We start from the raw sequence: 57,671 nt of genomic DNA on the forward strand, positions 1-57,671 counted from the left end.
GACCGCGTGCTGGGCTACGAAGCCAACTATGCCGGTACCAGCTTCGCTACGCTGGAGTGGAAAGCCAAAGGCGCACCGTATGGGTCGAAGCTCGTGAACATTGTGGCCGACAAGCTGCAGCCCGGCTCGCTGGGTGCGGTGGGCTACGACGATGAAGGCGTGAAAACCAAAGAGTGGGACCTGATAAAGGAAGGCAAACTGGTGAACTATGAGAAGATTCGGGACCAGGCGCACATCGTGGGCCAGACCGAGTCGGATGGCTGCTGCTACGCCGACTCCTGGAGCAGCGTGCAGTTTCAGCGCATGCCCAACGTGAGCCTGCAGCCCGGCAAGGAGAAACTGAGCGTGGATGAGATGATCAGCAAGGTGGACAAGGGCATCTACATTGCCGGCGAAGGCTCCTACTCCATCGACCAGCAGCGCTACAACTTCCAGTTCGGTGGCAAAGTCTTCTATGCCATTGAGAAAGGCAAAATCACGGGGATGATAGAGGACGTGGCCTACCAGGCCAACACGCAGGAATTCTGGAACAGCTGCGCCGCCATATGCGACGCCTCCGATTATCGGTTCTTGGGCACCTTCTTCGATGGCAAAGGCCAGCCCAGCCAGATATCCGCCGTGAGCCACGGCTCCAGCACCACGCGCTTCAACGGCGTCAACGTCATCAATACGGCCCGCAAAATTTAAGTATTCAGCTCATTCACAATGGCAATTCTTTCCAAAGACGAAGCCCAGGCTATCCTCAAAAAAGTCCTCAGCTTCTCGACTGCCGACGAGTGCGCCGCCCAGCTCAATGGCAGCACTACCGGCAATATCCGCTACGCCCGCAATGCGGTAAGCACAGCCGGCTCTTCCAGCGACGTGAGTATGGTGGTAGAGGCACGATTCGGCAAGCGAGCCGGCGTGGCTACCTGCAACCAGTTCGATGACGCTACACTGCGCCGCTGCGTACAGCGGGCTGAGGAAATTGCGCGCCTCGCCCCCGAAGACCCGGAATACGTGCCCATGCTAGGCCCACAGCAGTTTCTGACGCCCATCACCTACGCCGCCAGCACCGCCGCCATCAGCCCCGATTTCCGGGCCCAGGTAGCGGCCGACAGCATTGCGCTGTGCGAGAGCCGCAAGCTCACAGCCGCTGGCTACCTCGAAGACGGGCCCCGGTTTGTGGCCATCCGCAACAACAAGGGACTCGAAGGCTACCAGCAGTCGACCAACCTCGACTTTTCCGTGACCGTGCGCACCGCCGATGGCACCGGCTCGGGCTACGCCGTGGGCGACTTCACGGACGCCGCGAAGTTCGATACCAAAGCCATGACCAAGCGTGCAGCCGACAAAGCGGCCGGTTCGGTGGGAGCCAAAGCCATTGAGCCCGGCAAGTACACCGTAATTCTGGAGCCCGCCGCACTGGTATCCGACGAGGGCATTCTGAACCGACTTATCTATGCGCTGGACGCGCGGGAAGCCGACGAAGGCCGTTCATTTCTGAGCAAGAAAGGAGGTGGCAATAAGCTCGGCGAGAAAATGTTCGACTCGCGCGTGACTATCTACTCCGACCCGCTGAACGCTAGCGCCCCCGGCCGCGTGTTCGACGGCGACGGCCTGCCCGTGAAGCGCATGACGTGGATAGAAAAAGGGGTGATGAAGAACCTCTACTACTCCCGTTTCTGGGCCGAAAAGAACAAAAAGCCAGCCACGGCTTTTCCCAGCGGATTCGTAATGGAAGGCGGCACGCAAAGCGTCGAGGATCTGATAAAGGGCACGGCCAAGGGCATCCTGATTACGCGCCTGTGGTACATCCGCGACGTTGATCCGCAGACGCTGCTCGTGACGGGTCTCACGCGCGACGGCACGTTCTACATCGAGAACGGCAAGATCAAGCACCCCATCAAAAACATGCGCTTCAACGAAAGCCCGGTGATTATGCTCAACAACATAGAGGCCATCGGCAAACCACAACGCTTGGGCGGTAATATGGTGCCCCCGCTCAAAGTGCGCGACTTTACGTTCACGAGCCTCTCCGACGCGGTGTAGCAAACGTTGGGCAGATACAGTAAATAGAAGCCCCGCTTTCCGGCTGGAAAGCGGGGCTTCTATTTACTGTATCTGCCTAGGGTTATTCGTCGCCGAACCGAATGCCGATATAGCCTTGGATGACGCGGTTTTTCAGGCGTGGGTCGTTGGCACCGTTCAGGTCTCGCACATCATTGATATCGTTGAGGCCGGCCGTATAGCGCGCCCCTAGAATCAGGTGGCCGACTTCGATGCCGGCTCCGGCTGCAAGGGCGAAGTCGGTTTTCTTGTAGTTGCTGTCGGCCGAGCGGTCTACGGGGCCATAGCCATCGGCGGCGCTGATGCGCAGGGTGCCATCTTCACGCGCCCCAAGCAGCACGCCAAACTGCGGGCCGGCTTCGGCAAACACAGGGCCTACTTTCACGCGGGCCAGCACCGGCACGTTGAGGTAGTGCAGCTTGGTTTCGTAGTTGGCTAGTGTAGAGCGGAACTCCGAACCTTGCAGCGAATACAATACTTCCGGCTGAATGGACAACGGACCCAGCACCGGAATCCGGGCAAAGACACCGGCGTGGAATGTGGTTTTGTAGCGCGTTTCCATCTCAATGTTTTGTCCATCGAGTATCGCCCCATTGATACCGGCTTTGATTCCGAACTGTGCCTGGGCGCTGGTAGCGGCCAGCAGCGGCAGCAGAAATAAGAGAGAGTGTGCTTTCATAGCGTTGAGCAGTTTGCTGTTGCAGAAGCTCTTAACGTAAAACAGCCGCCCTACGCATACAGAATAGCCCTATAACTTTTGGTCAATAACTTCCCAAGCACCATTCGGAGAGTATTTTGCCACCGAAGCCACCTTGCCGCCACTGCTGTGTCTGTAGCTCCGGTGTTCTTCGCCTGCCTGTATCGTCTTCTCTCTGTCCGCTCCTAATGCCTGCTCCTTTCACCTTCGTGCGCCTGCAATACCGCTCCGGCGACTGGGACGGCGTGGACGAGCGGATGCCCACCAACCTGCTCCATTCTCTGATTCAGTACACCAAAATTCCGGTGAACCAGAAGGAGAAAGTAGTAGCATTGGACTCGGCCGAGCTGTTTCGCTACCCGTTCTGCTACCTGTCGGGGCACAAGCTGGTGCAGTTTTCAGCGCAGGAGAAAAAGAACTTCACCCAGTACGTGCGCAACGGCGGCTTCGTGTTCGTGGATGACTGCAACCACGACATTGACGGGCTGTTTGCGCGCTCCTTCGAGGAGCAGATGCGCCAGTGTTTCGGGGCCGGCGCGCTCAAGAAGCTGCCCAAAACGCACGCCATCTACTCGCAGTTTTTCAAGTTTCCGGATGGACCGCCGCCCACCTCGTTCGAGCTAAACGGCTGGGGCGACGACCTGGTGCACGACTACCTGAAAGGCATCGAAATCAACGGCCGGCTGGGCGTGCTCTACTCCAACAAAGACTACGGCTGCGAGTGGGACTACGACTTCCGCAACAAGCGCTTTCTGGCTGAAGACAACACCAAATTCGGCGTGAACATCCTGCTCTATGCTCTCACGGCGTAACGGAAAATTTCGGCTTGTTTAAAACCGGAAGCCCAGCCCCAGGCGTCCGTCAAAATCGGTCTGGTGCGTGTCGTAGTAGGCCTTTTGCTCGGTCTGGTAGCCACCATAGGGCGATGCTTTAAACTTGTCCTGCCCCACGTGCTGCCAGTTCATCAGGCCGGCCGACACATCCAGGAAGAACCGGCTGCCGGATTTAAACGAACCCTGCCACCCTAGCAACGCCCCGGCACCCACAAACCGCCGCTGCTGCGTTGGCTCGTAACGGCCCGACAGTTTCACGCTGCGAAAAGCCACAGCCGGGGCCAAATAGAAACCGGCCAGGGCCTGCGTGCCCCGCTGCGGGCGGAAATAGTAGCGCCCCTGCACCGATACGCCCGCTTTGCGCTCCGAGTAACTGCCCCCATTCAGGAGGCCCTCGCCCACCACGCTAAATCGAGCGCCTACCTGCCGCTCGTAGGAAGCCAGAAACGGGAATAGCGCTCCACTGTTGCCCATGGCTGCATTGGCGAAATTACTGGCCAGTACCCCGCCTACATCAAACCGCACGGCATTGTGGAAACCCTCGGCCGGAGCCATCGGTTTGGCCTTGAGAGAATCGGGTGTGTTGCTGCTGAGCAGAAGCAGCTGGTCTGTTGGCTGCTCGTATCTTAGTTGCGCCGGGGCCACTGGACTGGCGCTAGCCAGCAGACCAGCGCTGGTTTCAGAGCCGAAACTGGCGGCTGCCAGCTCCTGGCTTGGCAACCGCTGGCCCAGTACACGCGGATTGGCTGGTTCGTGCTCCTGCGCCAAAGCTGCAAAGGCGGGCAGTGATGCAGCCACTAGTATGAAAAGCCGTTTGTAGGAGTGCTGCCGGAAATTGGTAAATGAGTTCATGACACGAGACAGAGAGAGTGGATAAGGATGAGTCAAATGTGCGCGAGTGGCAGCCAGTCGGCAAACCATTCTCGCCCTGAATCAGACTTTTCATTTTTCTCGCCTTCTGCCCCAAAACGCCTTTCAGAACGGCAAACAGCCCCTATAATCAGACTTTACACGCCTTCTTTTACCTTCCTCTTTTCGTGATTTCAACCGAACAAGACGTTACCCGCCTGCTTGCCAAGCTGCCGCCGCTACGCCAGGAAATTGCCAAAGTAATTGTGGGGCAGGAAGCCGTGCTGGATGAGGTGCTGGTGGCGCTGCTCGCTGGCGGCCACGCGCTGCTGGAAGGCGTGCCAGGCCTGGCCAAAACACTGCTCGTACGCACGCTAGCCCAGGCCACCGACCTGCCCTTCCGCCGCATTCAGTTTACGCCCGACCTGATGCCGACTGATATTCTCGGCACCGAGATTCTGGAGGAAGACCATGGCACCGGCCACCGTTCGTTCAAGTTCAACGAAGGCCCCATTTTCGCCAGCCTCGTGCTGGCCGATGAAATCAACCGGACGCCACCCAAAACGCAGGCGGCACTGCTGGAAGCTATGCAAGAGGGCCATGTGACCTATGCCGGCCAGGAGCACGCGTTGCCCAAGCCGTTCTTCCTGCTGGCCACCCAAAACCCCATCGAGCAAAGCGGCACCTACCCGCTGCCCGAGGCCCAGCTCGACCGGTTTCTGCTCTACATCCGCATTGGCTACCCTACGGAGCAGGAGGAGCTGGCGGTGCTGAGCGGCACGACCGGCACGGCGCGGCCCGAAGTGCGCCCGGTGCTGGCCGGCGAGGACGTACGGCAACTGCAGCAACTGGTGCGGCAAGTGAGCTTGAGTCCCGAGTTGCTGGGCTTTGTGAACCGGCTGGTGCGAGCTACGCGCCCGGCCACGTCGGAAGTAAAGTTCATTAAGGACTATGGCCGCTGGGGTGCGGGCCCGCGGGCCGGCCAGGCGCTGATTCTGTGCGCCAAAGCCCGCGCCCTGCTGCAGGGCCGGTTCGCGGCTACCCTCGACGATATTCGGGCGCTGGCTCCGGCCGTGCTGCGCCACCGCGTATTGCTCAACTTCAATGCTGAAGCCGAAAACCTGACCGCCGATGATGCCGTGCGGGAGCTGCTGAAGGCAGTAGCGGTATAGACTAGAAGGCACAATAGCCCGTCATGCTGAGGCAAGCCAGCGGTAGAGATGCTTTGGCAAGCTCAGCATGACGTTCACTAATTCTAACTTAACCAATGCTTAGCCCCGAACTCCTGTACGCCTTACAGAATCTGCCGCTAGCGGCCCGGCAGGCGGCTGAAGGGTTTCTGCACGGCCAGCACTTGAGCCGGCGCAAAGGCGCGGGCATGGAGTTCAGCCAATACCGCCCCTACCAGCCCGGCGACGAACTGCGCCGCCTCGACTGGCGCCTAGCGGCCCGCTCGGATAGGTATTATCTGCGCGAATCGGAAGTGGACACAAGCCTGACCGTACATCTTGTGCTGGATGCTACCGCCAGCATGAATCACGCCGACGACAATGGCCTCACCAAGCTCGACTACGCCCGGCTGCTGCTGGCGGCCTTGGCCTACCTGGCTACGCAGCAAGGCGATGCCGTGGGCCTCACCATTCTGCACCCGGCGGGCCTGCGCCATCTGCCGCCCCGTGCCGATGCCCGTCAGTTGCCGCGCCTCTACCATGCCCTCGAAACGGCGGAGGCTACCGGCTCTTTTCCTTCCCTCGAAACCCTTGCCCCCCTCACGGCCCGCCGCCAGCGTGCCCTGACCATTTGCGTAAGCGACCTGTACGAGACGGATGCGGAAATAAATAGCTTGCTCACGCGGCTGCGGGCGGCTTCTGGCGAAGTCTTACTCCTGCACCTGATGGCCCGCAACGAACTGGAGTTCAGCTTCCGTGGCGCCGTGACGTTTGAGGATCTGGAAACCGGCCAGCGCCTGCAGCTCAACGCCGACCAGCAGCGTGCCGGCTGGCAGCAGCAGCTGCAGGAGTGGCTGCGCGAAACGGCCCGGCAGGCGCGCCGCCACGGCTTCGATTACCATCAGCTCAGCACTGCCGAACCCCTCACCCAGGCTCTGCGCGAGTTCCTGCGCCGACGCGACAAGGCCCTTATGTAGCGCCAGCCGCTGGGTTATTGCACTAGAACATCCTCTCCTAATGGCGCTTCCTTTTGTGAGTTACCTGCAGTTCGCGCAGCCTTAGTCCCTTACTTCCGACCTTTCTACCAGCAACTTATTCATCTTTCCTTGCCCGCGTTTCTCTTTCACCATGCCACCGCCGGATTGCTGGCCCTGTTGGGGCTGGCGGTACCAGTGGCCATTCACCTCTGGAACCGGCGGCCGGGGCGCACGGTACGAGTGGGCAGTGTGCGCTGGCTGGAGGCTGCCGCCAACCGCCGCCTGCGCAATCTGCGGCTCGAACAGGTGTGGCTGTTGCTGCTTCGGGCTGCCTTGGTGGCGTTGCTGGCGTTGGTGGTAGCGGATCCAGTCTGGATGCGGCCCCGGCCAGCGCAGGTGGCACGCGGAGTGGTATTGCTGGCCCCCCAACTGCTGCGGCCCGATGTGCTGCCGGCCCTGCGCCCTTCTCTCGATTCGTTGCGGCGGCAAGGCTACTCGTTGCGGCTGTTTGCACCAGGCTTCCGGCCGGTTTCTGCTCATGCCTGGAATCAGCCAGACTCCTTACGGCAACTGCTCACTTTAGCTCGTGTTGCCGATTCTGCTACAACTGTGGCTGACGATTACTGGGCCCGTGCCCGGCAGGCAGCTGACTCGTTTCCGGGCCGACCACTGCACCTTATTACCGGGGCCGCGTTGCCGTATTTCATCGGGGCTCGCCCAGCGCTACCGGCTCGCCTGACGTGGCAAACTGTGCCTTTACCCGATTCGGCCGTCTGGCTGGCGCAGGCTTGGCAGCCTCACCCCGACACCTTGCGGCTGCTCGTTGGCCGCAGCCAGGAAGAAGGCACTGTCTTTCGTACTGTAGCCCTGCGCCATCCTCGCACTGCCGGTCGCCTGTCGGTAGCTGCCCTGCCCGGTTTGGAATACGTGCCAGGCCCGAAACCTGTGCTACAACTCGCCGGCCAGCCAGCTGTTGCCATCCACACAGCACCGCTACGGGTAGTCTTGTATGCTGATGCCGCACATGCTGCAGCCGGGCGCTATCTGCGGGCGGCGCTACGGGCCGCCGCGCTGGGCCTACACCGGCCTCTGGATCTGCGCACCGCCACGCCCACCGCCCCGCTGCCGAACCAAACCGACTGGTTTTTCTGGCTGAGCGACCAGCCAGTCCCGGCCAGTTGGCTATTGCAGGCCCGGCAGGGCGGAAATCTTTGGCATGAAGCCCTAAAAGGCAGCCCCGTAGAAGCCCGGTTGGCTCTAAACGGACTGGCTGATGAAACCGCTGTTGCTGTTCGGCGGCTCGATACCGGTGTGGTAGCACGCCAGACCATCATCTGGCAGACCGGAACCGGACAACCCGTTTTGCTGCGCCAGCCGCTGGGCCAGGGCAGCCGCTACCAGTTGCGCACCCGTTTGCAATCTGACTGGACCAGCCTGCCGGAAAGCTCCGTGCTGCCCGTACTGCTCCTGCAGTTGCTCCGCTCCGAATCGGAACCCGCCGTAGGTATTACCGCTCACGACTTGCGGCAACTTGATCCGCGTCAGCTCGGTGCTCTGGCTTCTGTAGTGGCTCCTGTTTCAAGCAATCCGGTCACTATCCAACCCGCTCCTCAGGCAGTAGAGCTACGGCCCGGGCTGCTACTGGCGGCGTTGTTGTTGTTTGCGCTGGAACGCTGGCTGGCGCGTCGCAGATCAGTTTCCTTATCTTCCTCGTCGCTATGAGCACGGTTGCTACTTCTATTCCAGCTGGCTCTCAGGTGCTGCAGAGCATAGCCCGCCTGGAGGCGAACCGGCGCTCAGGGACGTTGCTGGTGCCAGTAGGCGCAGGACTGCTGGCCGTTCTGGCTTGGGCACGGCACTGGCCGCAGATGTGGCCGGCTGTCGGCACAGGAATTCTGCTGGTGCTTTTGGGCACCGCGTATGGCATTTACCGTTTGCGTCAGCCGCGGCTGGCGGCCGTAGCCCGCCGCCTCGACCGGCTGCATCCGGCGCTGGAAGACAGCACCGGTTTGCTTCTGCACAGCTCAACGGAGCCGCCCCTGAACCTGCTGGAACAGTTGCAGCAGCAGCGTGTGCACACCCGACTGTTGGAACTGCAGCAGAGTGAACTGCAACTGCTACCGTTTTCGTGGCGGTTGACGGGCTGGCTCACGGGTATCTTGTTACTGGTAGCAGCAAGCAGCTGGCTATACAGGCCGAACAAAGCAGAAGCAACAGTACCGAAGCTGGTGGTGCATTTCCCGGATACCCCAACACCCGTTCAGCCCGGCAAACCCACTCCTCCACAGCTCCTTGAAACCCGCATTCGGGTGCAGCCGCCAGCTTACACCCGCCGCCCGGCTTTCACGCCCGCCAGCCTGTCGTTCAGTTGCCCGGCTGGTTCACGGGTCCGCTGGACGGTGCGTGTTTCGCGGGCCGGTGCAGCGGCGCCAGTGCTGGAGCTGGGCCGGCAGCGCCTGACATTTCAGCCAGTAGCAGGCCAGCCGCTGGAGTATGCCGTAGAACTGCCAGTGGCAGCCTCAGGCCTGTATCGGCTGCGGTTCGCGGGCAAGACGTCTGATGATTACGCGCTGGAAGTGCTACCCGACCAGCCGCCCGTCATCCAGATTCAAACCCCAAAACCTTATACTCTCATCGAATTCGGCCAACGCCCTCAGGTAGCCATCCGGGTGGCGCTGCGCGACGAATACGGTCTGCAGGACGCGCAGTTGGTCGCTACCGTAGCGCAGGGCCAGGGCGAGGCCGTGAAATTCAGGGAAGTAGTGACGGACCTGAGCAGTGGCCTGCGCGGCCAGCCACGCCAAGCCACGCTGTCTTCCCTACTGCGGTTGCCAGCGCTGGGCCTCACCTACGGCGACGAGGTGTATTTTTATGTGCGCGCCCACGACAATGCCCGTCACCTCACCCGCTCCGATACCTACCTCGTGCAGTGGGAGGATACGACCGTGCAAGACGGCCTCACAGATCTGTCGCTGAGCGTGAACGTGGTGCCGGCCTATTTCCGCAGCCAGCGCCAGATCATCATCGACACGGAAAAGCTGATGGCCGAGCGCGCTACTTTGCCGGCCGCCACCTTCACCGACCGTGCCAATAACCTGGGCCACGACCAGAAAATTCTGCGCCTGCGCTACGGCAAGTTTCTGGGTGAGGAGTTTGAAGGCAGCATTGGAGAAACAGCCGCTCCGCCAGCGGCTGAAAAAGACACGACGGAGGAACACGACGAGCACGCCAACGAAAACCCCGCCGAACATGCCGCCCACAACCATGGCACCGATGACCACAGCTCACCTAGCGGCTCCAGCAACACGCAGGAGCTGATGGACCCGTACATCCACAAGCACGACGACTCGGAAACGGCCGATTTTCTGGAGCCGGCCGTGAAAGCCAAGCTGCGAGGCGTGCTGAACCAGATGTGGGAGGCAGAGCTACGGTTGCGACTGGCCAAGCCTGCCGAAGCCCGCCCATTTGAATACCGCGCGCTGCGACTTCTGAAGCAGGTGCAGCAGCAAACTCGGGCCTTCGTTCGGAAGTCGGGCTACGAGCCACCCGTGCTGCCCGAAGCTACCCTGCGCCTTTCCGGCGACCTGGCCGGCACAGCAGTACCGCGCATTTCCCGGCAGCTTCCTGCGCCGGCAGGCCAGCCGGAAATAAGAGCAGCGGTACGGTTGCTGGCTGCTCTGCAGGCAGGCCAGGCAGCCACTCCTGCCGATGCACTGGTGCTGGAACGGGCCGGGCAGGCCGTGGCGCAGGCGGCCCTGCAGCGCCCGGGAGCCTATCTACCCGCCTTGCGTGCCTTACGCCAACTCACCACCGACATTCGTGCCGGAAGAGCGGTCTGCCAACACTGCTTTGCTCCTTCTGAGAAGGCACTGGCGACTTTGCTGCCGGCTCCACCCGCTGCACCGGCTCGCCCTCCCCGCCCCGACCGGCTGGGCCAACGCTACCTGCAAGCACTATGATAGTGTATACCCTCCTGATAGCCTGCTTGCTGCTGGCACTAGGCCTAGCCGTGGCCGCCTGGAAACGCCCCGACCCACGCCGTCGGGCGGCCCGCGTAGTGGCCAGTATACTAGCTGTGGCGGCGCTCTGGCTAACGGCATACCCGCCTCACAGGACCAGCACTGTTCCGCAGGCCGAAGCCATCCTACTCACTTCCGGTTATCAGCCTGATACGCTCAGTGCCCTGCTACGCCGACTTGGCCCTGCCACCCGCATCTGGCGCTATCAGCCTAATACGTCTGCTGCCGTTCGCTCAGACACGCCTTCAGTTGCCCGTCTCGGCATTTTGCGCGAGCAGCAGCCTGTGTTACGCCAGCTGCACGTGCTGGGCACCGGGCTTCCGCCGGCCGTAATGCCGGAACTGGGTTCGATACGCGTGATACCGCATACACCACCCGCTTTTACGGGCTTCCAGACAGCCTACTGGAACCGGAGCGTAGAGTTGGGGCAGCCGCTACTGCTGGAAGGTTTTTTTACCAGCTCGGCCCGGACTGCTGTCTGGGTGCGCTTGCAATCGGCCGGCGCCACTCAGGATTCGGTGCGGCTGCCGGGCGGGCGGGGTGCTTTTCGGCTGCGCTACACTCCCAAAACGGCCGGACGCTTAGTCGCCACACTGTCGGCTGGCCCTACTGCGCGTCTACTGGCCCAAGAGCCGGTACCAGCCGAAGTGCTGCCTACTAGGCCGCTTCGGGTGCTGTTGCTGGCGGCTACACCTTCCTTCGAGCTGAAATTCCTGAAAAACCACTTGGCGGTGCAGCAACACGCGGTAGCATGGCGGGCTGGTATTAGTCGGGGGCTTACTCAAACTGAATTCAGCAACCACCCCACCACCGACCTCAACCGCCTTACTTCTGCCCTGCTTGCCCGCTTTGATGTGCTGATAGCCGATGCAGCCGTATTAGCTAGTTGTGCACCTTCAGAGACGCAGGCGCTACGTTCAGCGCAGCGCACCGGCGGCTTAGGGCTCATCCTACTGGCTGAATCGGCTACTTTACCCAAAGCAGCACTTGCTCCGGGCATTAGGGTGCAGATGCAACCGGGCGCCGGTATTGACCGGCCGCGCCGCTTAGCAGAAGTGGCCGCTACCGCAGTGGTGCCTGCTACGCTACAACTCAATGACACGGCGCAGCCCCTGTTTTCGGTGGCTGGTTTAGTACGGCCGGTAGCAGCCGCTCAGCGCCTGGGCCAAGGAACTGTAGTGGTGACTACTTTGCCTGAAACGTATCCGTGGCTGCTGCAAAACACGCCTGCACCCTACAACACCTACTGGAGCCGGCTGCTGACTGCCGCTGCCCGCCCGGCCGAGTACTCCTCCCGTTGGACCGTGGTTACGCCGTGGCCGCGCTTGGGTTTGCCAGTCACGGTGCAGCTTAGCGCTACTGTCCGGCCAACCCGAGCGCCAGTGGTTTCCGATGCTACCGGAAAACCTTTGGCACAGTTGGCACTGCTGCAGGATACCGGCCTTCCGGAGTGGAATACAGCCACCTACTGGCCCGCACAAACGGGCTGGCAGCAGCTGCAGCGCCCAGGACAGGTAAATCAGTGGGTCTATGTTTTTGGTAAGAATCACTGGCTGGGGCCGCAGCAACAAAGCTGGGCGCAGATGGCTTTGTCGGCGCAGAGCGTTTCCAGCAAGCCGGTACTGTTGGCAGTGACTGTTGCTTGGCCAGTGGGGTGGTTTTTTGCGCTGTTTGTACTGGCAGCCGGTTTTTTGTGGCTGGAGGAAAAGCTCTAGTTTCCATCAGTAGCGCCTTCCACAAACGCAAAACGGCCTTCAAAGGCCGTTTTTGCTTGGAATGCATTGCAAGTTGGCTAGTAACGGATGTCAGGGTGGCCGCCTAGTTTCGCATCTTCAGTGTCTCCGATCAGGTAATCCCCGACTTTATAGACCGTATTGGTTACAGGCACTAGCATTTGCTCACTTTCAACCGCTGCTGTGGGCGTGGGCGTAGTGGTAGCATCTGCTCCCTCAACGGGATTGGATGAGCTGGGATGAGGTAGAGCGCCTGACACGATATGACGATATAAAGAAACTGCCACTAGCAGTTTATTGAAGGAACGTCGCACAAAGATTGCATTTTAAATATCAAATACTTTAATATTCAATGACTATTTGCACTCCGATTTTGAACATATCCAAAAAAAGGCCGGTTTCCAGCAGGAAACCGGCCCTTCTATGAGAAACTGACTACGGTCAGTTTCTGGCAATTACTTCTGCTCAGTGGTGGTAGTCGTCGTGGTCGACGAAGCCTCGGTGGTAGCAGCGGGAGCCGTGGTAGCAGCAGCCGTGGTGTCAGCCGACATAGCCGTCGAGTCCGTAGTAGCAGGAGTCGTGGTTTCTACGGTACCGGTTTCAGTGGTAGTGGTTTCTTCGGTCGTAGCGGGCTTCGACTCGCAAGACGACAGAGCTACAGCGAAAAACAGAGCAGATACCTTGAGAAGGTTCTTCATGGTTGTGGTAAGTTTGAAAAATTTGTCTGAAAACCCCCTTCATACTCCTGAAGGAAGAAGGTAACCCAGAACATAAATATTTTTTTGAGCGGGTTACTTCACCCTGCTCAATGTATTAAAGACCAAAGTGAATGGCGAAGGCCACTGCTTCCTACACCGATGACGAATTCGTGGCGGCCATCCGCCGCGGCGACGACCGGGCCCTGGCTCAGCTCTACCGGCTGCACCTGCCCATGGTTTCGCACTACGTGCTGCAGAACAGCGGCACCGAAGACGAAGCCAAGGACGTCTATCAGGAGGGCATCATGGTGTTTTATGAGAAAGTACGCGACGGCTCGCTGGAGCTCAGCTGCCAGATCAAAACCTACCTGTATGCTGTCTGCCGCCGGCTCTGGCTCAAGCGTCTCACCGAGAAAACCCGTTTCGGCGGCCGCCTCGATGACCACGAGCCGTATCTGGAAACCGGCGCTGAAGCCGACCTGCTGGAAGCGGAGGAACGCGACCGGCGCTTTGCCACCATGGGCGAGGCGCTGGAACGACTCGGGGAGCCCTGCCGTTCGCTTTTGGAAGGCTTTTACCTGCTCGACAAGTCGATGCAGCAACTTACGGCAGACTTCGGCTACACCAACGCCGACAATGCCAAGAATCAGAAATACAAGTGTCTGGTGCGTTTGAAAAAACTGTTTTTCACCCATTACAAGGAAGAAGAATCGTTCTGACATCTCGCCCCTGACCTGCCAATGCGGGCCTCACCCACCCGCCTTACCCCATGATGACTGAAGCTGACTATTACGCTTTATTTGAGGCTTACCAGCACGGCGAGCTAGCTGCTCCGGCGCGCACTGACTTGGAGCGCCGCCTGTCGGCTGACCCGGTGCTGGCGCAACGCTACGCCGATTTTACGGACCTGACCTCTACGCTGAGCAGCTACGGCCAGCGCCTGAGCACGCGCCGCAAGCTGCGCGCCATCCAAGCCGATCTGGATGCTGAGCGGGCGGTGAAGCTGACAGCTGACGACGAGGTAGTGGAAACCGGCAATCCACAGATGCCGCAACTCCACATTTCGCGCACCGAGCAAAAGCTGCGTGAATTCTGGCATGGACACCGGGCTACCATGATGGTAGCTGCTTCGGTAGCAGTGCTGGCTGTATTCACTACGCTCTTGGGTCTGGAATGGTGGAAAGCCCGCCAGCAGCCAACCCAATACGGTTACACAGTGCTGCGCCGCGACGTGGACCGTATCAAGCGCACCCAGCGCGTGATGAACAAGGCCATCAATCAGATTGGCGCGTTGCCGGCAGCCATCAACCCCGGCAAATTCAGCGGCACAGGCTTTGCCCTCACCTCAGATGGTTATATCGTGACGAGCTACCACGTCATTCAGGGGGCTGATTCTCTGCTGATTGAGGGCCGCGACCGGCAACGGTACCGCGCCGAGCCGGTCTTCTCCGATGTCGCCCACGACTTGGCTATACTGCGCATCAAAGACCGAAACTTCAGCGGTTTTGGCCGCCTGCCTTACTCGTTTAAGCGTGGCACAGCTGAGCTGGGCGAGAAAATCTACACGCTGGGCTATCCACGTGAAGACCAAGTATACAACGACGGCTCCTTGAGTGCCCGCACGGGTTTCGAAGGCGACTCAGCTTTCTATCAGATCAGCATTCCGGTGAACCCCGGCAACTCGGGCGGCCCGCTGCTTGATGACCGGGGCAACCTGATTGGCATCATCAGCGGCCGGCAAATGGACGTGCAGAGCGCGGCATTCGCCACTAAGTCGTCGTACCTGATGAAGCTGGTGGACTCGCTGAGTTCCATGAACTCGGTGCAGCCCTACAACCTGCCACGCACCAACCAGCTGGCCGGCAGCTCCCGCCCCCAGCAGATCCGGAAGCTACAGGATTACGTGTTCGTGGTGAAAGTGTACGAATGATATTTCTCGCTGATGCAGCCTGAAATACAATAGAAAGCCCTGCCTCTTCGGCAGGGCTTTTTTTGTGACACAGCCGACCGGCAGCGTGCATTCTAGCAGTCAGCTGTGTGAGCTTACGCAGAAAAAAAGCCTGCTTCATTAAACTTTCACTATATGCGCAAGTCCTTAGGATAGAGCCTTGAAAACAACGAACTTACCTGCCTAGTACCAAGCCGTTCCCGTTCTGACTTTACCACTACACTTTTCCACTTCCCGCCTATGGACCGCAGAGCTTTCCTCCGCAAGCCGGCCACCACGCTTACTACTTCGGCTGCCGCCGTACTGGAGCGGCCTCAACCTTCCGGCACCCCAACAGGCGACGACGAAACGGTAAGCCGATATGCCAATACCAAGCTGCCCACGGCTGCTCGTTCTACGGCGGGCCTCAGCCCATATGTTGGCCCCTGGGGCTACGCGCAGGCGGCACATCTGCTTCGGCGTTGCCTATTTGGCCCCACTCGTACCGAAATTACGACGGCTGCCAGCCAGAATCTGGTACAGGTGATAAACACATTACTGACTGCACCGCCCGCACCTGCTCCGCCACTCAACGTATCTGCTACCGATACTAGCGTGGCTATCGGGCAGACCTGGGTGGCCCAGCCGTTTGATCAGAATTTTGAGGGCGTGCGCCGTACGTCGCTCCGCTCCTGGTGGATGGGCCAGCTGCTGGGGCAAGGGCCTTCGCTGGTGGAGAAGATGACGCTGTTCTGGCACAACCATTTCGTAATTGAACTGGGCGACATCAACGACGCGCGCTACGGCTATCAGTACTGTGCCTTGCTGCGGCAGCATGCGTTGGGCAACATTCAGCGTCTGACCGAGGACATTACTGTGGCTCCGGCCATGCTGCGCTACCTCAACGGCAACCAAAGCACGGCTACGGCCCCCAACGAAAACTACGGCCGTGAGCTACTGGAGCTGTTTACGGTGGGCAAAGGCCCGTTGATTGGTCCCGGCAACTATACTACCTATACCGAGGACGACGTGCAGGCCGCCGCCCGCGTGCTCACGGGCTGGCGCGACAATGCCACCACGCAGGCAGGCTACTTCACGGCCTCGCGGCACAGCACCACGACCAAGCTCTTCAGCAGCGCTTTCCAGAATACCACCATCACTAACCAAGGCGACCAGGAGTATAAGGCGTTGATTGCGCTGATTTTCGCGCAGGTAGAAACGGCGCGTTTCCTGTGCCGCAAGCTCTACCGTTGGTTTGTGTACTATGTTATTGATGCCACGGCCGAGGCCCAGGTGATTCAGCCGCTGGCGCAGCTGCTCATGCAAAACAACTACAACGTGGCCCCAGTGCTACGGACGTTGCTGTCGAGTGAGCATTTCTTTGATGCCGTGAACATGGGCTGCGTTATCAAAAGCCCGCTCGACTTTACGGTGGGTACTGCCCGGCAGCTGCAAATAGCCTTTCCGGCCAGCACCAGTCTCACGGGGCAATACGCTATGTGGAACTACCTGAACAGCGTCACGAATCTGCAGCAGCAGTACCTCGGCGACCCGCCGAACGTAGCGGGCTGGCCTGCTTACTGGCAGACGCCGCAGTACTACGAAATGTGGATAAATGCCGTGACGCTGCCCCGCCGCAACCAGTTCACGGACCTGATGATCAGCACCAACGGCTACACTACCAGCGGCGCCACCATCAAGATAGACCCAATTGAGCTGGTTCTTACGCTGCCGCCTGCCACGGCTGCTGACCCTAACTTGCTGATTGCGGAACTGGCCCGGCTACTCACGCCCATTGAACTGACTACCAATCAGCTCACCTTTCTCAACGACACGCTCCTGCCGGGTTTGCCCGATTTTGAATGGACCGTGGAGTGGCAGGAATACCTGGCTGCCCCTACCAATGCCACCAAAAAAGCTGCCGTCAGGACCAAGCTACAGGCCCTGCTACGCCAGTTGATGGGCCTGGCAGAATACCATCTTAGCTGAGGAGTAACCGAGGAATTGCTCCTGCGCAGGTCCGTGCCAGGCACAGGCCAATTGGGCAGAGCAGCCGCCACCTTTTACTCCGTTACTCTCTTACTCAGTTACCAGACGACGTATGAAACGCAGACATTTCCTCCAGACTACTGCCACGGCTACGGTGCTTCCCACGCTGCTCGGCGGTCTGCCCATTGGGGCCTATGGCTTCTCGCCGGAGCTGTTCGACATAACGGGCGGCGCGACACAAACCGACCGGGTACTAGTGCTGATTCAGCTGAACGGCGGCAACGACGGGCTGAACACGATTATCCCGACTGACCAGTACGCGGCCCTCATGAATGCCCGCGCCGACATTGCCATTCCGCAAAACCAGGTATTGCCATTGAGTGCCGTAACAGGCATTCATCCGGCCATGGCAGGCGTGAAAAACCTATTCGATGATGGCAAAATAGGCGTGGTACAGAGCGTGGGTTACCCCAACCCCAATTACTCGCACTTCCGCGCCACCGACATCTGGACTTCCGCTTCCGACTCCAATGTCACTATCACCTCGGGCTGGGCCGGGCGCTACCTCAACTCGGAGTATGCCAACTACCCCACCGGCTACCCCAGCGCCACCAACCCCGATCCACTGGCTATCAGCATTGGGTCGGTAGTCAGCAACTGTGTGCAGGGCCCCGCCGTGAACATGGGCATGGCCATTGCCAGCACGGCCTCGTTCTACCAGCTGCTGTCGGGTGGAGTGGATGTGGCGCCCAACACACCAGCCGGGCACGAGCTGACCTTCATCCGGCAGGTGATTTCGCAGACGCAGGTGTATACCACTGCCATTCAGGCAGCAGCAGCCCGTGCCCGCAACCTTTCGCCGCTCTACCCCACGGCTGGCCAAAACTCCCTCGCCGATCAGCTCAAAATAGTGGCGCAGCTAGTGGCGGGCGGCCTGCAAACCCGCATCTACGTCTGCAACCTCGGCGGCTTCGATACGCACGCCACCCAGGTTCCTACCACGGGCAGCACCACAACAGGCACCCACGCTACATTGCTCGGCAAAATCTCGCAGGCGCTGGAGGCGTTCCAGGATGATTTGCGCCGCCTGACGGTGCAGGACCGGGTGGTGGGCATGACGTTTTCGGAGTTTGGGCGCCGCATCAAGGCAAATTCCAGCAAAGGCACCGACCACGGCGCAGCGGCTCCGCTCATCGTGTTTGGCACCAGTGTCAACCCCGTCATTCACGGTGCCAATCCAGTACTACCTGCTAATGCCGGCGTGAACGACCAGGTACAGATGCAGTTTGACTTCCGGGCCGTGTATGCCAGCCTGCTCAAAGACTGGTTCCGGGTGCCACAGGCTACGCTCAATGCCCTGCTCCCCTCCAGCATCGGGCAGTTTCCGTACATGCCCATCATCCGGCCCAGTGTGGTGGCAGGCACCAGCGCCGCCAACACTAGTGTGGCGGCGTTCAGTGTGTATCCAAATCCGGTACGGGAACGGGCCACGGTAGAATTTGAAAGTGAAGGTGGCCACGTGCAGGTGGTGCTTTACGATGCGCTGGGCCGCGAAGTAGCGCGCCTGCTCGACCGAAAACTCCCTGCCGGCCTGCGCCAGATTCCACTTGATGCCAGCGCCCTGGCAGCCGGTTCCTATCATTGCCACGTGCAGGAAGGCCAGCGGGTCAGCTCCCGGCTGGTGGTAGTGGAATAGCCGAACTACCCAGTATGCTTTCACTACTGTTGACCTTGTAAGAAGTCAACGAGTTAGGGGGTTTGATTTTTTTATTTTTTCGGTTGAAAAACCCGCTACCGGGGCAGCCCGGCGGCGGGTTTTCGCGTATAGTCCCTCCGAAGCCGCCAGCGGCTTCAGTTTGTTTCATCGTTCTTTCGACCCTCCGCTTTATGGCAAACCAACTCTCAAACGTGGAAAAAGAAATCGAGAAGATTCTGCCCGAAGACATCATCAACGCCCTGCAAAGCGGCTACAAAGTATTCCAGGGAGAGTCCGACCAACTCGACGACTTGATTAAACACAGTGGCATCCTGCTGAAAAAAGCGTCACAGCGCTTCACTACTACCCAGCTTATTCTCGGTATTGCGGGTATTGCTGTGATTGCCATTATTGCTGCCAAAAAGGCTGCTGATGCCATTTCTGACGATGACACCGACACTTCCGAAGACCACAAACACACTAGCGCCAAACCAGCGTAATGCTGGTAGGCTCCACAAAAAAGCCCCTCATATTTTAAATGAGGGGCTTTTTTGTGTCTATACAATGTGCTTATCAGGCGGCGGCCAGTACGTCCGGGTCGTTGTGAGCGGGTGAGTTCACACGGGTTGTCACAGCGTATTCGCGCATCAGATCCGTAGGATAAGGCTGGAGCAGGTGCTGATGGTCAGATAGGCTCACTCTATCATCCAGCCAGGCTAGCTCTGCCTCGCGTCCCTGCAGAATCACGGGCATACGGTTGTGGATGGAAGCCATCAACTCGTTGGGCTCGGTGGTGATGATGGTGAACGTAGGACGCACTTCTCCAGTCTGGCGGTCTATCCACTCGTCCCAGAGGCCGGCAAAGGCAAACGTCTCCTCCTGCTGCAGCAAAATGCGGTGGGGCACTTTGCCAGCGGCCGTCACCTGCCACTCATAAAAACTATCGGCGGGCACAAGGCAGCGGCGGCGCTGCAGCAACTGCCGGAATGAAGGCTTATCGGCCAGTGTTTCGGCGCGGGCATTAATAGGTTTAGGTGCGGCTTTCAGATCTTTCACCCAGCCCGGAATCAGGCCCCACTGCAACAGCTGAATCTGGCCGGGCTCGGTGTTCAGAATCACCGGGAGCTGCTGCGACGGGGCGGCATTGTAGTTCGGCGCGGCCTCCGCTTTGAAGGTAGCCTCGAAGCGCTTTTCGAGTACAGGGCGAGGGGCAGTGGTAGTATAGCGGCCACACATAAGCTGCAGAAGATTAGTGGTTCAGAAGACAGATAACTTGCCTTTCTAGTAACGCCATATTGAAAGCCTGAGTTCGGCTTCTGGGGCATGAGCCGGCTCATTTCCAGCAGCAAAAAGCCCCGGCCTTTGGGGGCCGGGGCGTCATCGAAAATGAGAGCCGCTTTGGGCGCTTTATTGCGCTACTACCAACTTGCGGTACGTGGTAGTGCCATCCTGCGTCAGCCGGACAGTGTAGAGGCCGGCGGCCAGTTGGCTCTGCACTGTGTTGAGTTCGTAGGCGTGTGGGCCGGCAGCCTGCCGCTCACCGCGGGCCAGCGTATATACCGGGCGGCCCAAAGCATCCAGCACTTCCAACGTGACGCTGGAGGTGGCTGGCAACGAGTAGGACAGCGTGGCTGTGCCGCCGCTCACAGGGTTCGGAAATACATCCAGCTGAGCCAGCTCGTGGCCCGCCGCTGCCGACAGCACCGACGTGCGGTTGTACCAGATAGGCGACGTGACGATGCGGTTGCCGTCATTCTGAATGATAACGGCGTAATAGTAATAGGCCGAATTCGGAACGTTGGTATCGGTGAAGGTGAGAGCCGCCGCGCCTGCAGGAGCGTTGACCAAGGCTATAGCATTGACGCCGTTTCCGGGCACGCCGCGCATCAGCGTCAGGGACCGGACAGCTTCGTTGTCGCCATCCGCAACCGACACGTTAATATCGGCATTGGTGCCGCCCTGTAGCACGCTGCCCATCGGCTCGCCATTCAGCGTGAAGCTCACTTGCGCGTTCCAGTCGTCGGAAGCGTAGAAGCGGCGGGCGCGCAGCGCCTGCATCAGACTGGCCTTGGTGAGCGAAGGAGCCAGCACCACCAGGCGGCCCGGCGTGGTACGCCCGAAGGTGGTGTTGTGGTTGTCGTGGTCGAGGCTAATACCGATGTGGTAGCCGCGGGCCAGCAGCCGCTGATAGGTGCTTTCGTAGGAGCTGGTGCTGGGGTTGGAATAGGTGATATTGGTGGACGTGGCCGGGCCAGAGCGCAACACGGTGCTTACGATGGCACTGTCGGCAGTGGGGCTGAACGTACCGCTAGCCAGGTTGCCGTAGTCGCCGGTTTGGGGATGGGCCAGCATGGCAAACGCACCCGGCCGCCGATTGATTTCCTTGAACAGCGCCTGATAGTTGTTCTTGGGCACGAAGACGTTGAAGTTGCCGGCTTCCCAGCCCAGCAGCTGATCTACGCCATATACCAGCACGTGGCCGCCGCCCGAAATAACGCCCCACTCCATGCCATACAGTGCTACAAAGGAGCCATCCACGGTGGCGCTGTCGGCTTGGCGCAGGCCACGGGCATAGTTAGGGAGTTGCATACCGGCCTGGCTATGGTTGTGCTCCGAAATACCCAGGAAGTCCAGATGCAGCGAGGCATCGGCAAAGCCATAGTTCTGGTAAGGCGTGGCATAGCCGGTGCGGGCCTCGTCCTGGTTGCCATCGGAGTAGCTGGAGTGGGCGTGCAGGTTGCCGTAGTAGAAGTTGTAGGCGGTGGGCGTTTGCGCGCGCGCCAGCGTCGCCCAGCCGCACAGGGCCAGGAGAAGCGCAATGGGTTTCAGCATGTTGTAACAGGTGTGTAGTAGCAGAGCGAAGCCCAAAGATACCGCTTCCGGAAGGAAGCTGCCGAAAGACATAATTTCACACCTCGCACCACCCACAAGCCGAGGCGCAACGGTTGTCGTTTTTCTGCATCCCTTAGTCTGTTCCTATCTTTCTGGTCTATGAAACTCTTCCCACGCCTTGCAGTTCTGGCCGCTCTGCTCACGGCCCCATTGGCAGCCGCGCTGGCCCAGGCCCCGCTCACCTATACCATCAGCATGGACCCGGCCACCGACAGTGACGCGTTTCAGGTGAAGCTGGAGCTGCCAGAGCTGAAGAAAGAGCAGGGTGTATATCAGTTTGCCGCTACCGCGCCGGGCACCTACCAGGTAATGGACATTGGCCGCTTCGTGCGCAAGTTCGAGGCCTTCGACAAGAAGGGAAAACCGTTGGAAGTGAAGCAGCTTTCTACCAACCAGTGGCAGCTACTGAAACCCGAAAAAACCCGCGAAATCCGCTACACCATTGCCGAAACCTGGGACACGCCGGTGAAGGAGCATACGGTGTACCGGATGTGCGGCTCGTCTTTAGAAACCGACCATGCGCTGCTCAACGGCCAGACCATATTGGGCTATCCGCAGGGCTGGCAGGCCCGGCCGCTGCGCATCAAGCTGAACTACCCGCAGGGCTGGAAAATCGGGACGGCCCTGACGGCCGACGCGCAGGGCTACTATACGGCCAAAACATACGACCAAGCCGTGGATTCGCCGTTTCTGCTGGGCCGCCTCACGGAGGCCAAAACCATGATTGGCACTACCGAAGTTGACCTGCTCTGCTACTCAAAGACCGACCAGGTGCAGGCCGAGCCGCTGCTGAAAGAAATGCAGCAGATGCTGAACGCCGCCCAGCAGTTTCTAGTGCAGCTGCCGGTACAGCGCTACACCTTCCTATACCACTTCGATGACGTGAGCAACGGCGCCTGGGAGCATTCTTACAGCTCCGAATATGTGCTGCGTGAAGCGCCCTTCACACCCGACTTGGCAGCCCGCGTCACGAGCATTGCGGCCCACGAGTTCTTCCACGTCGTGACGCCGCTCAACATTCACTCCGAAATCATTCAGCAGTTCAACTTTGTGCAGCCTACCGGCTCGGAGCATTTGTGGCTGTATGAGGGCACCACGGAGTGGGCGGCCGGCATGATGCAACTGCGCGGTGGCCTGATGCCGCTGGACGAATATCTGCAGGAAATGAGCGGCAAGATTGCCTACGACCACCAGTACGCCGACACTACTTACTCGCTCAGTCGCCTCGGCCTCAACTCCTTTTCTGATGAAGGCCAGCGCCAGTATGGCAACATCTATCAGCGCGGCGCCGTCACGGCCGCTCTGCTGGATTTGCGCCTGCTGGAACTGTCTGGCGGAAAGCGCGGACTGCGCGAAGTGATACTGGACCTCACCAAGCGCTACGGTCCCGATAAGCCGTTCTCGGAAAAGACTTTTTTCCAGGATTTCACCCAGCTCACTTACCCAGAAATCGGCGACTTTTTTGCGCGCTATGTGCAGCAGGCACAGCCGCTCCCGCTGGCCGAGTACTATGCAAAAGTAGGCGTGCAATACTCGCCGGTGCTGCGCACCGGCCGGCAGATTGCCAGCTTAGGCGCCAGCTTCAACGGAGGACCAAACGTCATCGTGTTCGAGCAGGTGAGCCCGGCGCTGAAAGCCTGCGGTGTGGCCGAAGGCGACCTGCTTGTGGCCTACCAAGGCGAAACCATAACGCCAGACAACCTGAACGCACTGATGAGCAAAGCCAAAGCCGGCAAGCCCGGCCAGGAATACGAGCTAACGGTGCGACGGGAAGGAACCGATAAGAAAATCAAGTGCAAGCTACAGGGCAAAGAGGAAGTGAAACGCTACCAACTCACAGCTATGCCCAGCCCCACGCCCGCCCAGCTGGCGTTGCGCCAGGCCTGGCTCAAGAATCTGTAGCCTAGTAGACACCCTTTTACTTTTTGCTGTCCAGAAATTTCAGCAGCACCCCGTTCGTCCAGCCAAAACCGTCTTGTAGTGGGTATTCGCCGCCCCCGGCAGGCAGATGCGTGTCTACCACGTTGTATTTCTCCAGCAGTTTGCCTGTTTGCTGAAACACACGTGCGTTCAAACGTACCCAGCGGCTGGTGACCGTATCGGCCAGAGCCTGCTGGCCCGTGCGAGCAAGTCCCTGTACGGCTATATACTGTAGCGGAGCCCAGGCATTGGGCGCATCCCACTGCTGGCCGCTGGCCGTGAGTGTAGTGAGCAGGCCGCCGTCTTTCAGAAAGTCCCGCTGCAACCCCGCGCCAACCTGGCGGGCCTGTTGGGGCGTGGCTACATCAAATGCCAGTGGAAATACTCCAGCCAGCGTCCGGATAGCGGCTGGGCGGCGCTGCACCAAGTCGTAGTCGGTGAACCAGCCGACTGTGGGGTTCCAGCAGTATAGCTGGATGGCCTGGCGGCGCTGCCGGACTTTCTGCTCCCACTGGCGCGCTGTTTGCCGCTTGCCCTGCACGGCATAGGTGCGGGCAATGGTTTCTTCCAGCGTCAGAAGCAGACAGTTCAGGTCTACGGGCGCCAGTTCGGTGGTGCGGATGGAGGCCAGCGTGTTTTCGGGCCCAAACCAGCGGGTGCTGAAGTCCCAGCCGGAAGCTGCCGCCGCCCGAATGTTGCGGTAGAACTGCGGAGCCGGCTGCTTGCTCTGGCGGGCAGCCTCCACATCCTCTACATACGACTCTTCTCGCGGCTCCGTACTGTCGTCCCAGTAGCGGTTGAGTAGTTCGCCGCCGGGCAGGCGCACTACACGGCGCGTGGCTTTACCAGAACTCAGCGAGTCGGCTCCCGCCATCCAGTAGGCATGCTCGCGCAACAGAGCCGGCTGGTAGCGGCGCAGCACCGTATCTGACTGGGCCTGGGCCAGCAGCTGTACCATCAGGGCGAAAAAGGGCGGCTGCGAGCGGGTGAGGTAGTAGGTGCGGTTGCCGTTCGGGATAAAGCCGTAGCGGTTTATCAGGTAGGCGAAATTATCGGTCATGCTGCGCACCAGCGCCGTGCGGCCAGCCTGTTGCAAACCCAGCATCGTGAAGTAGGAGTCCCAGTAGTATACTTCCCGGAAACGCCCGCCCGGCACCACGTAAGCCTTAGGAAGCGGCAACAGCGAACTGTACGGCTCAGCAGTACGTTGCGCCGGGCGCTGCAGCACGGTCCAGAGCGTATCGAGGTGAAGACGCAGGCCCGCGGCTACGTTGCTGCGGTATGTGGCAGCACTTTCTTCGGGCAACCGGAAGTAAGTCTGTATAAACTGCTCCAGCCGGAAGCCAGGGTTGCCTTTCTGCTGCTGCCAGGCGGCCAGAATAACACGTGGCGGCTGTAGGGGCACGGCATCTACAAACGTCTTGTTATCCGGAAACACCCGGCCAAGCTGCACAGCTTCAAAGAGGCCCGGAAACAGTTGGCGTGGGGTGGGCTGCGCGTAGCTATTGGCTGCCAGCAACAGGCAGCACACAAAAAGCAGTTTTCTCATCCGCAGTTAAACGGCCCACACCCGAAAAAGTGGGGTTGCCCTGGCTTCCGTGCGCTAGGCAGGCTCTTTGCGCGGCAGCTCTATCGTGAAGGTAGTGCCTTGCTGCTCCACGCTCTGGCAATGAATGTGGCCTTTGTGCAACTCTACAATGGTTTTGATAATGGACATGCCCAAGCCAGTGGTTTTTTCGCCGCGCAGGCCTGGTCGCCGCGCGGGTGTAAACCGGTCGAACAGAACGGGCATCAGCTGCTTCGGAATACCAATCCCGTTATCGGCGACGGAAACCAACACGCGGCCCGGCTCTTCGACTACGCTTACCTCAATCTGCCCACCGTCCGGAGTGAATTTTATAGCGTTAGAAATCAAGTTGTTAATCACCTGCATGAACTTGTTATTATCCACCTCGATGTAGGCGCTGGGACTCTCGGGGCGAAACAGGAAGTTTTTGGACAGATGCTCCTCGGAACGCTGGTACTCCTCCAGCATTTCGCGCAATTCAGCTACCATATCCACCCGCTCAATCTTCAGCTCCACATGCGAAGATTCCATAAACTCGTTGTCCACGAAGTCCCGAATCAGGCTGATACTGTCCTGGCAGGTCGTTTTCATCACGCGTAGCAGCTCATCGAGCTTGGTATCCTGCAGCGGCAGTATTTTCTCCCCAACATAGCCGGCCAGCTGCTCCATCATGACGAAGGGGCCGGCCAGATCGTGGGAGAGAATTTCGAGCGTTGCGTTTTTCTTTTTGTTGAAACGGTCCGCGTTATCCATGTACTCGCGGGTGCTGGTGTAGTCATGCACGGTACCACTTAGGTAGCTGCAGCCAGCGCTTTCGCTCACCCGCGACACCGCGAAGCACAGATGTTGCACACGGCCATCGGGATGCAGCAGGCGCAGCTCCACATCTTCCAGAAAAGTGCCATGCAGCAAATGCCGGAAACACCCCTCGGCGTAGGCTTGGTCGTCGGGGTGCACCAGGGCCAGCAGATTCGGCCATTCCTCATTCACGGCCGTAGCTGGCCGGCCCAGTATGGTTTCGTAAGCCGGACTGACGTAGAGAAATTTCTGCGCCTCAAGATGATAGACAAAGTAAAGCAGTTGGCTATGTTCGGCGAGCGGACGGAACAGCGTGGAAAAGTCTAGCATGGGGCGAAAATTCTGCTGGCGGAGCAGCTCGTCTGGTGGGGGTAGAACTTGTAATCAGAGGCGTATGCCTGCACGGGCACTCCCAAAGGAAGCACCTGACCACCGTGCATCAAGTGCAAGATAAGGGGGGCGCAATACGGAGCCAGGCAACAGGCATTTTTACCGCAACGTGTTTTGCTGCCGCCGGAGCCAGAGGCAGGCCGAGGCCACGTCGTCGAAGGTAGCAACCAGCGGACGGCGGATGAGTTGCAACGATTCTTCGGACGGCTTGCGGGCCGGAAAGTTGCGTGGATATACCCAGGCCATGTAGCGCAGGCCGGACAGCCGCATTTGCTCCAGCCACCCAAACGACCTCTCCGAAAGCTCCGCCGTCTGGTGCGTGATGGAGCTGTTGTCGTTGAGAATTTTTTCGCAGTGCCACAGCTGCATCACTTCCAGCATCTGCAGGCAGGCAGCCCAGGAGCTTTCCTTCGTGTGTTCCCCCCGCCAGTCAACGTACAGCCACTGGTTGTCGTGGTCGTAGCCGATGACGAGCCCTTCGGTTTGAAGTATGTACTCTAACTGCATAAAAAAGCGGCCTTTCTGCTTACCACACCATTCGGTATCAGCTAAAAAGAGAATACCGAGGAGCTTGCCACACCTGGTAGCAGTAAACTACATGTAGCTACACAAAAACATTCCCGGCCAGTGGCAAGTGCCGTTTAGAGCCGCCTTCTTTCCCTACGAACCGCTACCTTTTCGGGCAGAATACTTCTGATTCTTCGCCCAGCCGGCGCCCCGCTATTTATGCAAGAAACTGTACTGCTTGTTTTGAGTCTGCTGTTCGTGATGCTCCTGCTCGTGATGCTGGGGCAGAAGCTGCGTATCTCCTACCCTATTTTCCTGGTGCTGGGCGGTCTGGGGCTGAGTTTGGTACCCGGCTTGCCGCACATCGTCATCGACCATGAGCTGATCTTCCTGATTTTCTTGCCGCCACTGCTCTACGAAGCGGCCTGGTACACCTCGTGGCAGGACTTCTGGCGCTGGAAACGCCCCATAGGGCTCTTGGCATTCGGGCTGGTATTCTTCACGTCCACTATCGTCGCCTACGTGTCGCGGGCCATGATTCCGGGTTTCACGCTGCCGCTGGGGTTTCTGCTGGGCGGCATCATTTCGCCGCCTGATGCCGTAGCGGCCACGTCGGTTCTCAAAGGCGTGAAAGTGCCGCGCCGCGTGACGGCCATTCTGCAGGGTGAAAGCCTGATCAACGATGCCAGCAGCCTTATTGTGTTTCGGTTTGCGCTGGCGGCAGTAGTGTCGGGTACGTTTGTGTGGCAGCAGGCCGCCGCCACGTTTTTGCTGGTGAGCGGAATGGGTCTATTGGTAGGGCTGGTAGTTGGCCAGGGATTCTACCTCATCCACCGCTACCTGCCCACCACACCCAGCATCAACACGGCCCTGACGTTTATTGCGCCCTATTCGATGTATCTGCTGGCTGAGGAATTTCACTTTTCCGGTGTGCTAGCCGTAGTAAGCGGCGGGCTGTTGATGTCCTACCACTCGCACCGCGTCTTCGATGCCGCCACCCGCCTGCAGTCTACCAGCGTGTGGGCCAGCGTAGGCTTCGTTCTGAACGGGCTGGTATTCATTCTGATTGGGCTGGAACTGCGGGTAGCGGTGGAAGGGCTGGGCAACTATTCTCTGAAACAAGCCATTACCTATGGCCTGAGTATCAGTGGCATCGTCATCATTATCCGGCTGCTGTGGATGTATCCGGCGGCGTTCGTGCCACGCTGGCTCAGCCGCAGTATCCGCACCTCGGAGCCCAGTCCTGGCTGGCAGGGCACGCTCATTCTTGGGTGGGCCGGCATGCGGGGCGTGGTGTCACTGGCCTCGGCGCTGTCGGTGCCGCTACTGCTGGCCAATGGCCAAGCATTTCCGCAGCGCAACCTGATTCTGTTTATCACCTTTGTCGTCATTCTCGTCACGCTGGTGTTCCAGGGCCTTACGCTGCCGGCTATCATCCGCTTCACGCGCATCTCCGAATACGACACCCAGGCCATACCGACCGACGAGCAGGAAGCGGGTATCCGGCTACGGCTGCGCACCGTAGCGCTGGCCCACATGGGGCAGCACTATACCTCTGATATGCAGGAAAACGAGCTGATCAGGGCATTGCACCAGCGCATGCATGCCGAAGCCCAGCGCACCGGCAACCTGCTTGAAGCCCTCGACTACGATGAGTCGAAGCGGCTGGCATTGCAGCGCTACCACCAAGTGCTACTTGATGTGCTGCAGGTGCAGCGGAAAGAGCTGTTTGCGCTGCGCCGGGAAGGAGTATTCGAGGACGAAATGCTGCGCCATCAGGAAGCACAGCTCGACCTGGACGAAGCCAAAATCAGCCATATGCCGCACTAGCAGGAGCCCGAAAAGTCAGCCGGTTGTGGGTCGTGGCGCGGTTCGCTGTTGTGAAACCGCGCCACAAAAATCTGGTGTCAAGTAACGTCTTGCGCCCAAGCCAGGGGCTGCTTCACGGCGCTTTACTCGGGCTGTTCCGCTGACTTGTAATGTACTTCCGGCAGGGTGCGCAGGCGCTCTGCGCTAAACTCCGGCGTAATGTCGCGCTGCGGGTTGCCCAGCATTTCGTAGCCCACCATAAACTTGCGCACGGTGGCCGAGCGCAGCAGCGGCGGGTAGAAATGCATGTGCAGATGCCATTCGGGGTGCTCCTCTCCATCAGTCGGGCGCTGGTGCAGGCCGGCCGAATACGGAAAGGAAATCTGGAACAGGTTGTCGTAGCGAATGGTGAGGCGGCGCAACAAATCGGCCAGTGCGGTGCGCTCCTCCTCGGTCAGTTGCACTATGTCCTGCACCGGCCGCCGGGCTACTACTAGCGTTTCGAAGGGCCACACGGCCCAGAACGGCACCAGCACCACAAAATGCTCGTTTTCCAGCACCACGCGTTGTTTTTCGCGCAGTTCAATTTCCAGATAGTCGCTGAGCAGCGTGCGGCCGTGCTTCTCGAAATAGGCCAGTTGCTGTACGGTTTCCTTGGCGGGCTCCGTAGGCACGGTGCGCTGCGCCCAGATCTGGCCGTGCGGGTGCGGGTTCGAGCAGCCCATCACTTGGCCTTTGTTCTCGAAAATCTGCACGTAATTGATGTCAGGCCGGGCGCCCAGCTCTTGGTATTGCGCTACCCACAGGTCCACCACTTCCCGAATGGCAGCTGTGTCCATTTCGGGCAGCGTCAGGTCGTGGCGCGGCGAGAAGCAGATGACACGGCACACCCCCGACTCGGCCTCGGCCCGGAGCAGTCCGCCTTCATCGATGCCCCCGGTCGGCACCTCGGGCTGCAGCGCCCCGAAGTCGTTTTCGAACACGAACGTGGAGGTGTATTCAGGATTGAGGATGCCTCCGGCGCGGGTGTTGCCGGGACAGAGGTAGCAGGTGGGGTCGTAGGCAGGGCGAACCTCCGGCTCGGGGGTTTCCTGTTGGCCCTGCCAGGGCCGCTTGGAACGGTGCGGCGACACCAGCACCCACTCGCCGGTGAGGGCATTAAAACGGCGGTGTGCGTGCTCAGTACTATCGAAAGTGGCCATGTAGTAGTGTGTTAATCATGAGCTAACAGGAGTAACAGCCCGGCCATAGCCCAAAGCTGCTGTTTCTGTTCACTGCTTATTATCCGTTGCTTGCTACTTCCGATACGCCACCCACGATGCTCGTCTGGTAGGTTTCCAGGTCGCGGCCGAAGCGCTGCTGATACACGGCACCCACCTGCCGGATGAAGTTTTCCACCTGGTCAGGAGATACCAGATTGATAGTACAGCCGCCGAAACCGCCGCCCATCATCCGCGAGCCATATACACCGGGTACTGTACGGGCCGCTTCTACCAGCACGTCCAGTTCCTCGCAGCTCACTTCGTAGTCGTCGCGCAGGCCAGCGTGTGAGGCGTACATCTGCTGCCCGAAAGCAGCCAGATCCTGTTGTTCCAGATGCTGGCAGGCGGTTATCACGCGCTGGTTTTCCTGCACCACATAGGAGCAGCGGCGGAATGTCAGGGGACCCAGCTCGTCGCGGTGGGTTTCCAGCTGGGTCATGGTGGCGTCGCGTAGGCTCTGCACTTTGGGGTAGTGGCGGCGCAGAATTTCTACGCCCCGCTCGCACTCTTGGCGGCGCTTATTATACTCGGAATCAGCCAGGCTGTGCTTCACGCCGGAGTTGCAGAGCACCAGGCGGCAGGCTTCAGTATTGAAAGGATAGTATTCGAAGTCCAACGACCGGCAGTCGAGGCGCACTACGGAACCGGGGCGCCCGAACAGACTAGCGAACTGGTCCATCAGGCCGCACATGACGCCCGCGTACTCGTGTTCTGCTTTTTGGGCCGCGTGGGCTAGCGTCATCTTGTCGAGGCTCAGGCTCAGCAACTCATTCAGGGCAAAAGCCAGCCCGCATTCCACCGCCGCCGACGACGACATACCGGCCCCAACGGGCACATTGCCGCCGAAGACGCAGTCGAAGCCGGGTACCTCCACGCCGCGCTTTTGCAGCTGTGCCACCACGCCCAGCAGATAATTGGCCCACTGCGTCTCGGTGCGGTGCACTTGGCCGGTGGCAATGGTGCAGGAGTCGTGCAGGTCATGCGACACCAGCCGAATGTCGGTGCCCTGGGTCAGGCCGATGGCGAAGTAGATTTCCTTGTCGATGGCAGCAGGCAGCACGAATCCCTGATTATAGTCGGTATGCTCGCCGATGAGGTTGACCCGGCCGGGAGCCCGCACCAGCAATGGCGCGGCATACCCGAAGTGTTGTTGAAAAGTAGCGGAAACTTCGGCGGCGGTAGACATAGAACTAAGAGTCGTAGAGGGTGCGGGGTCGGCCTAAAACTACGCACATTTGGCACTTCTCGGCCAAGCAAACTGCGTAGGGCAGCGTAGCGCAGCAGTCGGCTTGCTGTTGAGCCATAGCTATTCAGTGCAATTTTTTTTCATCGGGCGGACACACGCCTTTATCGTTGTGGAAGACCAGCCGGACAAAAAACACGCGGCCGTTGATTGGACTTTTGCAGCTTTCAATACCTTTGAATAATCAACAGCTAAGCAACTTACTGCTGTTGACGTCTGCTGCTTTCTCCTTCGGGCACGGCTTATTTCCGCACCGCTGAAAGGCGCTTTCTTCTGGCACAACTTTTCTTCTGTAAGTACCAAAATAAACAAGCAGCCAATCTGTATTCTGCCCGCCCAATCCACCATGAACCTGCGCGGTGGGCACTGTATCAAACTGCTTGTTGAGTAGGCGTCGTTCCCACCTAACCCTTCTCTGCTTTGTCTTTCGAACTGGAATCCGGAACTCTCGTTCCAACGCCGGCCGTGCCTTTGCTGGTCGACCGTCCGCAGCCGTTTCTCTCTGGCACTGCCACAACGGCCCCGGTGGCGCCGGCCCGCATCAGCTACGACCATCTGGTGCTGCCCGGCGACTTCCCCGACCCAACCATTGCCAAAATCGGGGATACGTACTGGGCTAGTGCCACGTCGGCGGAATGGGGCGCAGTGTTTCCGCTTTTCAAATCCACGGACCTGCTGCATTGGGAGCTGGTGAGCCATGTATTTCCGGGCCGCCTGCCCGAGTGGTGCGACTCCAACTTCTGGGCTCCCGAAATCTTCTGGGAAGGCGGCAAGGTGTACCTCTATTACACGGCCCGCCGGCGCGGCAGCATGCTCTGCGTGGCCGTGGCCAGCGCCGACAACCCCGAAGGACCCTACACCGACCACGGCCCGCTGGTAGGTGAAGAAGCTGGCTCCATCGACGGATTTCCCATCCACGACGAACACGGCGTGCTGCATCTGGTGTGGAAAAACGATGGCAACAGCCGCGGCGAATCCACACCGCTCTGGGCGCAGGAACTGGATGAGCAACGGCTGGAGTTGGTGGGGCCACGCCACGAACTGTTCCGCAACGACGCGCCCTGGGAAGGACCGCTGGTGGAAGGCTCGGCCATGGTGCGCCACAATGGCTATTTCTACATGTTTTATGCCGGCAATTCTTGCTGCGGCAAGTACTGCACCTACGCCGAGGGCGTAGCCCGCTCCCGCACGTTGCTGGGCCCGTGGGAGAAATGCCCGCAGAACCCCATCCTCACCGACAACAGCACCTGGAAATGCCCCGGCCACGGCACCGTGGCCGAAAAGGACGGCCGCTGGTTTTTGCTGCACCACGCCTACCACGCTAATAGCCACGAGTTTGTGGGACGCCAGGGTTTGCTGAGCGAGTTTACTTGGAACGCAGAAGGCTGGCCGGAATTTGTGAACAACAGCCCCCAGGCCGCGCCGCTGGCGGATGTGCGGGTGATGAACGTAACCGACAATTTTGAGGGTGACGCATTAAGTTTGGCCTGGCAGTGGCCGATAGGCAACCTGCCACGCCTCGAAATAGCGGACAACGAGCTACGCCTGGGCGCCAATACCGCCCGCCTGGGAGCCGTGGTAGCTCAGCGTACCTACGCTGCTACTTATGCCACCAGCGTGCTGCTGGATACTACTACGCTGCCTCAAGGCACTTTCGCCGGGCTCGGCGCCATCGGCGACCCATACAATGCTCTGGCCCTGGTAGCTGGCGACAATATGCTGCAACTCTGGCTGGTGCGCATGGGCAAAAAGCAGCGTCTGCTGGAAGTCATCTTCGATGAGCCGTGCGCTACGTTGGGCCTGCGGCTGGAGTGCTGGGGCGGCAGTCGCTTCCGTTTCTCCTACAGCCTCAACCAAGGCAACCTCTGGCAGCCACTACGCGCCGACGAATACGCCATCAACGGGACCTATTTGCCACCCTGGGACCGGGGCGTACGCGTCGGGCTGATTGCGCAGGGCAAAGAAACCGCAACGGTGACGTTCCGACGGTTCTCGCTGCGGAATTTACGCTAAGCCGTTCGGGAGGCGTGGTGTCGCCGACAACAACAGGGCGTGGAGTTGCGTCTGTACTAGTATCCGCAACTCTTCCGCCTGACAATGCCTTTACTCTCTTTCCTCCCTATCAGCTATCCTTCACTGGCGGCGCTGCTACTTGCCGGGCTTGTAGTAGGCGCTTGTGCGTCGTCCTCGACCACGACGGAGACGACCGGTGAGCCGGCGCAGCGTAACCTGGCCGCGGGCGAGGCCATCCCAAAACTGGTGGCACGGCAGTTCAAATTCACGGAAGGCCCGGCCGTGGACAAGGCGGGTAACGTGTTTTTCACGGATCAGCCCAACAACAAGATCTGGAAGTACGATACCAACGGCCAGCTGAGCGTGTTTCTGGAGAAGTCGGGCCGGGCGAACGGGCTATATTTTGATGCGCAGGGCAACCTACTGGCCTGCGCCGATGAAAACAACCAGCTCTGGTCGATTGGGCCCAATGGCAAGCGCACCATTCTGCTCCGCGACGTGGACGGCCGCCGCCTCAACGGCCCCAACGACCTGTGGGTACACCCCAGCACCGGCGCCATCTACTTCACCGACCCCTACTACCAGCGCGACTATTGGACCCGTACCGCGCCCGACCCCAGCCTGGGCGGCCGGAAGGTGTACTGCCTGCCCAAAGGCCAGAGCCAGCCGTTTGTGGTGGATGATAAGCTGCAGCAACCCAACGGCATCATCGGCACGCCCGATGGCAAGCAGCTGTATGTAGCCGACATAGAAGCCAACAAAACCTATCGCTACCAGATAGCCACCGACGGCCGCCTGACGGACCGCCAGTTGTTCTTGGAAATGGGCTCCGACGGCATGACGCTCGACAACGAAGGCAACGTGTACCTCACCGGCAAGGGCGTCACGGTGTTTGACGCCGCTGGCCGCCAGATCCAGCATATTGAGGTGCCGGAAGAGTGGACCGGCAACGTCTGTTTTGGGGGCGCCGACCGGAGCACGCTGTTTATCACGGCCTCGGAAGCGGTGTTCGTACTGCCGATGCGGGTGCGGGGCGCGCAGTAGATGTTTAAGGACAGTTGTTTCGACCTTTCGTAACCGAAAAAGCGCCGCCGGAACTGCTTCCGGCGGCGCTTTTTCGGTTATCTGTCTATTCCTTAGTTCAAGCTCCGATACCGAACCCGCTTGGGCTCCACATCGCCGAGACGCTTCTTCTTGGCTTCTTCGTAGTCAGAGAAGTTGCCTTCGAACCACACCACCTGCGAGTCGCCCTCGAAGGCCAGGATGTGGGTGGCGAGACGGTCCAAGAACCACCGGTCGTGGCTGATAATTACGGCGCAGCCGGCGAAGTTCTCCAGCGCATCTTCCAGCGCCCGGATGGCATTCACGTCGAGGTCGTTGGTCGGTTCGTCGAGCAGTAGCAGGTTGGCGCCCTGCTTGAGCGTGGTGGCTAGGTGCACGCGGTTCCGCTCGCCACCGGAGAGCATGCCTACCTTCTTTTCCTGGTCGCCGCCGCGGAAGTTGAAGTTGCTCACGAAGGCCCGCGAGTTCACCTGCCGGCCCGCCAGCAGCATAGTTTCGGTACCGCCCGAAATAGTTTCGAATACTGACTTGTTGGGGTCGAGTGTATCGTGCTGCTGGTCTACGTAGGCGGTTTGCACCGTGGGGCCAACCACGAACGTGCCCGCGTCGGGCTGCATCTGGTCGGTGATGAGGCGGAACAGAGTGGTTTTGCCGGCGCCGTTCGGCCCGATGATACCCACAATACCGCCCTGAGGCAGCGAGAAGCTCAGGCCATCGAACAGCAGCTTGTCGCCAAACGCTTTGCGCAGCCCTTCGGCCTCAATCACCTGGGAACCTAGCCGCGGACCGTCCGGAATGAATAGCTCGAGTTTCTGCTCCTTCTCGCGGGAGTCTTCGTTCACCATCTTGTCGTAGCCGGCGAGGCGGGCCTTGCTCTTGGCTTGGCGCGCTTTGGGAGCCATGCGCACCCATTCCAGCTCGCGCTGCAAGGTTTTCTGGCGCTTGCTCTCAGTTTTCTCTTCCTGGGCCAAGCGGTTGGACTTCTGCTCCAGCCAACTGCTGTAGTTGCCTTTCCACGGAATACCCTCGCCACGGTCCAACTCCAGAATCCAGCCGGCCACGTTGTCGAGGAAGTACCGGTCGTGGGTTACGGCAATGACGGTGCCTTTGTATTGCTGCAGATGCTGCTCCAGCCACAGCACGCTTTCGGCGTCGAGGTGGTTGGTGGGTTCGTCGAGCAGCAGCACATCGGGTTCCTGCAGCAAGAGGCGGCACAGCGCTACGCGGCGCTTCTCGCCACCCGAGAGGTTGCCGATGATGGCGTCGGCCTCGGGCGTGCGTAGGGCGTCCATGGCGCGCTCCAGCTTGGAGTCGAGGTTCCAGGCATCAAGTTGGTCGAGGCGTTCCTGCACGGTGCCTTGGCGTTCCAGCAGCTTGTCGAAATCAGCATCTTCGGCCCCGAAGGCTTCGTTGATTTCGTCGAATTCCTTGAGCAAGGCTACGGTTTCGGCCACGCCCTCCTGTACTACTTCCAGTACCGTTTTGGTGGGGTCGAGCTGCGGCTCCTGCTCCAGATAGCCCACCGAGTAGCCCGGCGACCATACCACGTCGCCCTGAATCTGCTTGTCGACGCCGGCAATAATTTTCAGCAGCGACGACTTACCGGAGCCGTTGAGGCCCAGCACCCCGATTTTGGCGCCGTAGAAGAAAGAGAGGTAAATGTTCTTGAGAACCTGTTTCTGAGGCGGGTAAATCTTGCTTACCCCGGCCATCGAGAAAATAATGGTGGGCTGGTCGCTCATGCGAAAAGAGGAATGGTAGAAGCGTGACGCAAATAGCCAACGCGCAGAGCGGTTGACCGGAAAACACTATTTTCAGGCAGTTTGCTTTTACCCTGAACGCCGGGCCTAACCTTCAGAATCCGGCTTACGTTCGGAGAAAAACCGTCTGGCGGCCATCCTGCCTCATCAAAGGTAGGCAGCCCCGATGGAGTTTGCTACCCTCGCTGCATGCGGCGAATGTTGCAACAAGCTGTAAACTTGCACATCTTTCCGCTCTGAGTATTACCTCCGCGCATTTTCACCACTCCACCTATTCGCTTCCGCGTTATCACATTATGGAACAACAAGACCACTTGCTGGCCGAAGCCCGCCATTATGGCTACATCGAGGGCGACCAGGTGTGGCTGCGGCCATTTATGGATCTTCCTGCCCGCCAAGTTGGGCAGGTAAAGGAGTCAGCTGACGCTTCCCTGTTGTACTTCGCCAACCGCTTCGAAACCTTCCGCGGGAAGGTGGATGAACTGCTTCATAAGATTGACACCTCTGAGAACAAGGGTTCTTTCCTGATGAAGGCCCTGCACCTCAAAGAGCAGGTTGCCTCCTACGACGGCCTCGGCGACTTTGAAGCCATTCATCGGCGGCTTACGGATGCCGAAGAGGCTATTAAACAGACGGTAGCACGCAACCGTGAAAAAAATCTGGCAACCAAAATCAACTTTATCCAGCAGGCGGAAGAACTGCAAAACACGCTGGACTGGACCACTGCCGGCGAGCAGATTCATGAGCTGCGTCAGGCCTGGATCAAGACCGGCCCCGTAGACAAGCAGCACACCGACGAGCTGGAAACCCGGTTCCGGGTGGCAGTAGACGAATTTTTCCAGCGGCGCAAGAACTTCCAGAACGAGAAGAAGTCGATGCTCAACCGTGCCGCCGACCAGTACAAAGCCCTGATTCGGCAGTCGGAGGCCCTGCAGTATTCCGACGACTTCGAAAACACTACTGGTAAGCTCAAGGAATTGCAGCAGGCCTGGAAGGAAGTGGGCGGCTCATTGCCCCGCAAGCAGGCCAATGACCTATGGACGCAGTTCCGGGCGGCGCACAACCTGTTTTTCGAGCGTCTCAAGCAGCATATTGACAGCAAGCGCACCGATGCCAAGGAGCATTTCATGGACGATAACCTGACGCGCAAGCGGGCCCTCGTGGAGGAAGCTGTTGCGTTACTGGACAAGCCCATGCATGAAGCAGTAGCGCGCGCCAAAGAGCTGCAGGCCGCTTGGAAAAAGGTAGGTCCTGTGCGCGGCGAAGAATCGGACCGGGTATGGGAGCAGTTTATTCTGGCCTGCGATAAGGTGTTTGAAATGAGTGCGCTGGAGCACTTTATCCGTAAACGTCCTGAAAATGCCAGCGGCTCGGCTGAGGACCAGGTAAACATCCGGGTACAAGCCCTGCGCGACTTCATCAAATACGATAAACAGGAGCAGGAAGCGCTGGAAGAGAACCTGGGTAAGCTCAGTGCCACACCCGCTAATGATGCCTTCCGGCAGATGCTGCAGGGAAAAATCCGTGCATTTGAGCGAAAAATCCGAACCAAAAACGAGCTGATTACGCTATTGCGACAGCGGCTGGTTGTGTAGCCCAACCTTAGCGCCTATCTTACGTTGCCTGCCACATACACTGTGACTCGGCGAGCCACGTTGTCAGCATATTCCGTCCCGGCCGGATTTTTGATAGCCGGACTTTTCATTCGACCACCTTTTTTAAGTAGCCCACACCACTATGTACTGGACGCTGGAACTCGCTTCGTATCTGGAAGACGCTCCCTGGCCTGCCACCAAGGATGAACTGATTGACTATTCCATCCGCTCGGGTGCTCCGATGGAAGTAGTGGAAAACCTGCAGGCCCTGGAAGACGATGGTCAGCCCTACGAGAATATCGAGGAGGTTTGGCCTGACTACCCGACTAAGGAGGACTTTATGTTCAACGAAGACGAGTACTAGGTAACTGCTGGTTGTTCCTATTGCTTGTCGAATACAGGCTGCTAACTCCGCTTTGAGTAATCAACCCGTCAACAAGCAACAAGCAACACTTGACATCCAAAATTTGGTTGCGGGGTATGAACAGCGTGTTCTACTCCGCAACCTTTTTTTTGCCATACCCGAGCCGGCGTTTGTAGCCATAGTGGGGCATAATGGCTGCGGCAAGACCACGCTTTTTCGTGTCCTGACGGGACAAATACCTTACACCGGTACTGTAGAACTCGGCGGCCAGGACTTGCGCCAGATAGCCCGCCCAGCTACCGCCGGGCACCTGGCTTATTTGCCGCAGCGGACCACGGTTGGCTTCCCAATCAGAGTGCGCGAACTGGTAGTGATGGGCCGCTACCGCCACCACGGCCTGCTCAGTGCTTACTCTCTGCTTGACTACCAACTGGCTGATGCAGCGTTGGCCCGCGTGGGAGGCGCGCATCTTGCCCAGCGCGACTTTACGCTGCTTTCCGGAGGGGAGCAACAGCTGGTATGGCTGGCCCAACTGAGCCTGCAGGACGCTCCTTTGTACCTTCTTGATGAGCCAACCCAACAGCTTGATGTGTACTACCGCCGCCGCGTGTTCGATCTGCTGGCCAGTTGGGTAGAGCAGGAGCGCAAAACCGTGCTCTGCATTACCCACGACCTTGACAACTTGCTGGCGCTGCCGGGCGGCTACCTGCTCAACCTGTCGCACCCGCAACCCAGCCTTGAGCCACTTACTGCTGCTACAGTTAGTGCCGCCCGCGAGTTTCTGGAAAGTGAAGCGTCATTAAGTCTATAAGAAACCGACAGGAATTAGTCTCGCTGACCCGGCCGGCCGCGCACCACATGCCAGATGGAGCGCAGAAAAGGCCACGGCGTCACAGAGTTCATAATCTGCAGGTTTTCCTTCCAGCTCGTCTGCTCATCCAGAAAACCGAAGATGCGCTCCACCGGATTGCGCCGAAACAGCTGGGCGAAGATGGTGCGAGTGGTTTCACCGCGCCGGCGCATGATGTCGAGCAGCAACGTATCGAAGAGGTGAAACTGCCATTTGTCGCCGGTAAGGTCTGGCGGCGGCATGCCGGTAACCGCCAGTGCCTGCACCAGCCGTGCTGAGTGCGCCTGGATGCGTTTGAAGGCATAGCCGGTACTGGGTTTGGCCCGGCCGGCGCGGGTCCCGAGGTTGATGATGTTTACGCCCGCAGCCGAGGGCAGTGGGTGGTCAGTCATGGGAATAGCCCCTGCTTCCCGGGCCTCTACGCGAAACCCTGTTGCGCCTAGCTGCGCTAGATACTCCCGCAGGGCTGCTTCGTATTCCTCCTTTGGCAATACATGCTCCGAAAACAGGGTGTATTCTACCAGCGCGCGGCGCTTACTGAAGGGCAGCACGTACATGAAGCGCGCCTGCTGCTGCTGGTCGCCTCGAAAATCCATGAACTCAGCCGTTGTCGGATCGAAAACGTCTTCGGTGGTTTCTACTTCCCAACCCACAAAATGCTGCAGTAGGTAGCGGTGCTTCTGCGGCTGCTTGTGCATCTGCGGCGGACGACTGTCGAAGGCATAGCGGGCCGTAAAGGTGCCGGCACTACTGGTTGCCCGGGCACCATGCGGCGTATTTTCCAGCGCATCTACGCTGGCCTGAAGCAGAGTAAACTGGGGATTTTCTGCCAGAGCAGCTCGTACAAATTGGTAAAAATCCAGCCCCCGGATCATCTTGTAGCGGTGCCGCTTTAGCGGAAACACCTGCTCATACCCCGGGCTTCGGAACGCTATTTTCGACCATTCATGGACTACAATGCTATCAAACAGCATCGGCTCGTCGGACCAGAACGACCAAGTGCGGTCATTCTGGTCTTTGGCTTCGGGCTCCAGCAGTAACACCCGTTTGCTGGCCAGCCGTGGCTCCTGGCTGATATGATACGCCAAGCTGAGGCCAGCCGCGCCGCCGCCCACAATAAGGTAGTCGAAATCCAGAGGAGGTACAGCCACAAGAAACGGCGGCCTGAAAAGGGCCGCCGTTGCAAGTTAGGGCAGTTGCGCTACTTCGGGCTAGTGGCTTTCCATGCCCGACAGCGCGCCGGCCAAGTCGCGCACGGCGTCACGCACATCAAAATCCAGGCGGGCGCTGAAATGCTGGCGACCGGGCAGAATGCTTACTCGGGAATGCAGGCGCTCCTCCCAGAGGTGCTCGTTTTCCTGGTAGCCGGAAGTATACGGGTCGTCATCCGAGAGCAGCACCATCAGCTTGTCCTGCGGAATGAGGCGGCGGGCCGCTTCGTAGTTGATGGGGGCATCCATCCAATTCAGGATATCCTGCCAGGGGCTGTCTACCGAAAACCAGCCGGCTACACACAGCACGCCACCTACAGGCTGCGCCTCGGGGTGGGTTTCGGCTACGCGGGCCAGGTAGTGCAAAATGGCCAGACACCCCACACTATGCCCCACCAGAAGTACATTGGGCCCCAGTTGATCAGGTGGCAGCACCTTCTGCAGATACTCCACAGCCCGGTCTATAACGGGCAGGTCCCAGGCCGGCATGGCAAGCGCCTGAATCTTGTAGTTGACTCCATCTTCCGCGGCAACGGCCTGCAGTTGCTCCCCTAGCCATGGATACCAGTCGTCTTGGGGGCCGCCAGCCCAGCGGGGGACTATAAATACCTTCTTTACTTCTTCAGCAGTTGTTGCTTGCTGCATACTTCGTGGGTTATTTTGAACAATTCACCAAGATAAATCCAATTTCACATTCCTGATTCTGCTATTTCATAATTAATATTCTAGCTCAACTACAGTGATGCTTAAAAGCACTAAAGCCAGCAGCTTCCGAAGATGCTGCTGGCTTTAGTGCTAGAATTTAGAGCTTTTGCCAAGCTTAGAAGTTCGGCGAGAGCAGGTATTTGGAGTAGAAGTCGTCGATGATTTTCACCGCCGACTCGGCATCGTCTACCAGTTGCACGAGGTTCATGTCCTCAGGTGAGATGTTCTTCTCGTCTTCCAGCATCACCGTCTGAATCCAGTCGAACATGCCCTGCCAGTACTTGGTGCCCACCAATACAATTGGGAAGCGGCCGATTTTCTTGGTCTGAATCAGCGTAATAGCCTCAAACAACTCATCAAGCGTACCGAAGCCACCAGGCATACCAATGAAACCCTGCGCGTACTTCACGAACATCACCTTCCGCACGAAGAAGTAGTCGAAGTTGATGATTTTGTCGGGGTCGATGTAGATGTTGTTGAACTGCTCGAACGGCAGCTCAATGTTCAGGCCCACAGAGCGGCCTCCTTCTGAGTGTGCGCCTTTGTTGCCGGCCTCCATAATGCCGGGACCACCGCCCGTGATAACGCCGTAGCCGTGGCGCACCAGCTTGGCAGCAATTTCCTCGGCCATCTGATAGTATGGGTTGTCGGGCTTGGTGCGGGCTGAGCCGAAAATGGATACGCACGGGCCAATTTTGGACATCTTCTCGAAGCCCTCCACGAACTCGGCCATCACCTTGAAAATCTGCCAGGAGTCGGCAATCTTGATTTCATTCCAGTCTTTATCAACGAAGGCTTTGCGGATGCGCTGCTCATCGTCTACCTGAACTGTACGCTCGCCGTGCGTCTGCTCCCGGATATCACTAATGGTTTTAACCTTGTTGTCGTTGATGTTGGGCTGCATGATAGTCTGGCCGCTGCCAGCATTCAGCACCTCATCAGCCACCTTGGTGCGGCTGGTCTTTTTGAGCTTAGTCATGGTACGCTACTTACTGTTGGCACCAGGCAAAAGGCCAGGCACCATGGAAATTGGGGGAATTTGACAAAAAGAAAGCCGCCCCGCCGAAGCGGGGCGACCAAAAGTACAGAAGGGCAAGTTAACAATTTGTTAACAGTAAATGACCAAACCGCTACAGTTTATAAAGTGCATGGCTCTGCAATAAGCCATTCCGCAGCGCATACGGTCATTTGCTCCGGATAGCAATTACCGGGTCCAGGTTGGCGGCCAACACAGCCGGGATGATGCCTGCCAACACGCCAATCACCACGGATACGGTCAGGCCCAGCGTGATATTCCACGCCGACAGCGTGAGCGGCATAGCATCCTGGGGCACCAGCGTGATCAGCCAGACCAGGAAAATGCCGGCCGAGCCGCCCAGCAGACACAGAAACACAGCTTCGAACAGAAACTGGAACAAAATAAAGTAGTTCTTGGCGCCCAACGACTTCTGAATACCGATGATGTTGGTGCGCTCCTTCACCGACACGAACATGATGTTGGCAATGCCGAAGCCGCCCACCACCATAGCAAACCCGCCAATTACCCAGCCCGCCAACCCGATAACGGAGAAGAGCTTTCCCACCATGTTGGTCAGCATTTCGGGGCGGTTGAGCGCGAAATTGTCTTCTTCGCGGGGCTTGAGGCTGCGGATGTTGCGCAGCAGCCCTTTCATCTCGTATTCCAAGTCGAGCAGGCCCACATCCTCGTCGCGGCCTTTCACAGCAATAGTGGGTGTCACGCCGGTAAGGCCATTGGTGCTCAAGGCAAACATCTTGGTGAAGGAACCAAAGGGAATAACGCAGTTGGTATCGTTGCTGGGCGTATCCAGAATCTTCTTGCCTTCCTTCTTTACTACGCCGATGATGGTAAACGTCGTGCCTTTGGCCTTAAACTCCTTTCCTAGCGCCGAACCATTCGGATAGAGGCTGGTGGCAATATCGGCTCCTATCACGGCCACATTGCGAGCCGCATCCATCTCCTGCTGCGTGAAATAGCGCCCTTCCTCGATAGGCAGCTCCGACACGTTACGATATTCAAATGATACTCCCATTAGAGCACAGCCTTCGAGGCTGTTGGAACCGGACCGCAGCGTATTGCCGCCCGTAGCAGCATACACAGCCACGCCCTTCTGGTTGTCGCTCAGCATACGCTGCAACTCGCGGAACTCGCGCACGGTAGGCGCAGGGCGTTGGAAGTAGCGCCACCACGGGTAGTCGGGCTGGTCGAAGGTCCAGGGCATCTTCATCACATAGATGACCTTGTCGCCAACGAAGCTCATGCTTTGTCGTACGTTGGCTTCCAGCGAGTCCACCACCGTCAGCACCGCAATGATGGCAAAAATGCCTACCGTCACGCCCAGCAATGAGAGTACCGTACGCAGCAGGTTCGATTTGAGAGCTTGCCACGCGAAGCGGAAGCTTTCCAGAGTCAGGCGTATGGTTTTCATCAATGAGTGCTTGAGTGGATGAGCAGATAAGTGGGTGGCCGGAACGAGGCGGCTGCTCGTTCAGTTGTATACTCGCTCACTGATTCCAGGCGAAAAGTAATGATAAATCCGCCGGAGTTGCGTACTTTCGCCGACCCAAATTTTTCTTAGCTTCCCCAGCTATTGCCTTTCCTGCACCTATGAAGCTCTCCGAGTTTAAGTTCGAATTGCCCGAAGCTCTCCTCGCGCAACACCCTGCCAAGAACCGCGACGAGTCCCGCCTGATGGTGCTGCACCGCGACAGTGGCAAGATTGAGCACCGCGTTTTCAAGGATATCATTGAATATTTCGGTGAAGGCGACGTGTTTGTGGTGAACGACACGAAAGTATTTCCAGCACGCCTTTATGGCAATAAGGAAAAGACCGGCGCGAAGATCGAAGTGTTTCTGCTGCGCGAACTGAACAAAGAGATTCACCTCTGGGATGTGCTGGTCGATCCGGCTCGTAAAATCCGGGTGGGCAACAAGCTTTACTTCGACGAGGAAGGCATTGTGGTAGCGGAAGTTATCGACAATACTACTTCGCGCGGCCGGACTATCAAGTTTCTGTTCGATGGCTCCGATGAGGAGTTCTACAAAGCGCTGCACAACCTGGGCGAGACGCCGCTGCCCCGCGAGTCCATTACCCGCGAAGCGGAGCCGGCCGACAAGGAACGCTACCAGACTATTTACGCCAAGCACACAGGTGCCGTAGCCGCCCCATCAGCAGGCCTACACTTCACCCGCGAAGTAATGAAGCGCCTGGAAATCAAAGGTGTGGAAGTAGTGCCGGTAACGCTGCACGTCGGGTTGGGCACGTTCCGGACAGTAGACGTGGAAGACCTGACCAAGCACAAGATGGACTCCGAAAACTTCATCGTACCCGGTTCGTCGGCGGTGGTAGTGAACCGGGCCCTGGATGCGAAGAAGCGTGTGTGTGCTGTGGGCACTACATCGATGCGCGCCATGGAATCGTCGGTATCGGCTAACTCGCGTCTGAAAGCCAACGAGGGTTGGACAGACCGGTTCATCTTCCCTCCGTATGATTTCAAGATTGCTAATTCGTTGATTACCAACTTCCATACACCGGAAAGCACACTCATGATGATGGCCTCGGCCTTTGCTGGTCATGAGTTCCTGATTGAAGCATATCGGACGGCTATCAAAGAGAAGTACAAGTTCTTCAGCTACGGCGACGCCATGCTGATTTTGTAAAGCAGATGCTATGTGCTGAGCGCCGGATAACCAATCATCCTCGCTCCATCTGAAAAAGCCCGGCCGCTATAATCGGCCGGGCTTTTACTTTTACCGCCGGATCCTTTTTTGCACTCATTTTCCTGCTGCCACGTGCCATCTGCTTCTTCGTCATTTCAGCCGCGTTTCGCCATTATTGTGGCCGGAGGCAGCGGCACACGCATGGGTACCGACCGGCCCAAGCAGTTTTTGGATTTGCTAGGTGAACCAGTGCTGCTGCATACGTTGCGGCGCTTTGCAGTTCCGGGACTGGGTATCAAACGGCTAGTAGTAGTGTTACCCGCCGACCAGGTTGCTACGTGGGAGGTGCTGTGCGCGCAGTATCCTGCCGTACCGCCACATGAGCTGGTTTCTGGTGGCACTACCCGCTGGGCCTCCGTGAAACAAGGACTGGCGCAACTTGGGCACGAAACGGCCGGCACAGTAGCCGTGCATGATGGCGTGCGCCCCCTCACGCCGGAACGGGTAATTGAAGCTACATATGAGGCGGCCCACAACCACGGTGCCGCTGTAGCAGCCGTAGTACCCAAAGACTCGGTGCGCAACCTCAGCCAACAGGGCTCCTATGCCCTCAACCGTAGCCGCCTACGCCTGGTCCAGACGCCGCAGTGTTTCGAGTTGAGCCTGCTGCGGCGCGCGTATCAACTTCCGGAGCTCAATACCTTCACCGACGATGCCAGTGTGGTGGAAGACCTGCACCCTATCCATATAGTGGAAGGTGACTACCGCAACCTCAAAATCACAACACCGGAGGATATGCTGCTGGCGGAAGCACTGTTGCGCACTGAGTAGCGCATACAGCTCACATTATTATGCGATACCGCCGAAGCGAATAGACGGGTACCTTCAGGGTATATTCCATCCGTTTCCGACTTCTAGTATGAAACCCATCATTTTTCTAGCTTTTGCGCTGGTCTTGAGCCGGGCAACTGTGGCGCAGGATTGTGGCCTCTACTATGATCTTCGCAAAGGCGGTGTGTACGAACTGACCACGTTTGATAACCGCGACCAGCCTAGTGGGCGCATCGTGCAGGAAGTACGCGAAGCCAAAACGAGTGGCGGCAAAACCACGGCCCTCATTCATCAGCAGGTATTTGATAAGAAAGGCAAGGCTAGCTCCACCAACGACTATACGGTGGAGTGCCAAGCTGGCTTAGTGCGCCTCGATATGCGCGCCATGATGAATCCGCAGGCCAATGCCCAAGGTGCCCAGCCTGATATGGACGTGCAGGTAAGCGGTGACTTTCTGGAAATTCCGGCTCAGCCAAAGCAAGGCACCACCCTGAAAAACGGCACCATGACGGTAGCTATGCGGGACAAGAAAAGCGGAGTCGCCCTTTCTACCACTACTATCAGCATCAGTAACCGCCGCGTGGAAGGCTCCGAAACTATCAAAACAGAAGCCGGCAGCTTTGCCTGCACCAAAATTTCGCAGGATGTGCTGATGAAGACCGGCATGGGAAATCTGGCCATTCCGTTCACGATGCGTACAGTTGAGTGGTATGCACCTGGCGTTGGCGCTGTGCGGTCGGAAACCTACCGCAAGGACAAACTGATGGGCTACACGCTGCTCACGGCCGCCCCGACCAAGTAGCCCAGAAAACTCAAAGACACTTAGATAAGTCCACCGTTTTCCGGCAAAAAAAGGCCGCTTCCGGATAGAAGCGGCCTTTTTGCTGGACTGTGGTTGCGTGTACCAGGGTTAGGCTAGCGCCCCAAACGAATGGTGCGGGTGCGGCCGTTGCAGGTTACGGAAGCAATATTGTCGCAGGCCTGGGTACCGGTAGGGTCGTAGTCGAGCAGCATGGTTTTGCCTCGGCTATTGCTGATGCTGACAGTTCCGGCCGTGAAGAAGCGGGCACACCCCACTGTAAACTCTTTCAGCAGCGGCTGCTGAATGGCAGCAGTATACTCTACGCCGCGCCGATTGGTGCCACCAGCTTGGCCCGTCACAGAATATCGGTCGTCCAGAATCGTGCGAGTACCCTGGCCAGCCAAGCGGGTGTAAGTGCGCTGCGCAGTCCAAGAGTGGGTGCCGTTGGGCGTAATGACGCTGGCATTGCGCACGCTAAGCGTGTAGGAACCGTCGCCGGCATTCGTGATGACGCGGGTGCCTGTATGCTGGTTGTCGTTGCGGAAGTAGTTCAGAAGCGTAATGGTAACCGAGGAGCCTTGTTGACGAAAAGGCCCGCTATAGACGGCTACAATTTTGCCACGGTGTGCTACTCCGTTTGGTCCTATGCAATTGGTGAGGCCAAAATCGATAGTGAGCGTGCGGGTGCTGGGGTCGTAGGTGCGGGTAGCGCAGGCCGAGAGCAAGCGGGCCATGTCAGCTGGCTCTGCTACTGGCCCATTAGCGACGGAAGCATCAACCGGGGCAGCCGCTTCTACCAAATCGTTGAGGCTACCGGTTTCGTCTTCAGCAGCACCAGCATCCTCCGCCGATTCGATGCTTTCAAGAGCAGGCTGCTCTTTGTCTTTGTTGCAGGCCGCCGTACCGAAAAGCAGCAGGCCGCCTGCTAAGGCCGCTATGCTCAAAGTGTGGAAAGAGGTTTTCATGGAGAGGTTGAGCAAAAAAGGTATGAAAAGAATTCCCGGGGTTTCGTTGCTTGGAAGCCGCCGACTACTGGTAGTTTAATCCCCTGGGGAACTTTTTTCAAAAAGTACTAGCACGGCCATTTTAGAACCAGCCAGCAGACCGGCCGTATAGGCTTAGCAACTCCTCTCCCACCGCCAAACTGCTGAAAACATGCGCTTTTTACCCGTACCATCCTTTTTGCTGCTCGGCATGTTTGTAGCAGCCTGTGGCGCCGAAACCAACAAGGACCCGGTGGCAGAAGCCAAGTTTCAAAACGAAAAGCGCATTGGCAACGAAGACGTGACCAGCAAGCAAGAGCGCGACGCCGGCTTTCTGGTAAATGTTGCGAGCTACAGCATGCTGGACGTAGAAATGAGCCAGATGGCACAGCGCAAAGCCACTTCGCCGGATGTGAAATATCTGGCGCAGCTGATTGCGGGCGAACATGCTGCTATGCAAAAAGCGCTACAGCAGCTAGCTAGCCAGAAAAGCATTGTGCTGCCTACGGGGTTAGGCGCTGAGCAGGCAAAACGTCTTGGTGAGTTGGGCGCTCTGAATGGCCCGGCCTTCGACCGTAAATATGTGGAACTGCTGGAAAGCAGCCATAAAACCAGCATTGACGACTTCGATGACATGAGCGACGACGCGTATGATGGCGACATTCGCGCTTTTGCGGCCAATTACTTGGCACCGCTCAAAACCCATCTGGATGCCGCCGAAAAGCTCTCCGATAAGCTTCCCAAGTAGTACCTCACATTCCCGTTTTTTAAACCAACCAATTCAATTTCCTTATGAAAACGCGCTTTTTCTCTTTTGTAGCACTAGCTGCTATGCTGACTCTGGGTAGCTGCGGCGATTCTGCTCAACGCACTGACGGCACGGCTGGCACCGTGGTTACTGATATGGACTCGGCGGCTGCCGAAGGTGGTGTGCAGGCAGATGCCACCGTCATCGACAACGATGCTGGCCCGACCGTTACGGCTGATGCAGACTCTGCCGCGGCCGCCGATCCTGCTGCCCGGCCATAGCCTTTAGCTCGATTTCTTGCACTCCAGCGCCCGGCTTCTGTCTTGCACAGGGGTCGGGCGCTGGAATTTTAACGCTAGCAACTAGCTGAACACTAGCAACCTTCCTGGGGCGAAGCCGTTCGTTTTTGACACGGTGCATTTGCTACGCCGGGGTGCAAACCCGTTTGTGGCGTGTACTTTTTTTGTCCCACCTACCATATCATCCTATATGAAACGCATTTTTTTGAGCCTAACGGCTGCCACTCTGCTCTTCACTACTGCCTGTTCCAATGAGCGCAAAGCCGATGAAATGGCCAATGCCGAATCGGTAGCGGGTGCTGATACAATGGGGGTTGCCTCCGAACCAACTATGGGCGATTCTGCTGCAATGGACGGCACTGCCGGTGCCGCTATGGCTGACCCTAATGGCCCTACCGCGCCGCATAAAGACGATCCGGAATTTATGAAGTCGGCGGCCCACAGCGACCAGAATGAGATTCAGCTCAGCAAACTGGCACTTGACAAGGGTGTAACCGGCATGGCCAAGGACCACGCCAACCAGATGATTACGGACCACACCAAATCGACGGCGGCGCTGAAGCCAATAGCGCAGAAAAAGAACGTGACGCTACCCACTGATATGGACGCCGAGCACAAGGCCATTGCCGAGCAGATGGGCAAGCTCTCGGGTACCGAGCTGGAGAAAAAATACATGGAGCAAATGACGCTGGACCACCAAAAAACAGCGAATACTATGGCTGCTCACCAGAAAATGACCCAGGATGCGGACCTGCAAGGCTTCATCACACAGACGTTGCCTGTTGTGCAAAGCCACCTGAGCATGTTCAAGCAGCATAGTTCAATGTAATTTCAGGTTAAGCCTGATCTGAAAAGCCCGTTCCGTACGTCGGAACGGGCTTTTTGCATGTAGCTCTAGCTGACTCTGGTGTTATCAGCAGTTGGAACCGCAGGTATTTTGAGCCCCGCTGATAGCCGCACCAATGGCTGTATGCCAGCCGATTCGAAATGTGGCCCCAGTCTTACCCGAGCGTGGGAACTACTTGCGTCTGAGCGAGTATAAGAACGAGTCGTTCGGAAGCCTCCTTCTGCAGTGGCTGCCTCAGCTCCGAGTAGATACTTCACTTAGTTTACCCTGATAATGAAATTACATCTGAAACGCTTTGCGGGCGTCATGCTTCTCGCAGGCAGCCTTGCCAGTATCAGCAGTACTGCCCAGGCCCAAACCAAAGCCGCTGAAAAGATCAACAAGAAGCGCAGTAAAGTACTGGATGCCAGCTCACCTTACACCAAGGAGCAGCTGAAATACGACTCAGAATTCGCGGTAGCGGCCGCCAGTGCCAACACACTGGAAGTAGCACTGGCCAAGCTAGCTCAGCAGAAAGCCATTCTGCAGGAGGTGAAGGACTGGGGCAAAAAAATGGAGCAGGAACACACTGTAGCGGGCCAGCAGTTGGAGTCCATTGCCAGTCGCAACAGCTTGGCGCTACCCAACATGATGAGCGAGGAGGACCGCCGTATCTACGAGGATGTGGATGACCGCAAGTATTTGGGGTTCGACAAGAAATACCTCCGCGACCTGAAAGAACTGCACGAGCGGACTATAAAACGCTATGCCGAAGCCGCAACTAAGCTCAGCAACCCAGAACTGCTGGCTTATGTCACGGAAATGCTACCCAAGCTACGAGCCCACGAAACACAGACGGCCGTCCTGTTCGAGCTTGCTAACGCCATAAAGTAAGTAGCCCCGTAGACTGCTTGCTCCAATTTATTTAGCCGGCGCGGCAGTCCACTGCAACTTGTACGTGTCGCAGCCCAGGGCATTAATGTTCATGCGGAATGTCCCTTGTGCCGACTTCGCTCCTACCACACCATCCAGCTCGAAGCGCCATGCCGTAGCGCCGCCACCCGGCGGGTCTACTACCACGCCGCTCACCTTGCCGCCCGTGATGGGGAAGCTGTGCGTGGGACCAACGGTGGTAAGCTCCAGCTTGCCAGAGCAGCGCCAGTACCCCTGAAACGTCAGTTCGGATAGGGTTTTGCCATCGGCCGAAACATCGAAGCTGATTGTAGCTCCTTTCATACCGTTGCTGAACGTGCCGGTCCAGTGTGTTGGTTTAGGCGGAGCAGGCGTGGGAGGTGTGGTGGCAATTGCGGCGGCCAGAAGCAACGGGAATAGCAATAGTTTCATTCAGGAGGGAAATGAGGAAGGCAGCAAAATAAGAATAAGAAAGCTTCCCGTCCCAGCCAACCATACGACGGTTTGGCTGGGACGGGAAGCTTTTAGGTGCCCGAAAGCGGATGGCCTTAAGCAGCGTCTGATTTAACAGATTTCTCCTCGGCGTACTTGCTGACTTTTAGCTCTTCGGCCAGGAATCGGCTCGTGTGGCCCTTGCCCGATTTGGCTACCTGCTCCGGCGTGCCCTGTGCCACAATGCTGCCGCCGCCCGCGCCGCCTTCCGGCCCAATATCAATCAGGTGGTCGGCTACTTTGATGAGGTCCAAGTTATGCTCGATGATCAGGACCGTGTTGCCCTTATCAGCAAGTTTGTGCAGCACCACAGCCAAATGGTTAATGTCCTCAAAGTGCAGGCCGGTGGTGGGCTCATCCAAGATGTAGAACGTCTTGCCAGTGTCTTTTTTGCTGAGTTCAGTGGCCAGCTTCACGCGTTGTGCCTCGCCACCCGACAGCGTGGTGGCCTGCTGGCCCAGCGTGAGGTAGCCTAGCCCTACTTCATTCAGGGTTTGAATCTTACGTAGGATGCGGGGCTGAAACTCGAAGAACTCCACGGCCTTCTCCACCGTCATGTCCAGCACATCGGTGATGCTCTTGCCTTTGAAGCGTACTTCCAGCGTTTCGCGGTTGTAGCGGCGTCCTTTGCAGGTTTCGCAGGGCACGTGCACGTCGGGCAGGAAGTTCATTTCGATGGTGCGCATACCGGCGCCCTCGCAGGTTTCGCAGCGCCCACCCTTCACGTTGAATGAGAAGCGGCCCGGCCCATAGCCTCGGATTTTAGCTTCTGGCAACGACGAGAACAACTGGCGAATCTCGGTGAACACACCCGTATAGGTGGCCGGATTGGAGCGTGGCGTGCGCCCAATCGGCGACTGGTCTACCTCAATCACCTTATCGATAAACTCCAGTCCCTCAATCTTATCATACGCCAGCGGTTCACGCTTGGCATTGAAAAAATGCTGATTCAGAATCGGGTACAGCGTGTCATGAATGAGCGAGGACTTGCCTGAGCCCGACACCCCCGTGACGGCAATGAGCTTGCCCAGCGGAAACTTAGCCGTGACGTTTTTGAGGTTGTGGCCTTTGGCACCTTTCAGCACCAAGTCATTGCCTTCGCCGGCACGCTTCTTTTTGCGCAGCTCAATGTGCTTCTGCCCACTAAGGTACTGCGAGGTGAGGGAGCCAGAGGTGAAGATTTCAGTAGGCGTGCCCTGCGCCACAATCTGGCCGCCGTGAATACCGGCGCCGGGGCCAATATCCAGCACGTGGTCGGCGTGCATGATCATGTCTTTGTCATGCTCCACCACAATTACTGAGTTGCCCAAGTCGCGCAGGTGTTGCAATGCTTTGATAAGCCGCTCGTTGTCGCGCTGATGCAGGCCGATGCTGGGCTCATCCATGATGTAGAGCACGCCCACGAGCTGCGTACCAATCTGGGTAGCCAAGCGGATGCGCTGGCTTTCGCCGCCCGAAAGCGTCCGGACAGAACGGTGCAGGTTCAGGTAGTCGAGGCCCACTTCCAGCAGGAAACCGATACGCTTGCGAATTTCCTTGAGCAATTCGCGCGCAATCAGGTTCTGACGGTCGGAAAGGCGCGTTTCCAGCCCTTCAAACCAGTCAGCCAAATCATTCAGATCCATCACCGACAGCTCGCCAATGTGCTTGTCAGCGAGCTTGAAGTGCAACGACTCTTTCTTGAGACGGTAGCCATGACACTCGGGGCACTCCTTAGCCTGCGTGTATTGCTGAATCCACTCCCGAATGTTGTCGGATTCCGACTCCATCTGACGGCGCAAAAACGGGATAATGCCTTCAAATGGCTCTACGTAGCTTGCTTTTTTGGGGTCAGCATCTTCGTCCTCGGGCACCCCAAACAACAGACGCTCAATCAGCTCCGCCGGCAGCTTTTCCAGCGGCGTGCTCAGGCTGGCCTTGTTTTTCTTGACGATGAGGCTAAGCTGCTGGAAAATCCAGATGTCGCGGTATTCGCCCAGCGGCGCAATGCCGCCCCGGCTGATGCTCAGCTTCTTATCCGGCATCACCGTTTCCTCGGTTATTTCCTGCACTTCGCCCAGGCCGTTGCAGGTAGGGCAGGCACCGTAGGGTGAGTTAAAGCTAAAGGTGTTCGGAGCCGGGTCGTCGTAGGCAATGCCCGTCACGGGGTCCATGAGGAAGCGCGAGAAGAACTGCGTGTTATCGGTCTTCTTGTCGGGGTCCAGCACCAGCATGGTGCCTTTGCCCTGTGTAAGGGCATTCTGCACCGAGCCCGAGAGGCGGAACCGGTCTTCCTCTTTCACGACGAGCCTATCAATTACGATTTCAATGTCGTGGATTTTGTAGCGGTCCACCTGCATCTTCGGCGTGATGTCGAGTAACTCGCCATCCACGCGCACTTTGGTAAAGCCCAGCTTAGCAATCTGCTGGAATAACTCCCGATAGTGGCCCTTGCGGCCCTTCACTACCGGTGCCAGCACCACCAGCTTTTTGGTGTCGTACTGTTTGAGAATGTAGTTGATGATCTGGTCGTCCGACTGCCGGATCATCTTTTTGCCCGTTGCGTAGCTGAACGCCTCGGCGGTGCGGGCGTAGAGCAGACGCAGGAAGTCGTAGATTTCAGTGATGGTGCCGACCGTAGAGCGAGGGTTGCGCGACGTGGTCTTCTGCTCGATGCTGATAACCGGCGACAGGCCCTCAATCTTGTCTACATCGGGCCGCTCCAGCCCGCCCATAAAGCTGCGGGCGTATGCTGAAAACGTCTCCATGTAGCGGCGCTGTCCCTCGGCGTAAATCGTGTCAAAAGCCAACGACGACTTGCCCGAGCCCGAAATGCCGGTGAATACCACCAGCCGCCCGCGCGGAATCTGCACCGATACGTTCTTCAGGTTATGCTCCCGGGCACCGTACACCTCAATGTAGGGTGCCTCCAAATCAGCCGGGCCCAGCAGCTGCCCGCTGATACGCGCCTGATTTTCCAGCACCGCTTCGCTCACCTGTTCGCTACGCGGCACAGCCTGCACGGCGGCCGTGCCGTGGCGGGTAGCGCCATCGGCTACGGCAGCTGCGGTGGGCTTGCCAGCTTTTGGCGCTTTAGCAGCTAGGATAGGGGCTACCTGGCCAGCCTTTGGAGCTTTGGCCGGGCGGTCAGCCTTAGCTGCCGCAGACTTGGGGGTAGCAGTGGAAGTAGTAACAGGAGCAGCAGTTGTTTTTTTGGCCATGCAGCAGCGAAGCGAATAAGTCTGCAAAAGTACGCAAAACGCGCCCGGACAGCTACCCCCAATAGTTTATTTGCCAGCAGTTTTAGCTTGCCTGGCTCAGAGGTGCCACCCGGCCGCAGCGGGGCAGGTGGTCTGTAACACGGCCGCGCCCCGAATTGTCCCGACGGAAGCAAAAGTTCTTGCTGACCAGCAGTTCTAACTGCAGATGCTTCAAAATTTTATGGTGCAGGTTTTGCATTATAGTTATCAGACTTTCTTTTCCGTCTTACTTCCATGAAAACTCTATTGAAATCGGGTATTGCGTTGGCACTGGGCTTGTTGCTGTATAGCAGCCGCGCGCAGGCCCAAGCCCAGGTTTGGGTGAATGCCCCGTACTGGGGGCCGGCCGTCGCGCCGCATGTGCAGTACTACTACATCCCGGAAATCGACGGCTACTATGATCTGTATGCGCAGTCGTACCTGTTTTATGATCCGGGGTTCGGGGCCTGGGTCAGCTCGCCGATGCTTCCGCGGGCTTACGCCTCCTACGACCCGCGTTTTTTTCACCCTGTCGTGATTGAATATGTAGGCCGCCAGCCCTGGGGCTACCTGCGCGACCACCGGGCCTATTGTGGCCGCTGGGGCGTGGCACCTGGCCGTTATTACGGCGCCAACTGGCCGGGCCGGGGCTACAATGCCGCTCCTTATGGCGCCTATGGCCCGGCATACTATGGCAACCGACCTGCTAACCAGGGTGGCTACGTTCGCAACGACTACCACGACAACCGCAGCAACCAGAACAGCTACGGTGGCCGCAACGACTACCGCAACCAGAATGGCCGCGACAATGGCCCTGACAGCCGCGGCAACGGCCGCAACGAACAGAGCACCTACAGCAACCCGAGAAACTTACCGAGCCCCGGCAGCCCACAAAACCAAGGCGGCCAGCAGGGCCCAAATGGTTCTTCAACCGGCCGCGGCCGGGGCCGGGTGATGTAGCATCTTCATCAGCCAAAAAGGCTTTCCACACAATGTGGAGAGCCTTTTTTTATGCTCTCTGGTAAGTAACCAACATAACCAGCCCAACCCACGTTAAGGACGGCATTCCGGACGCGGCCAGTATGGTAGCTGTTCTTTGGCGCCGTTCTTGCCTCGTTGCTCCTGTTCCTATCTCCTCACTTCAACTTTCCACCATGCACTTCCTGCCCAAAGTTGCCCTTTCAGGCCTGTTGGCTCTTTCGCTTACTGCACTAACGCAGTCGGCCCAGGCCCAGGTGAATATCAACATTGCGCCTCCTAGCTGGGGCCCGGCCGTGCCGGCTGGTACCCAGTACTACTATGTACCTGAATATGGCGGCTACTATGACCTGCGCGACCAGCGCTACATCGTAGAGCGCAACGGCAAATGGGAACGGCTGAGCTCAATTAGTGGCTACACGCCGTCGTCCTTCCATCCGGTTGCTATTGATTACCGTGGCAACCAGCCCTGGACGCTGGTAAGCCGCCACCGCACTATGTATCCGGCCAGCCTACCGCCTGGCCAGGTTAAGCGCCTAGAAAACGGCAAAGGTTTGCCGCCCGGCCAAGCCAAGAAAGTATATGGCGGGCAGGGAAATGGCAAAGGCCATGGCAAAGGCAAGCATTAGCCCTTGCATCCAGCAGTAGTTACAAACGTCGGTCCTATGTAGGACCGACGTTTTTTTTGGCTCAATAACTACGCAAAGCTGTATTTTCGGGCGTTTTTTTGTAGCCCGCTATTTCGCCCTGCATGGTATTCAGCAGTACGCTATTCCTATTCTATTTCCTGCCGGGTTTCCTGCTGCTCTATTTTCTGGCACCGCACCGATTGAAAAATCTGGTGGCGCTGGTAGCCAGCATTGGCTTTTATGCTTGGGGCGGCCTCAACTTTCTGGCCCTGTTTCTAGCCTCGGTCGTCGTCAACTTCGTCCTGATTCGCTTCATGGACAAGTCGGAAGGCTGGAAGAAGCGCATTTATCTGATTATGAGCATTGTCATTAACGTGGCTATGCTCTTCTATTTCAAGTACGCCAACTTCTTTCTGGAAAACGCCAGTGCCGTTCGGGAGGCAGCGGGAGGCGCCGCGCTGGAATGGGAGCAGGTAGTGCTGCCTATCGGCATTTCCTTTTTCACCTTCGAGAAGCTGACGTACACCATTGACGTGTACCGAGGCGTGAACAAGCCGCTACGCAGCTTCTGGGACTTCATGCTCTACATCATGCTGTTCCCGAAGATGATTGCCGGCCCCATTGTGCGGTTTCACGAAATAGCGGGCCAGCTCACCGACCGGCGCGCCTTCGACACCATCGACCATAAACTCGCTGGCCTGTTTCGCTTTGGGGTTGGCCTGGGTAAGAAAGTGCTCATCGCCAACGTACTGGGCCTGGAAGCCGACCGAATTTTTGGTCTGAATCCGGCGGAAGTATCGGCGCCGCTGGCGTGGCTGGGCGCAGTGGCTTACACCTTCCAGATTTATTTCGACTTCTCTGGCTATTCGGATATGGCCATCGGGCTGGGCCGCATCATGGGCTTTCAGTTCCCCGAAAACTTCAACAACCCGTATGTGTCGCGCTCCATCACCGAGTTCTGGCAGCGCTGGCACATCACGCTGGGCCGCTGGATGCGCGACTACCTCTACATTCCGCTCGGTGGCAATCGGGTGACAACCGGCCGCCTCTACGCCAACCTCTGGACCGTGTTTATCCTGTCGGGATTCTGGCACGGGGCGGCCTGGAACTTCATTGTCTGGGGGGCCTTTCACGGGCTGTTTCTGGTACTCGACCGGCTGTTTCTGCTGAAGCTGTACAAGAAAATCGGTGTACTCAGCATCCTGCCGACTTTTCTTATCACAGTGGTTGGCTGGGTTATGTTCCGGGCCCCTAGCCTCTCTTTTGGTCTGGAATACATCCGGCAGATGTTTGCCGGAGGCATGGATCAATTGCCCTATCTCAGCAACGAGTTCTGGGCTATTATGGCGCTGGCGGCCTTGTTTTCTTTTATGGCAGCCTTGCCGCGCGTAGAGCGGTGGGAGGTGAGCATGCTGTTTGGCGAAAAGCTGGCGCTGCCGCGTGCTGTCAGCCTCACGCTGGCCACGGCTATTCTGCTCATTCTCAGTGCCGGGGCCATCATCGGCAACTCATTCAATCCATTTATCTACTTCCGTTTCTAGCACATGGGTTCTTCTGTTTCTGTGTGGCTTAAACGCGTGCTATTAGGGCTGTTGCTGGCCATGCTCCTGCTGCCAGCGCTGCAAAGCCGCCTGCAACTGATACATACAGAGGAGCTGGGCGGCTACGCCGAAAAAGCACCGCACCCCGACTTTACTTCCGAAGGCCTGCTCGACAACAGCTACCAGCCAGCACTGGAGAAATACGTTGAAGACCGGATTGGCTTCCGGGAACTGCTGATCCGGATTCGAAACCAAGTTGCCTACTCTGTGTTTCGGGTGAGCAAAGCCAACAAAGTGCTGATTGGCAACGACGATATTCTGCTGGATGAGACGGCCATCCGAGCTTATCTGGGCCAGGATTTTAAGGGCGAAAACGAAATCCGGCGGAATGTGCGCCGCCTGAAGGCTGTGCAGGATACGCTAGCCAAGCACAACATTCTGCTCGTATTCGCCATCACGCCGGACAAGGCAAATTTCTACGCAGATCAGTTTCCCGGCTACTTCCTGCATCAGCCCCGCTCTACCAGCAACTATACCGCCTATGCCCGCGAAATGCAAGCCAAAGGGGTAAACCTAATAGATTTGGCGGCCGTGTTTCAGCAGTGGAAGGATACGGCTTCCTACCCGTTGTTTCCGCGTGGCGGTATTCACTGGAGCGGCTACGGCCTCACGCTGGCCGCCGACACGCTGTTCCGCTACATTGAGCAGCGTGGGAATTTAGACCTGCCCGATTTCAGAACTACGGGCCGGGATGTACTAGATGACACCCGCGACACCGACAACGACGTGGCCAAGGCCATGAATCTACTAGTGCCGCAGAAACCTTTCCGGATGGCGTACCCGCGCGTTGAGTTTGAGGAACCGAAACCCGGCCAGCAAAAACCCGACCTGCTACTGGTTGGCGACAGTTTCGGCTGGAGTCTGATTAGTTTCTATCCGTATCTGCCCAAGCTGTTTAACGAAAAATTCCAGTATTGGTACTACAACCGGGCAGTAGGTGAAGGCAACCCCACCGAGCCTGGCGGGCCACCCGTGGAGCGGGAACTAGACCGCAAAGCCGAAATGCTCAAGCAACGGGTAATTCTGCTGCTTTACACGCAGCATAACCTAGGAGCCTTCGACCAGGGTTTTTCGGCCAATGCCTACGAC

At 58.1% G+C, this 57,671-nt stretch carries 49 protein-coding genes (2 of these 49 only partly in view); 31 read left to right on the forward strand and 18 right to left on the reverse strand.

All coding sequences use genetic code 11. The features are described 5' to 3' along the window. Both H4317_RS18205 and H4317_RS18210 read left to right on the forward strand, forming a co-directional pair. Nucleotides 1-687, forward strand: partial view of a TldD/PmbA family protein gene (locus H4317_RS18205; RefSeq protein ID WP_185887970.1) — the 3' end only. 960 nt of this gene lie to the left of the window's left edge; the window shows 687 of its 1,647 coding nt (coding positions 961-1,647); the start codon falls outside the window, past its left edge; the stop codon is at nucleotides 685-687. Nucleotides 688-705: 18 nt separating this feature from the next. Further along, nucleotides 706-2,031, forward strand: coding sequence for a TldD/PmbA family protein (locus tag H4317_RS18210; protein ID WP_185887971.1), 1,326 nt, complete (start codon nucleotides 706-708; stop codon nucleotides 2,029-2,031). A gap of 82 nt (nucleotides 2,032-2,113) precedes the next feature. Here the strand turns inward: H4317_RS18210 and H4317_RS18215 are convergent, their stop codons facing one another. Beyond that, complete coding sequence (locus tag H4317_RS18215) at nucleotides 2,114-2,728, reverse strand: porin family protein (protein ID WP_185887972.1); 615 nt, start codon at nucleotides 2,726-2,728, stop codon at nucleotides 2,114-2,116. A gap of 206 nt (nucleotides 2,729-2,934) precedes the next feature. Between H4317_RS18215 and H4317_RS18220 the strand changes: the two genes are divergently transcribed. Next, nucleotides 2,935-3,558, forward strand: coding sequence for a DUF4159 domain-containing protein (locus H4317_RS18220; protein ID WP_185887973.1), 624 nt, complete (start codon nucleotides 2,935-2,937; stop codon nucleotides 3,556-3,558). An 18-nt stretch (nucleotides 3,559-3,576) separates the two neighbouring features. Here the strand turns inward: H4317_RS18220 and H4317_RS18225 are convergent, their stop codons facing one another. Continuing rightward, nucleotides 3,577-4,431 carry a hypothetical protein gene (locus H4317_RS18225; protein ID WP_185887974.1) on the reverse strand — a complete coding sequence of 285 codons (855 nt, stop codon included), beginning with the start codon at nucleotides 4,429-4,431 and terminating at the stop codon, nucleotides 3,577-3,579. A 185-nt stretch (nucleotides 4,432-4,616) separates the two neighbouring features. Between H4317_RS18225 and H4317_RS18230 the strand changes: the two genes are divergently transcribed. The 5 genes from H4317_RS18230 to H4317_RS18250 all read left to right on the forward strand — a co-directional run bounded on the left by H4317_RS18230 (nucleotide 4,617) and on the right by H4317_RS18250 (nucleotide 12,308). Further along, nucleotides 4,617-5,600 carry an AAA family ATPase gene (locus H4317_RS18230; RefSeq protein ID WP_185887975.1) on the forward strand — a complete coding sequence of 328 codons (984 nt, stop codon included), beginning with the start codon at nucleotides 4,617-4,619 and terminating at the stop codon, nucleotides 5,598-5,600. Between the two features lie 95 nt (nucleotides 5,601-5,695). Next, a complete protein-coding gene (locus H4317_RS18235; protein WP_185887976.1) occupies nucleotides 5,696-6,574 on the forward strand; it encodes a DUF58 domain-containing protein in 879 nt (292 codons plus the stop codon). Nucleotides 6,575-6,703: 129 nt separating this feature from the next. Beyond that, nucleotides 6,704-8,296, forward strand: a complete 1,593-nt coding sequence (locus H4317_RS18240) for a BatA domain-containing protein (RefSeq protein ID WP_185887977.1) — start codon at nucleotides 6,704-6,706, stop codon at nucleotides 8,294-8,296. Then, nucleotides 8,293-10,533, forward strand: a complete 2,241-nt coding sequence (locus H4317_RS18245; protein ID WP_185887978.1) for a DUF4175 family protein — start codon at nucleotides 8,293-8,295, stop codon at nucleotides 10,531-10,533. The genes H4317_RS18240 and H4317_RS18245 overlap by 4 nt, the downstream gene beginning before the upstream one ends. Further along, nucleotides 10,530-12,308, forward strand: coding sequence for a hypothetical protein (locus tag H4317_RS18250; protein ID WP_185887979.1), 1,779 nt, complete (start codon nucleotides 10,530-10,532; stop codon nucleotides 12,306-12,308). The genes H4317_RS18245 and H4317_RS18250 overlap by 4 nt, the downstream gene beginning before the upstream one ends. Before the next feature lie 473 nt (nucleotides 12,309-12,781). On the opposite strand, the gene H4317_RS18255 is transcribed toward H4317_RS18250, so the two are convergent. Beyond that, on the reverse strand, nucleotides 12,782-13,024 hold the full coding sequence (locus H4317_RS18255) for a hypothetical protein (RefSeq protein ID WP_185887980.1): 243 nt from the start codon (nucleotides 13,022-13,024) through the stop codon (nucleotides 12,782-12,784). A gap of 131 nt (nucleotides 13,025-13,155) precedes the next feature. Between H4317_RS18255 and H4317_RS18260 the strand changes: the two genes are divergently transcribed. From H4317_RS18260 to H4317_RS18280, 5 genes are all read left to right on the forward strand, one after another. Further along, complete coding sequence (locus H4317_RS18260) at nucleotides 13,156-13,743, forward strand: RNA polymerase sigma factor (protein WP_185887981.1); 588 nt, start codon at nucleotides 13,156-13,158, stop codon at nucleotides 13,741-13,743. A 50-nt stretch (nucleotides 13,744-13,793) separates the two neighbouring features. After that, on the forward strand, nucleotides 13,794-14,954 hold the full coding sequence (locus H4317_RS18265; protein ID WP_185887982.1) for a S1 family peptidase: 1,161 nt from the start codon (nucleotides 13,794-13,796) through the stop codon (nucleotides 14,952-14,954). A gap of 258 nt (nucleotides 14,955-15,212) precedes the next feature. After that, nucleotides 15,213-16,940 (forward strand): DUF1800 domain-containing protein, encoded by a 1,728-nt coding sequence (locus H4317_RS18270; RefSeq protein WP_185887983.1) that lies wholly within the window; start codon nucleotides 15,213-15,215, stop codon nucleotides 16,938-16,940. A 112-nt stretch (nucleotides 16,941-17,052) separates the two neighbouring features. Next, a complete protein-coding gene (locus H4317_RS18275; RefSeq protein ID WP_185887984.1) occupies nucleotides 17,053-18,636 on the forward strand; it encodes a DUF1501 domain-containing protein in 1,584 nt (527 codons plus the stop codon). Nucleotides 18,637-18,827: 191 nt separating this feature from the next. Then, nucleotides 18,828-19,136, forward strand: coding sequence for a hypothetical protein (locus H4317_RS18280; protein ID WP_185887985.1), 309 nt, complete (start codon nucleotides 18,828-18,830; stop codon nucleotides 19,134-19,136). A 73-nt stretch (nucleotides 19,137-19,209) separates the two neighbouring features. On the opposite strand, the gene H4317_RS18285 is transcribed toward H4317_RS18280, so the two are convergent. Further along, nucleotides 19,210-19,872, reverse strand: a complete 663-nt coding sequence (locus H4317_RS18285; protein WP_185887986.1) for an SOS response-associated peptidase — start codon at nucleotides 19,870-19,872, stop codon at nucleotides 19,210-19,212. Nucleotides 19,873-20,043: 171 nt separating this feature from the next. Next, nucleotides 20,044-21,468 (reverse strand): T9SS type A sorting domain-containing protein, encoded by a 1,425-nt coding sequence (locus H4317_RS18290; RefSeq protein ID WP_185887987.1) that lies wholly within the window; start codon nucleotides 21,466-21,468, stop codon nucleotides 20,044-20,046. Between the two features lie 159 nt (nucleotides 21,469-21,627). On the opposite strand from H4317_RS18290, the gene H4317_RS18295 reads away from it, so the two are divergent. After that, the gene (locus H4317_RS18295) at nucleotides 21,628-23,430 is read left to right on the forward strand and encodes a M61 family metallopeptidase (RefSeq protein WP_185887988.1); all 1,803 of its coding nucleotides are present in this window, start codon (nucleotides 21,628-21,630) and stop codon (nucleotides 23,428-23,430) included. Nucleotides 23,431-23,446: 16 nt separating this feature from the next. Here H4317_RS18295 and treF read toward each other — a convergent pair whose 3' ends face one another. The 3 genes from treF to H4317_RS18310 all read right to left on the reverse strand — a co-directional run bounded on the left by treF (nucleotide 23,447) and on the right by H4317_RS18310 (nucleotide 26,710). Next, complete coding sequence (treF, locus tag H4317_RS18300) at nucleotides 23,447-24,997, reverse strand: alpha,alpha-trehalase TreF (protein ID WP_185887989.1); 1,551 nt, start codon at nucleotides 24,995-24,997, stop codon at nucleotides 23,447-23,449. A 54-nt stretch (nucleotides 24,998-25,051) separates the two neighbouring features. Then, nucleotides 25,052-26,143, reverse strand: coding sequence for a sensor histidine kinase (locus tag H4317_RS18305; protein ID WP_185887990.1), 1,092 nt, complete (start codon nucleotides 26,141-26,143; stop codon nucleotides 25,052-25,054). A 159-nt stretch (nucleotides 26,144-26,302) separates the two neighbouring features. After that, nucleotides 26,303-26,710: a hypothetical protein gene (locus tag H4317_RS18310; RefSeq protein WP_185887991.1), complete on the reverse strand. Its 408-nt coding sequence runs from the start codon at nucleotides 26,708-26,710 to the stop codon at nucleotides 26,303-26,305. Nucleotides 26,711-26,929: 219 nt separating this feature from the next. Here H4317_RS18310 and H4317_RS18315 point away from each other — a divergent pair, with 219 nt between their 5' ends. Beyond that, complete coding sequence (locus H4317_RS18315) at nucleotides 26,930-28,540, forward strand: Na+/H+ antiporter (RefSeq protein WP_185887992.1); 1,611 nt, start codon at nucleotides 26,930-26,932, stop codon at nucleotides 28,538-28,540. A gap of 122 nt (nucleotides 28,541-28,662) precedes the next feature. Here H4317_RS18315 and H4317_RS18320 read toward each other — a convergent pair whose 3' ends face one another. Further along, complete coding sequence (locus tag H4317_RS18320) at nucleotides 28,663-29,721, reverse strand: UDP-glucose--hexose-1-phosphate uridylyltransferase (RefSeq protein ID WP_185887993.1); 1,059 nt, start codon at nucleotides 29,719-29,721, stop codon at nucleotides 28,663-28,665. Between the two features lie 79 nt (nucleotides 29,722-29,800). Next, entirely contained in the window at nucleotides 29,801-30,967 is a 1,167-nt protein-coding gene (gene galK, locus H4317_RS18325; protein WP_185887994.1) for a galactokinase, read from the reverse strand. A 477-nt stretch (nucleotides 30,968-31,444) separates the two neighbouring features. Here galK and H4317_RS18330 point away from each other — a divergent pair, with 477 nt between their 5' ends. Both H4317_RS18330 and H4317_RS18335 read left to right on the forward strand, forming a co-directional pair. Beyond that, nucleotides 31,445-33,037 carry a family 43 glycosylhydrolase gene (locus tag H4317_RS18330; RefSeq protein ID WP_185887995.1) on the forward strand — a complete coding sequence of 531 codons (1,593 nt, stop codon included), beginning with the start codon at nucleotides 31,445-31,447 and terminating at the stop codon, nucleotides 33,035-33,037. An 84-nt stretch (nucleotides 33,038-33,121) separates the two neighbouring features. Further along, the gene (locus tag H4317_RS18335) at nucleotides 33,122-34,081 is read left to right on the forward strand and encodes an SMP-30/gluconolactonase/LRE family protein (protein ID WP_185887996.1); all 960 of its coding nucleotides are present in this window, start codon (nucleotides 33,122-33,124) and stop codon (nucleotides 34,079-34,081) included. 92 nt (nucleotides 34,082-34,173) lie between these two features. Here the strand turns inward: H4317_RS18335 and ettA are convergent, their stop codons facing one another. Next, nucleotides 34,174-35,841, reverse strand: coding sequence for an energy-dependent translational throttle protein EttA (gene ettA / locus H4317_RS18340; RefSeq protein ID WP_185887997.1), 1,668 nt, complete (start codon nucleotides 35,839-35,841; stop codon nucleotides 34,174-34,176). Between the two features lie 314 nt (nucleotides 35,842-36,155). Between ettA and H4317_RS18345 the strand changes: the two genes are divergently transcribed. The 3 genes from H4317_RS18345 to H4317_RS18355 all read left to right on the forward strand — a co-directional run bounded on the left by H4317_RS18345 (nucleotide 36,156) and on the right by H4317_RS18355 (nucleotide 38,629). Next, nucleotides 36,156-37,454 carry a DUF349 domain-containing protein gene (locus tag H4317_RS18345; protein ID WP_185887998.1) on the forward strand — a complete coding sequence of 433 codons (1,299 nt, stop codon included), beginning with the start codon at nucleotides 36,156-36,158 and terminating at the stop codon, nucleotides 37,452-37,454. Between the two features lie 142 nt (nucleotides 37,455-37,596). Continuing rightward, nucleotides 37,597-37,818: a DUF2795 domain-containing protein gene (locus H4317_RS18350; protein WP_019948259.1), complete on the forward strand. Its 222-nt coding sequence runs from the start codon at nucleotides 37,597-37,599 to the stop codon at nucleotides 37,816-37,818. Nucleotides 37,819-37,999: 181 nt separating this feature from the next. Further along, nucleotides 38,000-38,629 carry an ABC transporter ATP-binding protein gene (locus tag H4317_RS18355; RefSeq protein ID WP_260625897.1) on the forward strand — a complete coding sequence of 210 codons (630 nt, stop codon included), beginning with the start codon at nucleotides 38,000-38,002 and terminating at the stop codon, nucleotides 38,627-38,629. 14 nt (nucleotides 38,630-38,643) lie between these two features. On the opposite strand, the gene H4317_RS18360 is transcribed toward H4317_RS18355, so the two are convergent. From H4317_RS18360 to H4317_RS18375, 4 genes are all read right to left on the reverse strand, one after another. Beyond that, entirely contained in the window at nucleotides 38,644-39,819 is a 1,176-nt protein-coding gene (locus tag H4317_RS18360; RefSeq protein WP_185888000.1) for a lycopene cyclase family protein, read from the reverse strand. Between the two features lie 60 nt (nucleotides 39,820-39,879). Next, nucleotides 39,880-40,524, reverse strand: coding sequence for an RBBP9/YdeN family alpha/beta hydrolase (locus H4317_RS18365; RefSeq protein WP_185888001.1), 645 nt, complete (start codon nucleotides 40,522-40,524; stop codon nucleotides 39,880-39,882). Nucleotides 40,525-40,699: 175 nt separating this feature from the next. Next, the gene (locus tag H4317_RS18370) at nucleotides 40,700-41,563 is read right to left on the reverse strand and encodes an LOG family protein (RefSeq protein WP_185888002.1); all 864 of its coding nucleotides are present in this window, start codon (nucleotides 41,561-41,563) and stop codon (nucleotides 40,700-40,702) included. 205 nt (nucleotides 41,564-41,768) lie between these two features. Next, nucleotides 41,769-43,031: an ABC transporter permease gene (locus tag H4317_RS18375; RefSeq protein WP_185888003.1), complete on the reverse strand. Its 1,263-nt coding sequence runs from the start codon at nucleotides 43,029-43,031 to the stop codon at nucleotides 41,769-41,771. Between the two features lie 179 nt (nucleotides 43,032-43,210). Between H4317_RS18375 and queA the strand changes: the two genes are divergently transcribed. From queA to H4317_RS18390, 3 genes are all read left to right on the forward strand, one after another. Further along, entirely contained in the window at nucleotides 43,211-44,263 is a 1,053-nt protein-coding gene (gene queA / locus H4317_RS18380) for a tRNA preQ1(34) S-adenosylmethionine ribosyltransferase-isomerase QueA (RefSeq protein ID WP_185888004.1), read from the forward strand. 132 nt (nucleotides 44,264-44,395) lie between these two features. Beyond that, nucleotides 44,396-45,094 (forward strand): 2-C-methyl-D-erythritol 4-phosphate cytidylyltransferase, encoded by a 699-nt coding sequence (locus H4317_RS18385; RefSeq protein ID WP_185888005.1) that lies wholly within the window; start codon nucleotides 44,396-44,398, stop codon nucleotides 45,092-45,094. 88 nt (nucleotides 45,095-45,182) lie between these two features. Next, on the forward strand, nucleotides 45,183-45,896 hold the full coding sequence (locus tag H4317_RS18390) for a TapB family protein (RefSeq protein WP_185888006.1): 714 nt from the start codon (nucleotides 45,183-45,185) through the stop codon (nucleotides 45,894-45,896). Between the two features lie 113 nt (nucleotides 45,897-46,009). On the opposite strand, the gene H4317_RS18395 is transcribed toward H4317_RS18390, so the two are convergent. Next, complete coding sequence (locus H4317_RS18395) at nucleotides 46,010-46,861, reverse strand: hypothetical protein (RefSeq protein WP_185888007.1); 852 nt, start codon at nucleotides 46,859-46,861, stop codon at nucleotides 46,010-46,012. Between the two features lie 190 nt (nucleotides 46,862-47,051). On the opposite strand from H4317_RS18395, the gene H4317_RS18400 reads away from it, so the two are divergent. From H4317_RS18400 to H4317_RS18415, 4 genes are all read left to right on the forward strand, one after another. Beyond that, nucleotides 47,052-47,627 carry a DUF4142 domain-containing protein gene (locus tag H4317_RS18400; RefSeq protein WP_185888008.1) on the forward strand — a complete coding sequence of 192 codons (576 nt, stop codon included), beginning with the start codon at nucleotides 47,052-47,054 and terminating at the stop codon, nucleotides 47,625-47,627. Nucleotides 47,628-47,671: 44 nt separating this feature from the next. After that, nucleotides 47,672-47,908 carry a hypothetical protein gene (locus H4317_RS18405; RefSeq protein ID WP_185888009.1) on the forward strand — a complete coding sequence of 79 codons (237 nt, stop codon included), beginning with the start codon at nucleotides 47,672-47,674 and terminating at the stop codon, nucleotides 47,906-47,908. A gap of 208 nt (nucleotides 47,909-48,116) precedes the next feature. Beyond that, the gene (locus H4317_RS18410) at nucleotides 48,117-48,755 is read left to right on the forward strand and encodes a DUF4142 domain-containing protein (protein ID WP_185888010.1); all 639 of its coding nucleotides are present in this window, start codon (nucleotides 48,117-48,119) and stop codon (nucleotides 48,753-48,755) included. A 324-nt stretch (nucleotides 48,756-49,079) separates the two neighbouring features. Further along, the gene (locus H4317_RS18415) at nucleotides 49,080-49,646 is read left to right on the forward strand and encodes a DUF4142 domain-containing protein (protein WP_185888011.1); all 567 of its coding nucleotides are present in this window, start codon (nucleotides 49,080-49,082) and stop codon (nucleotides 49,644-49,646) included. A gap of 27 nt (nucleotides 49,647-49,673) precedes the next feature. On the opposite strand, the gene H4317_RS18420 is transcribed toward H4317_RS18415, so the two are convergent. Then, nucleotides 49,674-50,096: a hypothetical protein gene (locus tag H4317_RS18420; protein WP_185888012.1), complete on the reverse strand. Its 423-nt coding sequence runs from the start codon at nucleotides 50,094-50,096 to the stop codon at nucleotides 49,674-49,676. Between the two features lie 116 nt (nucleotides 50,097-50,212). Further along, the gene (uvrA, locus tag H4317_RS18425; protein WP_260625739.1) at nucleotides 50,213-53,356 is read right to left on the reverse strand and encodes an excinuclease ABC subunit UvrA; all 3,144 of its coding nucleotides are present in this window, start codon (nucleotides 53,354-53,356) and stop codon (nucleotides 50,213-50,215) included. Nucleotides 53,357-53,629: 273 nt separating this feature from the next. Between uvrA and H4317_RS18430 the strand changes: the two genes are divergently transcribed. The 4 genes from H4317_RS18430 to H4317_RS18445 all read left to right on the forward strand — a co-directional run. After that, nucleotides 53,630-54,334, forward strand: coding sequence for a hypothetical protein (locus tag H4317_RS18430; protein WP_185888013.1), 705 nt, complete (start codon nucleotides 53,630-53,632; stop codon nucleotides 54,332-54,334). A 194-nt stretch (nucleotides 54,335-54,528) separates the two neighbouring features. Then, nucleotides 54,529-54,981 (forward strand): hypothetical protein, encoded by a 453-nt coding sequence (locus H4317_RS18435; protein ID WP_185888014.1) that lies wholly within the window; start codon nucleotides 54,529-54,531, stop codon nucleotides 54,979-54,981. Between the two features lie 122 nt (nucleotides 54,982-55,103). Then, entirely contained in the window at nucleotides 55,104-56,522 is a 1,419-nt protein-coding gene (locus H4317_RS18440; RefSeq protein ID WP_185888015.1) for an MBOAT family O-acyltransferase, read from the forward strand. Nucleotides 56,523-56,525: 3 nt separating this feature from the next. Beyond that, on the forward strand, nucleotides 56,526-57,671 hold the 5' portion of the coding sequence (locus tag H4317_RS18445; RefSeq protein ID WP_185888016.1) for an alginate O-acetyltransferase AlgX-related protein. 177 nt of this gene lie beyond the right edge of the window; the window shows 1,146 of its 1,323 coding nt (coding positions 1-1,146); the start codon lies at nucleotides 56,526-56,528; its stop codon lies off the right edge, out of view.

This window comes from Hymenobacter sediminicola, assembly GCF_014250515.1.
Classification (GTDB): domain Bacteria; phylum Bacteroidota; class Bacteroidia; order Cytophagales; family Hymenobacteraceae; genus Hymenobacter; species Hymenobacter sediminicola.

Bases quoted from the DNA above. Each gene is read 5' to 3' on its own strand.
- H4317_RS18285 (WP_185887986.1), bottom strand. From the start codon at position 19,872: ATGTGTGGCCGCTATACTACCACTGCCCCTCGCCCTGTACTCGAAAAG.
- H4317_RS18305 (WP_185887990.1), bottom strand. From the start codon at position 26,143: ATGCTAGACTTTTCCACGCTGTTCCGTCCGCTCGCCGAACATAGCCAA.
- H4317_RS18350 (WP_019948259.1), top strand. From the start codon at position 37,597: ATGTACTGGACGCTGGAACTCGCTTCGTATCTGGAAGACGCTCCCTGG.
- H4317_RS18255 (WP_185887980.1), bottom strand. From the start codon at position 13,024: ATGAAGAACCTTCTCAAGGTATCTGCTCTGTTTTTCGCTGTAGCTCTG.
- H4317_RS18435 (WP_185888014.1), top strand. From the start codon at position 54,529: ATGCACTTCCTGCCCAAAGTTGCCCTTTCAGGCCTGTTGGCTCTTTCG.
- H4317_RS18375 (WP_185888003.1), bottom strand. From the start codon at position 43,031: ATGAAAACCATACGCCTGACTCTGGAAAGCTTCCGCTTCGCGTGGCAA.
- H4317_RS18210 (WP_185887971.1), top strand. From the start codon at position 706: ATGGCAATTCTTTCCAAAGACGAAGCCCAGGCTATCCTCAAAAAAGTC.
- treF (WP_185887989.1), bottom strand. From the start codon at position 24,997: ATGAGAAAACTGCTTTTTGTGTGCTGCCTGTTGCTGGCAGCCAATAGC.
- ettA (WP_185887997.1), bottom strand. From the start codon at position 35,841: ATGAGCGACCAGCCCACCATTATTTTCTCGATGGCCGGGGTAAGCAAG.
- H4317_RS18345 (WP_185887998.1), top strand. From the start codon at position 36,156: ATGGAACAACAAGACCACTTGCTGGCCGAAGCCCGCCATTATGGCTAC.
- H4317_RS18265 (WP_185887982.1), top strand. From the start codon at position 13,794: ATGATGACTGAAGCTGACTATTACGCTTTATTTGAGGCTTACCAGCAC.
- H4317_RS18430 (WP_185888013.1), top strand. From the start codon at position 53,630: ATGAAAACTCTATTGAAATCGGGTATTGCGTTGGCACTGGGCTTGTTG.
- H4317_RS18270 (WP_185887983.1), top strand. From the start codon at position 15,213: ATGGACCGCAGAGCTTTCCTCCGCAAGCCGGCCACCACGCTTACTACT.
- H4317_RS18235 (WP_185887976.1), top strand. From the start codon at position 5,696: ATGCTTAGCCCCGAACTCCTGTACGCCTTACAGAATCTGCCGCTAGCG.
- H4317_RS18370 (WP_185888002.1), bottom strand. From the start codon at position 41,563: ATGACTAAGCTCAAAAAGACCAGCCGCACCAAGGTGGCTGATGAGGTG.
- H4317_RS18225 (WP_185887974.1), bottom strand. From the start codon at position 4,431: ATGAACTCATTTACCAATTTCCGGCAGCACTCCTACAAACGGCTTTTC.
- H4317_RS18215 (WP_185887972.1), bottom strand. From the start codon at position 2,728: ATGAAAGCACACTCTCTCTTATTTCTGCTGCCGCTGCTGGCCGCTACC.
- queA (WP_185888004.1), top strand. From the start codon at position 43,211: ATGAAGCTCTCCGAGTTTAAGTTCGAATTGCCCGAAGCTCTCCTCGCG.
- H4317_RS18315 (WP_185887992.1), top strand. From the start codon at position 26,930: ATGCAAGAAACTGTACTGCTTGTTTTGAGTCTGCTGTTCGTGATGCTC.
- H4317_RS18295 (WP_185887988.1), top strand. From the start codon at position 21,628: ATGAAACTCTTCCCACGCCTTGCAGTTCTGGCCGCTCTGCTCACGGCC.
- H4317_RS18250 (WP_185887979.1), top strand. From the start codon at position 10,530: ATGATAGTGTATACCCTCCTGATAGCCTGCTTGCTGCTGGCACTAGGC.
- H4317_RS18280 (WP_185887985.1), top strand. From the start codon at position 18,828: ATGGCAAACCAACTCTCAAACGTGGAAAAAGAAATCGAGAAGATTCTG.
- H4317_RS18440 (WP_185888015.1), top strand. From the start codon at position 55,104: ATGGTATTCAGCAGTACGCTATTCCTATTCTATTTCCTGCCGGGTTTC.
- H4317_RS18410 (WP_185888010.1), top strand. From the start codon at position 48,117: ATGAAACGCATTTTTTTGAGCCTAACGGCTGCCACTCTGCTCTTCACT.
- H4317_RS18320 (WP_185887993.1), bottom strand. From the start codon at position 29,721: ATGGCCACTTTCGATAGTACTGAGCACGCACACCGCCGTTTTAATGCC.
- H4317_RS18275 (WP_185887984.1), top strand. From the start codon at position 17,053: ATGAAACGCAGACATTTCCTCCAGACTACTGCCACGGCTACGGTGCTT.
- H4317_RS18420 (WP_185888012.1), bottom strand. From the start codon at position 50,096: ATGAAACTATTGCTATTCCCGTTGCTTCTGGCCGCCGCAATTGCCACC.
- uvrA (WP_260625739.1), bottom strand. From the start codon at position 53,356: ATGGCCAAAAAAACAACTGCTGCTCCTGTTACTACTTCCACTGCTACC.
- H4317_RS18245 (WP_185887978.1), top strand. From the start codon at position 8,293: ATGAGCACGGTTGCTACTTCTATTCCAGCTGGCTCTCAGGTGCTGCAG.
- H4317_RS18390 (WP_185888006.1), top strand. From the start codon at position 45,183: ATGAAACCCATCATTTTTCTAGCTTTTGCGCTGGTCTTGAGCCGGGCA.
- H4317_RS18405 (WP_185888009.1), top strand. From the start codon at position 47,672: ATGAAAACGCGCTTTTTCTCTTTTGTAGCACTAGCTGCTATGCTGACT.
- galK (WP_185887994.1), bottom strand. From the start codon at position 30,967: ATGTCTACCGCCGCCGAAGTTTCCGCTACTTTTCAACAACACTTCGGG.
- H4317_RS18365 (WP_185888001.1), bottom strand. From the start codon at position 40,524: ATGCAGCAAGCAACAACTGCTGAAGAAGTAAAGAAGGTATTTATAGTC.
- H4317_RS18335 (WP_185887996.1), top strand. From the start codon at position 33,122: ATGCCTTTACTCTCTTTCCTCCCTATCAGCTATCCTTCACTGGCGGCG.
- H4317_RS18290 (WP_185887987.1), bottom strand. From the start codon at position 21,468: ATGCTGAAACCCATTGCGCTTCTCCTGGCCCTGTGCGGCTGGGCGACG.
- H4317_RS18260 (WP_185887981.1), top strand. From the start codon at position 13,156: ATGGCGAAGGCCACTGCTTCCTACACCGATGACGAATTCGTGGCGGCC.
- H4317_RS18395 (WP_185888007.1), bottom strand. From the start codon at position 46,861: ATGAAAACCTCTTTCCACACTTTGAGCATAGCGGCCTTAGCAGGCGGC.
- H4317_RS18415 (WP_185888011.1), top strand. From the start codon at position 49,080: ATGCTTCTCGCAGGCAGCCTTGCCAGTATCAGCAGTACTGCCCAGGCC.
- H4317_RS18310 (WP_185887991.1), bottom strand. From the start codon at position 26,710: ATGCAGTTAGAGTACATACTTCAAACCGAAGGGCTCGTCATCGGCTAC.
- H4317_RS18220 (WP_185887973.1), top strand. From the start codon at position 2,935: ATGCCTGCTCCTTTCACCTTCGTGCGCCTGCAATACCGCTCCGGCGAC.
- H4317_RS18400 (WP_185888008.1), top strand. From the start codon at position 47,052: ATGCGCTTTTTACCCGTACCATCCTTTTTGCTGCTCGGCATGTTTGTA.